Raw genomic sequence first — 57671 nt, forward strand, 5'->3', positions numbered from 1 at the left:
GACGCGCACGTCGACGCCCGAGTCACGCAGCGACAGCGCGTGGGCGTGGCCCTGGCTTCCGTAGCCGATGACCGCGACCTTGCGGCCCTGGATGATGGACAGGTCGGCATCGTCGTCGTAGAACAGCTCGGCCACTTCGGGTCTCTCCTTGGGGATCTGGCGGGTTGCCCACACACTACGTCTGCGGGCGGAATCAAGTTTTACGGTCTCGCTATGCGGTCCGGTCGAGGGCGCGCAGGGAGCGGTCGGTGATCGAGCGTGCGCCGCGGCCGATCGCGATCGTGCCGGACTGGACGAGCTCCTTGATGCCGAAGGGCTCCAGCATCTTCAGCATGGCCTCGAGCTTGTCGGCACCGCCGGTGGCCTCGATCGTGACCGCCTCGGGCGAGACGTCCACGGTCTTGGCGCGGAACAGCTGGACGATCTCCACGATCTGGGAGCGTGACTCGTTGTCGGCCCGCACCTTCACCAGAACGAGTTCGCGCTGAACGGCCGAGGAGGGCTCCAGCTCGACGATCTTCAGCACGTTGACGAGCTTGTTGAGCTGCTTGGTGACCTGCTCCAGCGGAAGGTCCTCGATCACGTTCACCACGATGGTGATGCGGGAGATGTCAGGGTGCTCGGTGGTGCCGACCGCGAGGGAGTCGATGTTGAAGCCGCGGCGCGAGAACAGGGCGGTGATCCGGGCGAGGACACCGGGCTTGTTCTCCACCAGGACGGAGAGCGTGTGCTTGGACATGTCGCGTCGTTCCTCTGCTTCTCTCTCGGTCCTCAGTCGTCGGCCGCGTCGCCGAAGTCGGGGCGGACGTCGCGGGCGGCCATGATCTCGTCGTTGGAGGTGCCGGCGGCGACCATCGGCCACACCATGGCGTCCTCGTGGACGATGAAGTCCACGACCACTGGGCGGTCGTTGATGGCGTTGGCCTTCTCGATGACCTCGTCCAGCTCGTCGGGCGACTCGCAGCGCAGACCGACGCAGCCCATGGCCTCGGACAGCTTCACGAAGTCCGGGACGCGGGTGCCGGCCGGCGGGGTCTGGCTGACGCCCAGGTGGGAGCCGCGGCCGGCGTTGGTCTCGCCGGCGTGCAGGACGGTGTTGGAGTAGCGCTCGTTGTAGAAGAGCGACTGCCACTGACGGACCATGCCCAGCGCGCCGTTGTTGATGATGGCGACCTTGATCGGGATGTTGTTCAGCGCGCAGGTGACCAGCTCCTGGTTGGTCATCTGGAAGCATCCGTCGCCGTCGATCGCCCAGACGGTGGAGCCGGGCATGCCGGCCTTGGCGCCCATGGCGGCGGGGACCGCGTAGCCCATGGTCCCGGCGCCGCCGGAGTTGAACCAGGTGTACGGCTTCTCGAAGGAGACGAACTGCGAGGCCCACATCTGGTGCTGGCCGACGCCGGCCGCGAAGAGGGTGCCCTCCGGTGCCAGCTGCCCGATCCGCTGGATGACCTGCTGCGGGGACAGGCTGCCGTCGGCGGGCAGGTCGTAACCGAGCGGGTAGGTGTCGCGCAGCCCGCTCAGCAGCTTCCACCAGTCGGTGTAGTCGCCGCGGCGGCCCGCGTCGTGGTCGGCCTGGACGGCGACGATCAGGTCGGCGATGACCTCGCGGGCGTCGCCGACGATCGGCACGTCGGCGACGCGGTTCTTGGAGATCTCGGCCGGGTCGATGTCGGCGTGCACGATCTTGGCGTACGGGGCGAAGGAGTCGAGCTTGCCCGTGACGCGGTCGTCGAAGCGGGCGCCGAGGGCGACGATCAGATCGGCCTTCTGGAGGGCCGCGACGGCGGAGACCGAGCCGTGCATGCCGGGCATGCCGACGTGCTGGGGGTGGCTGTCGGGGAAGGCGCCCAGCGCCATCAGCGTGGTGGTGACCGGGGCACCGGTCAGCTCGGCCAGGATGCGCAGCTCCCCCGTGGCGCGGGCCTTGAGCACGCCGCCGCCGACGTACAGCACGGGGCGCTTGGCCTCGTTGATCAGGCGGGCGGCCTCGCGGATCTGCTTGGCGTGCGGCTTGGTCACCGGGCGGTAGCCGGGCAGGTCGGTGGTGGGCGGCCAGGAGAAGGTCGTCTGCGACTGCAGGGCGTCCTTGGCGATGTCGACCAGGACCGGGCCGGGGCGGCCGGTCGCCGCGATGTGGAAGGCCTCGGCGATGGTGCGCGGGATGTCGTCCGGATCGGTGACGAGGAAGTTGTGCTTGGTGATCGGCATCGTGATGCCGCAGATGTCCGCCTCCTGGAAGGCGTCGGTGCCGATCGCCTTGGAGGCGACCTGGCCGGTGATCGCGACGATGGGGACCGAGTCCATGTGGGCGTCGGCGATCGGGGTGACCAGGTTGGTCGCGCCCGGGCCGGAGGTCGCCATGCAGACGCCGACCTTGCCGGTGGCCTGCGCGTAGCCGGTGGCGGCGTGGCCGGCCCCCTGCTCGTGCCGGACCAGGACGTGGCGCACCTTGGAGGAATCCATGAGTGGGTCGTACGCCGGAAGGATCGCACCACCCGGGATGCCGAACACCGTGTCGGCGCCGACCGCCTCAAGAGAACGAATGAGGGACTGGGCGCCCGTGACGCGCTCGGCGGGGGTGGGCTGCGGCGCGGCGCCGCGGGCCCGCGGCTGCGGGTGGTGGGCCCCGGTGGCCTGCTCGGTCATCTGGTTCTCATCTCTCAGGAGTTTGAGGGTGGAGAGGGTGGTTTGTCTGGATCCCAGGCAACAAAAAACCCCTCGTGCCGGCAGGCAAGCGAGGGGAGCGCGTCGGTGCGTTCCACGAGGCGGTCAGGGGCCCCGGGTCAGCCGACGCGCTTTCCAAGTACGAGAATTCGGGTGCGCATGGCACTGACCTTCCTCCTCGCCGGCGGGGAGTGTCAAGCGGGTGGGACGGGCGTCTCATTATTTGAGCGTAGCTCGTCCGGCTTCCGCGTGCCCCGCACAGAGATCCGGGCGCTGCTCAGCGCGATCGCCCCGCCGGGCACGGGATAGCATCCGCGAGTCAGCGAGGAGCGCAGCCGGTGCTCGTCCAGCGGTCCCGAGAATGCCATGCCCTGACCGTGGGTGCAGCCCATCTCACGCAATGCCAGCACCTGCTCGGGCCGGTCCACGCCTTCGGCCACCGAGCCGATCCCGAGGTCGCCGGCGATACCCAGCAGCCCCGCCGTGATCTTGCGCAGCCGCGGGGACTCCACGACGCCCTCGGTGAGCCCCCGGTCCAGCTTGAGCACGTCGACGGGGAGCCGCCGCAGCGCGTTCATGGGCGCGTAGCCGCTGCCGAAGCCCTCCAGGGCGATGCGCACCCCGAGCCGGCTCAGCGCGGTCAGCCGCCGCTCCAGCTCGTCCAGGGAGATCCGCGGATCCTGGTCGGCGACCTGCAGGACGAGGGAGTCCGGCGGGAGCCCGTGCCGTTCGATCAGGGCCTCGATGTCCTTGGTGGGCAGCTCGCGGTGCATCAGCCGCCGGGTGGACAGGCGGACGGCGACCGGGACCGGGCAGCCCGCGGCATGGCGCAGGGCGGCCTGGCGGACCGCCTCCTCCAGCAGCCAGCGGGCCAGCTGCGCGGTGCGGTCGGTGTCCTCGGCGACCCTCAGGAACTCGGCGGGGGTGAAGAGGATGCCCTGGGCGGAGCGCCACCGGGCCTGCGCCTCGACGGCGGCGACCTCGCCGCTGCCGAGGTCGACCACCGGCTGGTGGAGCAGTGCGAACTCGCCGTCGCGCAGGGCGGTGCGCAGCCGTCCCGCGAGCTCGGCGCGGCGTACCACCTCGGCCTGCATCGCGGGCGCGTACATCTCGACGCGGCCCTTGCCGGCCTGCTTGGCCCGGTACATGGCCAGGTCGGCGTTGCGCAGCAGCTGGCCGGGGCTGACCCCGGGGTCGGCGAAGGCGACGCCGATGCTGGCGGCCACGCGGACCTCGGTGCCGTCCACCCGGTACGGCTCGGAGAGGGCGGCGCGGAGCCGGTCGGCGACCTCGTGCACCTGGTACTCGCGCAGATGCCGGTCGGCGCTGGTCCCGCAGATGAGGGCGGCGAACTCGTCGCCGCCCAGGCGTGCCGCGGTGTCGCCCGCGCGCACGGAGTCCCGCAGGCGCCTGGCCGCCTGGACGAGGAGCTCGTCGCCGGCCTGGTGGCCGACGGTGTCGTTGACCGCCTTGAAGCCGTCCAGGTCGATGAAGAGCACGGCCGTGGTGCCGGTGTCGCCGTCGGTGGCCCGGCGGCCGCCGAGGGCCTGGCGGATCCGTTCGGTGAACAGCGCCCGGTTGGGCAGGTCGGTGAGCGGGTCGTGCGAGGCGTTGTGCTGCAGCTGGTCCTGGAGGCGGACCCGCTCGGTGACGTCGCGGCTGTTGAAGATCAGACCGCCCTGGTGCCGGTTGACGCTCGACTCGACGTTGAGCCAGCTGCCGTCACCGTGCCGTATGCGGCACTCGATGCGGGTGGCGGGCTCCTCGGCCGGATGGGCGGCCAGGAAGCGGCGCACCTCGTGCACCACCCGGCCCAGGTCCTCGGGGTGGACGTGCGTGGCGAACTCGGTGCCGACCCATTCCTCGGGGTCGCTGCCGTACACCCCCTTGGCGGCGGGGCTCACATAGCGCAGCACGCCGGTCGGCGAGGCGATCATGATGACGTCGCTGGAGCCCTGCACGAGGGACCGGAAGTGGTTCTCCTTCTGGGCCAGCTCCTGGGTGAGCGCGATGTTGTCGAGCAGCATGATGCCCTGGCGCACGACCAGGGCGAGCACGACGGTGCAGCCGGTGAGGAGCACCACCCGGTCGCTCTTGCGGCCGTCGATGACGTTGTAGAGGATGCCGAGCACGCAGACCGCGGCCGCCAGATACGGGGTCAGCGCCGCCAGCGAGCCGGTCACCCGGCGGCCCTGCCCGGGGCGCCGTTCGGCCGTCGCCCGCTCGGCGGTCCCGCGGTCGCCGACCCAGGGGGCGTACGCGAGCAGCATGCTGCCGGCGAACCACCCGGCGTCCAGGATCTGGCCCGAGCGGTAGTGCTCGCGCAGCAGCGGCGAGGTGAACAGCGCGTCGCACAGCACCGTGAGGGCGAGGGAGGCGATGGCGGTGTTCACCGCCGCCCGGTTGGCCGCGGAGCGCCGGAAGTGCAGCGCCAGCACCATGCTGACCAGCATGATGTCCAGCAGTGGATACGCCAGGGACAGGGCGATGCGCGCGGTGCTGCGGCCGTCCCACAGGGCCGTCTGGGCCAGGGCGAGGGTCCACGACAGGGTCAGCAGCGAGCCGCCGATGAGCCAGGCGTCCAGCCCGAGGCAGACCCATCCGGCCCGGGTGACCGGTCGCTTGGCGAGCACCAGCAACCCGATGATCGCGGGCGGGGCGAAGAGCAGGAAGCAGAAGTCGGCGACCGAGGTGCGCGGCACGGGCTCGCGCAGCACGACCTCGTACCAGCCCCAGATGCCGTTGCCGAGCGCCACCATGGCGGAGGAGACGGCGAAGAGCGCCCAGGCGGGGCGGTACCGGTCGGCGACGCTTCGGACGTACACCAGACAGGAGACGGCCGCGGCCAGGGCCGCGGCGGAGAGCCCGAAGTCGCCCATGACCAGGGCCAGCTCCGTGGAGCCCCAGCCGAAGGCCGATCCGATGGCGTAACCACCGCAGAGTACGGCCACCAGCAACTGGTGCAGCAGGCCGGTCCGGTCGCCCGGCACGGACGCCTGCGAGAGGACCGCACCGGGCGCGCTCACGGTGTCGTCCCGCGATGCCGTGAACGTCCCCGGCACGGTGTGCCGTGGTCCAGCGTCGGATGCTCTCTCCATTGGCCGTACATCGCCCGTCGCCCCCCATCAAGTCCTGAGTCGTCCCACGCCCGTTCGCGACTCGCCGAGCCACGCCGATCGTGTTCCCCCAGTGCGGGACGATACACCAGTTCAGTCACTCAGGGACATAGTTCCTCTACACAGCGTGACCACGCGTAGCGCCCTGCCCCATGCGTCGGGCACCCGGTGCCACCGCGCGATCAGGTGGTCGCGACGACGTTCGCGAGGTCCTGGCCGGCCGCGAAACGGCCCAGCTGCTCGCGGAGCAGCCGCTTGGCCCTGGGCAGGAAGGCCGAGGTGCTGCCGCCGACGTGCGGGCTGACGAGGACTCCCGGGGCGTGCCAGAGCGGGTGCCCCGGAGGCAGCGGCTCCGGATCGGTGACATCGAGTGCCGCCTGGAGCCGGCCGGCCTCCAGCTCGGCGAGAAGCGCCTTGGTGTCCACCACGGGACCGCGGGCGACGTTCACCAGGAGCGCCCCGTCCTTCATCCCCGCCAGGAACCGGGCGTCGGCCAGACGGCGGGTGGCCGGGGTGAGCGGGGTCGACAGGACGACCACATCAGCCTCGGGCAGCAGGCCGGGCAGGTCCGCCAGGGCGTGCACGGGGCCGTGCGGGCAGCGTCGGGCCAGCCGGGCGACCCGGGTGACGTGGCATTCGAAGGGGATGAGCCGTTCCTCGATGGCCGCGCCGATCGATCCGTAGCCGACGATGAGGACCCGCTTGTCGGCGAGCGCCGGGTAGAAACCGTCGTGCCATTCCTCGGCGTCCTGGCCGCGCACGAAGCGCGGGATGCCGCGCAGGGCCGCAAGGGTGAGGGTGACGGCCAGCTCGGCGGTGCTGGCCTCGTGCACCCCGCGGGCGTTGCACAGTCGCACGCCCGGCGGGAGCTGCGGCAGGTACGGCATGACGTGGTCGACACCCGCGCTGAGGGTCTGCACGACCCGGACCCCGGACATGCGGGGCAGCGGCCGGCCTGCGACCTCCGCGCCCTTCATGTAGGGCACGACGTAGAACGCGGCGTCCGCGGGGTCGGCCGGGTACTCCTCGTCCCCGTCCCAGAAGACGTAGTCGAGGCTGTCGGGGAGCCCCTCGACGTCCTCGGCGGGGATCGGGAGCCATGCGGTGGGGCGGTGGTTCCGGGTGATGTCAGCCATGGTCAGGAGGCTATGGCACAGTGGGGCGGCGCGAGAGGTCAGCGGAGGTCAGCCAGGTGGAGCGCAGGACGGTCGGATCGGCGGCTCTTGAGGTGGGCGCCGTCGGCCTGGGATGCATGCCGATGAGCTGGGCGTACACGGCGTCCCGGCAGGACGGCGAATCGTCACTGCGGGCCGTGCACGCGGCGGTCGACCACGGCACGACGCTGCTCGACACCGCCGACATGTACGGCCCGTTCACCAACGAGTTGCTGCTGGGGCGGGTGCTGAAGGAGCGTCGCCCCGAGGTCTTCGTCTCCACCAAGTGCGGGCTGCTCGTCGGCGAGCAGCACCTGGTGGCCAACGGGCGGCCCTCGTACGTCAAGCGGGCCTGCGACGCGTCGCTGCGCCGGCTGCAGACCGACGTGATCGACCTCTACCAGTTGCACCGGGCCGATCCGGAGGTCCCCGTCGAGGAGACGTGGGGCGCGATGGCGGAGCTGGTCGCGGCCGGCAAGGTGCGCGCGCTGGGGTGGTGCGCGGTGGGCGCGCGGGCGGTCCGGCGCACGGGTCCGGGCTCGGCGATGTACGACGAGACCCTGCGGCAGTTGCGCCGCGCGCAGCAGGTCTTCCCGGTCAGCTGCGTGCAGGCCGAGCTGTCGGTGTGGTCGCCCCAGGCGCTGGCGGAGCTGCTGCCGTGGTGCACGCAGCGCGGGGTCGGCTTCATGGCCGCGATGCCGCTGGGCAACGGCTTCCTGACGGGCACGCTCACCCCGGGCCAGGGCTTCGAGCCGGACGACGTACGGGCGCGGCATCCCCGGTTCACGGCCGAGATGATGGCCGCCAACCAGCCGATCGTCGCGGGGCTGCGCCGGGTCGCCGAGGCGCACGGCGCGACGCCGGCGCAGGTCGCGCTGGCGTGGGTGCTGGCCCAGGGCCCCCAGGTCGTGCCGATCCCGGGCGCGAAGCGGGAGCGGTGGACGGTGGAGAACGCCGGGGCCGCGGAACTGCGGCTGACCGGCGAGGACTTCGCTGAGATAGCGGCCCTGCCACCCGCGCGGGGCTCCTGGGACTGAAGGGACCACAAGGGTTCCTGGGGCTGAGGGCCACTACGCGGACCGCGGGGCGGAGGTGACGCGGAGATCCGTGCCGCCCGACGGGAACCCCGAACGCCTGGGCGGTGTAGTCACGGATGTGATGTTCTTGAAGTCCGTGCCGGAGAATCCCCGGGAGGGAAGCGTGGGACGCCGTGCCGCCGTCGTGACCGCAGCGCTGGCCGGTGCCGCGCTGCTCGCCACCGGATGCTCCTCGGACGGGGGAGGCTCCCCGGCCCCCACGACGTCCTCCCCCGCCGCCGCGTCGGCGCCTCCCTCGTCGGGGGCGGCCGAGCCGTCGGCTCCGGCGAAGGGCTCGGCGGAGGTGACCGGCACGGTCGCGACGGGTCTCACCACCCCGTGGGGCGTGGTCGTGCTGTCCGAGGGGGATCTGCTGGTCGCCTCCCGCGACACCGGCCGGATCGTCCGGGTGGCCGCGAAGGACGGCCGCACGACACCGGTCGGCACGGTGCCGGGGGTCTCCTCGGGCGGTGAGGGCGGTCTGCTGGGACTCGCCGTCTCGCGTGACTTCGCCACCGACCACCTGGTGTACGCGTACTTCACCACCGACTCGGACAACCGCATCGCGCGCATGCTCTACGACCCGGCGAAACCGCCCGGGGAGCAGCTGGGCGCCCCGGACACGATCCTGCGCGGCATCCCGCACGGCGCCATCCACAACGGCGGGCGGATCGCCTTCGGCCCCGACGGGATGCTGTACGCGGGCACGGGCGAGAGCGGCGACCGCGGCCTGTCCCAGGACAAGGCCTCCCTGGGCGGCAAGATCCTGCGGATGACGCCCGACGGCGAGCCCGCGCACGGCAATCCGGAGGCCGACTCCGTCGTCTACTCCTACGGGCACCGCAATGTGCAGGGCCTCGCCTGGGACAGCCGGGGGCGGTTGTGGGCGTCGGAGTTCGGGCAGGACACCTGGGACGAGCTCAATCTGATCGAGCCGGGGAAGAACTACGGCTGGCCGGTGGTGGAGGGTCTGGCCCACCGCGAGGGCTATGTGGACCCGATCGCGCAGTGGCGGACGGACGACGCCTCGCCCAGCGGCATCGCCTACGCCGACGGCTCGATCTGGATGGCCTCACTGCACGGTGCCCGTCTGTGGCGGATCCCCCTGGCCGGTACGAAGGCCGCGGCCGATCCGCAGGCGTTCCTCGTCGGCGAGTACGGCCGGCTGCGCACCGTCGTGGCCGATCCGGACGGCGGGCTCCTGCTGACCACCAGCAACACCGACGGCCGGGGCGAGCCGCGCAAGGGGGACGACCGGATCCTGCGGCTGCGGGTGAGCTGACCGACGACATCTGGGGGTGCGATGTTCAATGCGCTGGACGAGCTGTTCGCTCCGGGCCGCAGGCACGCCGAGGACGAACGCAACCGCCTGGAGCTGGTGCGCGACGAGGAGGGGGACGCGGATCCGGGCCGGGGCCCGATCGACCTGGACTCGGGCACCGTCCTGATACGTCCGCCGCGGGCCGGGCGGTAGCGGCCCGGGCCCGGCGGTGGCGGCGCCCGGCCGGTGGGATCAGCCCGGCTGCCCGGCGAACAGCCGCAGTCGGTGGGCGAGCGCGGCGGCCTCGCCGCGGCCCGAGACGCCGAGCTTGGCGAGGATGTTGGAGACGTGGACGCTCGCGGTCTTCGGCGAGATGAAGAGCTCCTCGGCGATACGGCGGTTGGTGTAGCCGGCGGCGACCCGGCGCAGCACCTCGCGCTCGCGGGCGGTCAGGCCGAAGGGTTCCGGCTCCTCGGCCGCGGCGGGGACGACGCCCGCCTCCGGCTCTCCCAGCGTCAGCCTGCCCCGCAGGGCAAGCAATCGGACGGCATCGCGCAGCGGTACGGCGCCCAGGGAGTCGGCGACCTCGCACGCCTCGCGCAGCAGTGCGGCGGCGCGGTCGCGGGCCCCGGGGTCGTGCCGGGCGAGCAGCGCCTCGGCGTGCCGCAGCCGCACCTGGGCGAGCGGGTACGGGCGGTCGAGGGCGGCGAAGGCCTCTTCGGCGGCGGCCCAGGGCCCGGCGTCGCTGCTCCCGTCGGCGCGCAGCAGTTCGGCCTCGACCAGCAGGGCGTGGGCGGCCCACACCGGGGACAGCCGGGGCAGCCGTCCCGCCGCCTTGCGGATGAGGGCGAGCATCTCGGGGCGCCCCTCGTCCGCGCCGGGCAGCCCGTGGGCGTCGGACTCCAGCGCCACCGCGGTGTGCAGCATCGGCCAGCCGTAACGGTGCATCGCGGGTGGGAACCCCGCCTCCAGGGCGGCGCGCACCGCGGCCCGCGCCTCCAGGAAGCGTCCGCGCCCGGCGGCGACCGCAATGGTCAGATGACGCAGCGGCAGGGCGCTCTGCGGCTGGTGGTCCTGGGTGCCCAGATGGTCCCGCGCGGCGGCGATCTCGGCCTCGGCGCGGTCGTACTCCCCGCGCAGCACGGCGAGTTGGGCCAGGAGTGTCGCCGCCCAGCCGAGGTACAGGGCGTGGTTCGTGCTCTCCCGGCCGCGGACGGCGATCTCGGCCGCCTCGTCCCAGCGGCCGAGCGCGAGCAGGGACTCGGCCTCGTTGGCGGAGGCGAAGGTGGCGCCGTCGCGCAGCCCGTGGCGGGTGGCACTCTCCACTCCCCTGCGGGCCACCGCGATCGCCTCCTCCGAGCGGCCCACGGCCTCCAGCAGGGCGGCGAGGTTGGCGTCGGCGTTCACCGTGAGGTTGCCGTACCGGGCGGCGGCGGCCCGGTCGCGGGCGGCCTCAAGTTCGGCGATGCCGGCCTCGGCGTCACCGGCGTCGGCGAGCAGGATGCCCAGGGTGACCCGGGCGTGGATCTCCGTCTCCTCGGCACCGACGAGCCGGGCCAGTTCGATGGCGCGCTCCGCCGTGGTGATGCTGTCCGGCCCCGGGTTGTGCATCATGGCCCAGCCGGCCACGCTCTCCAGCACCTCGGCGTGGACCGGGGACGGCGGCAGCCCGCGGACGAGTTCCTGGGCCTCGGCGATCTCCGCCCAGCCGTCGCCGCGGCCCATCGCGACCATCAGCCGGGAGCGCTGGATCCAGAACCAGGCGGCTCGCAGCGGGTCGCCGGAGCGCTCCAGCAGGCGCAGCGCCCGCTTGGTGACCTCGTAGGCGCCCTCGCGGTCGGCGCTGAGGCGCGCGGCCACGGTCGTCTCGGCGAGCAGGTCCATGTACTGCAGGGGCTTGCCGCCCGGGTCGCAGCCGCAGGGGGGGAACACCTCCACGTAGTCGACGGGCCGCAGCTCCTCGCGGACCTCCGCTGGGGTGTCGTCCCACAACTCCAGGGCGCGTTCGAGCAGCCGGTGCTGTTCGGCGTAGGCGTGGCGGCGCCGGGCCTCGACGGAGGCGCGCAGCACGGCGGGCAGCGCCTTGGCGGGCTCGTGGGCGTGGTACCAGTAACTGGCCAGCCGGGCCGGCAGTTCGTCGTCGGGCACCATTCCTGGGTCGGCCTCCAGGGCCTGCGCGTAGCGGCGGTTGATGCGGCTGCGCTCGCCGGGCAGCAGATCGTCGCCGACGGCCTCGCGGACCAGCGAGTGCCGGAAGCGGTAGCCGTCGCCGTCGTCGGTGGGCAGCAGGATCTTGGCGCCGACGGCGGCGCGCAGGGCCTCGATGAGTTCGTCCTCGCCGAGCCCGGCGACGGCCTCCAGCAGCCGGTACTCCACGGCGGAGCCGCCCTCGGCGACGACGCGGGCGATCCGCTGGGCGGTCTCCGGCAGCGCCTCGACCCGTACGAGCAGCAGATCGCGCAGGCTGTCGCTGAGGCCGGTGCGGCAGCCCTGGGTGATGCTGCAGGCGAGTTCCTCGACGAAGAAGGGGTTGCCGTCGGAGCGGGTGAAGACCCGCTCGACGAGGGTCGCGGAGGGCTCGGCGTCGAGGATCCCGGCGACCTGGGCGCGGACCTCTGCGCGGGTGAACCGGGAGAGCTCCAGGCGCCTCACGGAGCGCATCCTGTCGAGTTCGGCGAGGAAGGGCCGCAGCGGGTGGCGGCGGTGGATGTCGTCGGAGCGGTAGGTGGCGAGGACGACGAGCCGGCCGCGGGAGAGCGAGCGCAGCAGATAGCCGAGGAGTTCGCGGGTGGAGCGGTCGGCCCAGTGCAGGTCCTCCAGGGCGACGACGAGCGTGCGGTCCTCCGAGAGCCGCTCCAGCAGCCGTGAGGTGAGTTCGAACAGCCGGGCACGGCCGTGCTCGTCCCGCTGGTCGGCGGAGTGCTCGGGGCCGTCCGTTCCGCCCAGTCCGGGCAGCAGGCGGGCGAGTTCGGCCTCGCTGCCGGCGGCCGCGGCGACCAGTTCGTCGCCGAGCCGGCGGTGCAGGGCACGCAGGATCGTCGCGACGGGCGCGAACGGCAGTCCGTCCGCGCCGATTTCCACGCAGGCGCCGACGGCCGCCACCGTCTGCGGTCCGTCCTCGCAGGCCGCGGCCAGGAACTCCTCGACGAGCCGGGTCTTGCCGACCCCGGCCTCGCCGCCGATGACCAACGCCTGCGGCTCGCCCGCGTGAGCGCGGGCGAGCGCGGAGGTGAGGCGGGTCAGTTCACGGGTGCGGCCGACGAACACCGGGCTGACGGACTGGTTCTGCACGGTCCCGAGCATCGCACGGGGCCCTGACAGCGCGACACCGGTTTCCACCGGCACCGCGGTGCTCACCCGGCGGTCCTCAGCCGCCGGGTGAACCGGCCCGCCCTCCGCCCGTGCGCCCTCCCCTCGTCCTGGTCGTCGGCGCCGCCGCGATGGCCGGCGGCGACACGGGCGGCCTCGCGGGCGCCCCTGCGGGCCTCGTGCGCCCGGCGGTACTCCGCGGCCTCGCGCAGCAGTTGCTCCGTCCGCTCGCGGCCCAGCAGTTCGTACGCGTACATCTCGTGCTCCTCGGATCGGGACCGATGGTCCGGAGTCGTTCTCCGTGCCATCAGCCTCGTCCCCAAGGGGGGTACGGCACATCGGGCAACATCCCAGGCTTCCGCGGCGGGGATGCCTTAGGCCGCCCGGCGAACCCCTCAGATCCTCAGGACCGCGCGGCCCCGCCTCCTCAGAGGCCCTTGGGGCCTCAGCCGCCGGACGAGGCCGGGGTCGCGGCAACGCTCGGCAGGCCGCCGAGGAGGTCGAGCCACATCCCGCCGGCCACGAACAGCCCGAGCACACCGAGGGCGAGCCCGCCCCAGGCGACGGCGCGCACCCATGGGGCGGCGCCCCGGGCGGCGAGCAGCACGGCGGCGACGACCACGAGGGCGACCAGTGCGCATCCGCCGTTGACCGCGGCCGTGGTGTGCCAGGGAGCGCCGTATATCTGCTCGATCTGCTGCGCGGCGCTGCCGGAGGAGGCGTTGATCTGCCCGATCAGCTGCCGCCGCTCGGCCAGTACGGTGCCGAGCCAGGTGCCGGTGAGCGATGCGAGGGCGAGGGCGGCGCCCACGACGGCCGCGGCGCCCGGGAGGACTACGGCCGGGCCGGCCGCGGCGAGGGCGTCCGGCACGGCGGGCGCGTCGAGGTCGTCGGAGTCGTCGAGGTCGTCCGGGTCCTCCGGAACGGCGGGCCGGGCATCGGGCACGGCGGCGGGTCCGCCGGTCTGTCCGGCGTCGGTCCCGTCGGTCCGGTCGGTGGGGGCGATCCCGCCGTCCGCGGTGGGCTCGTCGGCCGCCGTCTCATGGGTCTTGGTGGTCTCCATGGGCGGCAACCGTAGGCTCACATTCTGAGAGTCCTCTGAGAGCCGTACTCGTCCGCGGCGTCCGGCGCCGTCCCGGCCGGGCCCTCGATGCAGATGCGGGGCAGCCGGCGCTCCAGCCACCCGGGCAGCCACCAGTTCCGGTCGCCCAGCATGTGCATCAGCGCCGGTACGAGCAGCGTCCGCAGGACGAAGGCGTCCAGAGCGACGGCGGCCGCAAGGCCGATGCCGAACATCGCGATGACCCGGTCGCCGCTGAGCACGAAGGCCAGGAAGACGGAGATCATGATGACCGCGGCGGAGTTGATCACCCTGCTGGTCTCGGCGAGGCCGACCCGGACCGCGCGGCGGTTGTCATGGGTCTCGCGCCACTCCTCGTACATGCGGCTCACGAGGAAGACCTGGTAGTCCATCGAGAGCCCGAAGAGCACCGAGACCATGATCACCGGCAGGAAGGGCTCGATCGGCCCGGCCGCGCCGAGGCCCAGCAGTTCGCTCCCCCAGCCCCACTGGAAGATCGCCACGACGATGCCGAAGGACGAGGCGACGGCGGCGATGTTCATGACCGCGGCCTTGAGCGGGATGCCGAAGCTGCGGAAGGCCAGCAGCAGGAGCACGCAGCCCAGACCGATGACGGAGCCCACGAACAGCGGCAGCTTGCCGACGATCACCGACGCGAAGTCCGCATAGCCCGCGGTGACGCCGCCGACGTACACCTCCAGGGAGGTGCCCTCGGTGACCTCGGGGATGACGTCCTCACGCAGGTGGGTGACGAGCCGGTCGGTCGCCTGGTCCTGCGGGGAGGTGGTGGGGACGACGTCGACGACGTCGAGGCCGCTGCCGTGCTGCGCCTGTTCCACGTGCACCGCGGCGACGCCCTCGGTACGCCCCAGGACGACCGTGAGCTGCTCCAGGGCCGTGCGGTCGGCCGCGTCGCCGGACTTGGCGACCAGCTGCAGCGGGCCGTTGAATCCGGGCCCGAAGCCCTCGGAGAGCATGTCGTACGCCTGGCGGGTGGTGGCGCCCGCGGCGCCGTTGCCCTGGTCGGAGGCGCCCAGGTGCAGCGAGGTCGTGGGCACGGCCAGGACGGCCATGACGACGGCGGCGACCACGCCGAGGATCTTGGGGTGCCGTTCGACGAAGGCGGACCAGCGGGCCGCGAACCCGGTCGGCAGCTCGGGCGACGGCCCGTGCTCGGTGAGCCGGCGCCGCTCCCGGCGGCTGAGCGCCTTCATGCCGATCACGCCCAGCAGCGCGGGCAGCAGCGTCACCGAGGCGGCGACGGTCAGGATCACAGTGAGCGAGGCGGCGATCGCGACGCCGTTGAGGAACGACAGTCGCAGGATCAGCATGCCCAGCAGGGCCACGCAGACCGTGCCGCCCGCGAAGACCACCGCGCGGCCGGTCGTGGCGACCGCCTTCTCGGCGGCCTCGCGCACCGGCAGGCCCTGTTTGAGGCCCCTGCGGTGCCGGGTGACGATGAACAGGGCGTAGTCGATGCCCACGCCCAGGCCGATGAGCAGGCCCAGCATCGGAGCGAAGTCGGCGACCCTGATCAGGTGGCCGAGCAGTTCGATGGCCGTGTACGCGGTACCCACGCTGACCAGCGCGGTGATGATCGGCATGAACATCGCGAACAGCGAGCCGAAGGCCAGCAGCAGCACCACGGCCGCGACCGCGACGCCGACGACCTCGCTCATGTGCCCGCCGCCGCCCTCGGTGAGCGCGACGGCACTGCCCCCGAGCGCGACCCGGGTGTTGTCGTCGGCGGCGGCCTTGGCCGTGTCGACGACCTTCTGCACCTCGCCCGCGTGCAGTTCCTCCGAGGGCTTGTCGAACATGACCGTCGCGTAGGCGGTGTGGCCGTCCCGGCTGATCTGCGCTGCGCCCTCGGCGGTGTAGGGGCTGGTGACCGAGGCGACCCCGGGGAGCTGGGCGACCTTGTCCAGCGTGCCGGTCATCCGCTCCCTGACGGACGCGACGCCGACCGTGCCCGTGTCGGTGTGCCAGACGATCGTGTCGCTGTCCCCGGCGGAGCCGGGGAAGGCCTCCTTCAGCAGGGCGGTGGCCTTGCTGGAGTCGGTCCCCTTGATGTCGTAGTCGTTCGAGTACGCGGACCCGGCGACCAGAGCGGCCGTGGACAGACCGAGGAGGGCGACGAGCCACAGCAGGACGACGGCGAGTCGGCGGTTGAGGCACCAGCGGGCGAGTGCAGCCATTGCTCTCCCTGGAGGTTGCGTGGATCTTTCAGGCCAGAGAAGAGCCCTCAAAGAGCACAACACGTACGTCTTCGACTGAACCAGGAAGAAGAGATCATCGGCCGCATTCGTGCGCCGAATCACACCGCGCGCGGGGAATTTATCTCCCCCTTACGAGCGACGGACCTGCGACAACACCGAAGGGACGGCCCCCGGCGGGGAGCCGTCCCTTCCTGTGGTCCTGGCCGGATCAGCCCTGGACGCCCAGCTTCTCCAGCACCAGCTCGCGCACGCGCTTGGCGTCGGCCTGGCCGCGGGTGATCTTCATGACCGCGCCGATGAGCGCTCCCGCCGCCGCCAGGTTGCCACCGCGGATCTTGTCCGCGACGGCGGCGTTGGCCGCGATGGCCTCGTCGACGGCCGCACCGAGCGCGCCCTCGTCCGAGACGACCTTCAGCCCGCGCTTCTCGACGACCTCGTCCGGCTCGCCCTCGCCGTTCAGCACGCCCTCGATGACCTGGCGGGCCAGCTTGTCGTTGAGCGAGCCCTCGGCCACCAGCGCCGCCACCCGGGCCACCTGGGCCGGGGTGATCGGCAGCGCGGTCAGCTCCACACCGTCCTCGTTGGAGCGGCGCGCCAGCTCGCCCATCCACCACTTGCGCGCGGCGGCCGCGTCGGCCCCGGCCTCGATGGTGGCGACGATCGGGTCGATCGCACCCGCGTTGAGCACCGACTGCATCTCGTGGTCGGAGATGCCCCAGCCCTCCTGCAGGCGCTTGCGGCGCAGCCGCGGGAGCTCCGGCAGTCCGGCCCGCAGCTCCTCGACCCACTCGCGGGCGGGGGCCACGGGGACGAGGTCGGGCTCCGGGAAGTACCGGTAGTCCTCCGCCTCCTCCTTGATGCGGCCGGAGGTGGTGGAGCCGGTGTCCTCGTGGAAGTGCCGGGTCTCCTGGACGATCGTGCCGCCGGAGGAAAGCACGGCCGCGTGCCGCTGGATCTCGAAGCGGACGGCCCGCTCGACGCTGCGCAGCGAGTTGACGTTCTTCGTCTCGCTGCGGGTGCCGAACTTCTCCCGGCCGACGGGGCGCAGCGACAGGTTGACGTCGCAGCGCATCTGGCCCATCTCCATGCGGGCCTCGGACACGCCCAGCGCCTTGATCAGCTCGCGCAGCTCGGTCACGTACGCCTTCGCCACCTCGGGGGCGCGCTCGCCGGCGCCCACGATCGGCTTGGTGACGATCTCGATCAGCGGGATACCGGCCCGGTTGTAGTCCAGCAGCGAGTGCGAGGCGCCGTGGATACGGCCGGTCGCACCGCCGACGTGGGTGGACTTGCCGGTGTCCTCCTCCATGTGGGCGCGCTCGATCTCCACGCGGAAGACCTCGCCGTCCTCCAGCTGGACGTCCAGGTAGCCGTTGAAGGCGATCGGCTCGTCGTACTGGGAGGTCTGGAAGTTCTTCGGCATGTCCGGATAGAAGTAGTTCTTCCGGGCGAAGCGGCACCACTCGGCGATCTCGCAGTTGAGCGCGAGGCCGATCTTGATGGCGGACTCGACGCCGGTCGCGTTGACGACCGGCAGCGCGCCGGGCAGGCCCAGGCACACCGGGCACACCTGGCTGTTCGGCTCGGCGCCCAGCGCCGTCGAGCAGCCGCAGAACATCTTCGTCTTGGTGCCGAGCTCGACGTGGACCTCGAGGCCCATCACCGGGTCATAGGACGCGAGCGCGTCCTCGTACGACACCAGGTCCGTGACGGTCACAGTCTTGATACCTCTCAGTTCCCCGTCAGGATGCCAACACGTCGTGGTCGCTGCCGTCGCCGAGCCTGCGCAGCTGGCGGACCAGCAGGGCCACGCCCGTGGCGATCGCCGCGGCGCTGACCACAGCGTCGATCAGCAGCAGGGTGTCGCTCTCGGCCCGGCCCTTCTTCAGCTGCCGCGCCACACCGACCGCGCCGAAGAGCGTGGTGCCGATCGACAGGTAGGTGCCGGACTTGCTCTTCTTGAAGCCCTTGGCTTTCTCGATCTTGCTCACAGAGTCGGTGCCTCCTCCAGCAGCGGGTGGCCCCAGCGTGCGGTGAACGCGGCCTCGACGGCCGCACCGACACGGTAGAGGCGGTCGTCGGCCATGGCCGGGGCGATGATCTGCAGACCGACCGGGAGCCCGTCCTCGGAGGCGAGGCCGCAGGGCACGGACATGGCGGCGTTGCCCGCCAGGTTGGCCGGGATGGTGCACAGGTCGGCGAGGTACATCGCCATCGGGTCGTCCACGCGCTCGCCGATCGGGAACGCGGTGGTCGGGGTGGTCGGCGAGATCACGACGTCGACCTGCTGGAAGGAGCGCTCGAAGTCCCGCGAGATCAGGGTGCGGACCTTCTGGGCGCTGCCGTAGTACGCGTCGTAGTAGCCGGAGCTGAGCGCGTACGTGCCGAGCATGATCCGGCGCTTGACCTCGGGGCCGAAGCCGGCCTCGCGGGTGAGCGCGGTGACGTCCTCGGCGCTGCGGCTGCCGTCGTCGCCGACCCGCAGGCCGTAGCGCAGGCCGTCGAAGCGGGCCAGGTTGGACGAGCACTCGGAGGGCGCGATCAGGTAGTACGCGGCGAGCGCGTACTCGAAGGACGGGCAGGAGAGCTCGACGACCTCGGCGCCGAGCTCGCGGAGCAGCTCGACCGACTCGTTGAACCGCTCCATGACGCCGGCCTGGTAGCCCTCGCCGGCGAACTCCTTGACGACGCCGACCCGCAGGCCCTTGACGTCGGCGTTGCGCGCGGCCTCCACGACCGGCGGGACCGGAGCGTTGATGGAGGTGGAGTCCATCGGGTCGTACCCCGCGATGACCTCGTGCAGCAGGGCCGCGTCGAGGACGGTGCGGGCGCAGGGGCCGCCCTGGTCGAGGGAGGAGCTGAAGGCCACCATGCCGTAGCGGGAGACACCGCCGTAGGTCGGCTTGACGCCGACCGTGCCGGTGACGGCGGCCGGCTGGCGGATGGAGCCGCCGGTGTCGGTGCCGATGGCCAGCGGGGCCTGGAAGGAGGCGAGGGCGGCGGAGGAGCCGCCGCCGGAGCCGCCGGGGATCCGGGTGAGGTCCCACGGGTTGCCGGTCGGGCCGTAGGCGCTGTTCTCGGTGGAGGACCCCATGGCGAACTCGTCCATGTTGGTCTTGCCGAGGATGACGATGCCGGCCTGCTTGAGACGGCTGGTCAGCGTCGCGTCGTACGGCGGGATCCAGCCCTCGAGGATCTTGGAGCCGACCGTGGTCGGGACGCCCTTGGTGGTGAAGATGTCCTTCAGGGCCAGCGGGACACCCGCGAGGGGGCCCAGCTTCTCGCCGGCGGCGCGCTTGTCGTCGACGGCCTTGGCGGCCTTGAGGGCGCCCTCGGTGTCGACGTGCAGGAAGGCGTGCACCTTCTCGTCGACGGCCGCGATGCGGTCCAGGTGGGCCTTGGCGACCTCGACGGCGGAGGTCTCGCCGGAGGCGACGGCGGCCGCGGTCTCCGCGGCGGTGAGCCTGGTCAGATCGGTCATCGTGATCAGTCCTCCCCCAGGATCTGCGGCACCTTGAAGCGCTGCTGCTCCTGGGCAGGGGCGCCGGACAGCGCCTCCGCCGGGGTCAGGCAGGGCCGGACCTCGTCAGGGCGCATGACATTGGTCAGCGGCAGCGGGTGGGAGGTCGGCGGTACGTCCTCGCCGGCCACCTCGGAGACGCGGGCTACCGCGCCGATGATGGCGTCGAGCTGTCCGGCGAAGTGGTCGAGCTCTTCGTCCTTCAGCTCCAGACGCGACAGCCGGCCGAGGTGGGCGACCTCCTCGCGCGTGATGCCTGGCATGCAGCGATCCTCTGGGGGTGAGTTCGGTCTTTTCGCGCCCAATCCTATGGGCGCGGGCACCCCGGGGGCGAAACGGTTGTTGCTTCGCACCGCCGGGACGTGTCGGCCGCGGGCGCGGAGCGGGTGGGGCCACTGGGACGCCCGCGCCGTCACCGGGCCCCCGGCGGCCCGGTTTCCGCGGCCTCTCGCGGCCCGCCGCGCGGCTGTGCCGGGGCGGGCGGCGAGGGAGGCCGGCCGGGCCGGCCCCGCAGGTCGGGGGCCCGCAAACGTTACTGCGCGTCGGGAACTGCGGCTCGCTCCTTCGCCGCCTCCAGCTCCGCGGGGCGGCGCCATCCGGCACGGCCGCGGAGCCTGAGCCAGGCGGTGGTCTCCTCCGGGGGCATCGCCGCGGCGACCAGCCAGCCCTGGATCGCGTCGCAGCCCAGGTCGCGCAGACGCTCCCACGTCTCGTCGTCCTCGACGCCCTCCGCTACGACGAGGAGGCCGAGCGAATGGGCGAGGTCGACCGTGCAGCGCACGATCTCCGCATCCTCGGCGTCGACGGACAGCCGCGCGACGAACGAGCGGTCGATCTTCAGCTCGCTCACCGGCAGCCGCCGCAGGTGCACCAGAGAGGAGTACCCGGTGCCGAAGTCGTCCAGCGACATCTTCACCCCGTGCCCGGTCAGCCCGGCCATCGTGTCGGCCGCGCGCTGCGGGTCCTCCAGGAGCACATGCTCGGTGATCTCCAGCTGCAGCGCCCCCGGCGGGACGCCGTGCCGGGCCAGGCGCGCCGCGACGGCCCCGGCGAAGCCGGGCGAGTGGACGTCGCGCGGCGAGACGTTGACCGCGACGGGGACGTCGAGGCCCATCGCCCGCCAGCGGGCGACCTGCCCGAGCGCGGTCTCCAGGACGTACTCGGTGAGCTGCGGCATCAGCCCCGAGGTCTCGGCGATGGCGATGAACTCCTCGGGGCTGACACGGCCCCGCTCGGGGTGCACCCAGCGGACGAGCGCCTCCAGGCCGGCGACCTGCCCGTCGAAGCGGACCTTCGGCTGGTAGTGCAGTTCGACCTCGCCGCGGTCCAGGGCGCGGCGCAGGTCGCCGAGGAGTCCGAGGCGGTCGGGCGTGTTGCCGTCGCGGGAGGACTCGTAGACCTCGACGCCGCTGCGGTCACGTTTCGCCTGGTACATCGCGACGTCGGCGCGGCGCAGCAGGCCCTCGGCGTCACCGGCGTGATCGGGGAAGACGGCGACCCCGGCGCTGGCCTCGAGGACCAGGGTCAGGCCGTCGAGACTTAACGGCGAACTCAGCGCGGCGACCAGGGCCCTGGCGATGCGCTGGGCGCGGGTCGGCGAGTCGCAGGTGGGGAGCAGGACGGCGAACTCGTCGCCGCCGAGCCGGGCGACCTCGGCGCCGCGCGGCAGGGCGAGTCGCAGACGGTCGGCGATCTGCAGCAGCAGCCGGTCGCCGGCCATGTGACCGAGGGTGTCGTTGACGGAGCGGAACTTGTCGAGGTCGATCAGGACCAGGGCGGTCCGTTCGCCGCCGCGGGCGGCGTCGTCGAGCGCGGTCCAGGTGCGCTCCAGCATCCACTGACGGTTGGGCAGTCCGGTGAGCGGGTCCCGCAGTTGTTCCTCGGCGCGGGCGTGGGCGATCCAGAGCGTGGAGTCGAGCGCGATCAGGGGCACGGCGAACAGCGGCAGCAGCAGGGGCAGATCGGCCGCGACGATGATGATCAGCGGGGAGATGCCGAGCAGTGCGACACCGACGAAGCCCTGGCGTATCAGCGCGGTCCGGGCCACGGTGGGCAGCGCGCCGGCGCGCGGCACGATCGCATACCACAGGAGCGTGCGGGTCGCAGCCAGGTAGCCGAGCGCGGCGGCCAGGACCGCGGGGATGGCGGCCATCCCCCAAGTGGCGGGTTGCCAGGGCTGTTCGACGGACGGGTGGGTCCCGAAGGCGGACAGCGCGAGCGAGGCCCCGCCGATGCCGAGGATGTCCACGGCGCCGTGCAGCAGGGCCTCTCGCCAGCGGTGCCGGCGGGCCGCGCCGACCAGGACGACGACGGCCAGGCTGACCAGCACCGCGGGCACCCAGCCGTACAGCAGCAGCATGGCCAGGGTCAGGGCGGCGCCGGAGCCCGTGCCGCCCCACCAGCGGTCCCGGCCCATGGCGACCAGATGGCCGACGATGATGCCGGTGAGCACGGCGAACGCCCAGCCGACGTCACCGCCGGGGAAGAAGGCGTTGCCGTCCACGAGTACCCGCACGACGCCCACGACGAGGGCCGCCGCGGCGGCCCCCACGACCGCGTACCTGAGTGCCGCCGCGGGCAGCACCGGCGCGGCCGGCCCGAGCAGCCGCTGCGCCGGTCCGGCGCTGTCCGTCGGTTCCATGCCCGTACCCTCTCGCAGCCGCGTGTGCCGTCACACCACACGCCCTTGCCCGCGGAATTGACCGCCGGGCTGCTGGAGGGCCTATGCCCGGAAGGCGCGCCTCTCAACAGTAGGCCGCGAAAGCCTGTCACGGGCACCGATCGGCTGCTGTTGCCCGAATGGATCCCACCCTCCCGGATCGTTGCGTTATGGGCCGAAAGGGTGATGATGGGGTGTCAGCCCTCCGGGTTCACCGCGGCCTCCCGGGCGGCGTCGGCGCCCTGTTCCAGCAGGACGGCGAAGCCTTCCTCGTCCAGGATCGGCACCTTCAGCTGCACCGCCTTGTCGTACTTGGACCCCGGACTGTCGCCGACCACCACGAAGTCGGTCTTCTTGGAGACCGATCCGGTGACCTTGGCCCCGCGGCCGACGAGCGCCTCCTTCGCGCCGTCCCGGGTGTGCGAGGCGAGGGTGCCGGTCACGACGACGGTGAGGCCCTCCAGCGGGCGCGGCCCCTCCTCGGAACCCTCCTCGGTGAAACGGACGCCGGCCGCTTTCCACTTGCGGAGAATCTCGCGGTGCCACTCCTCCTCGTACCACTGCTTGAGGGAGGCGGCGATGATCCCGCCGACTCCGTCCACATCGGCCAGCCGTGTCTCGTCCGCCGCGAAGATGGCCTCCAGGTCGCGGAACTCGCGGGCGAGCGCCTCGGCGGCGACGGGCCCGACGTGACGGATCGACAGCCCCGCGATGATCCGGGCGAGCGGCCGCTCCTTGGCCTGCTGGATGTTCTCCAGCATGGCCACCGCGTTCTTCTTCAGCTCTCCCTGCTGGTTGGCGAAGACCGAGACGACCTTCTCCTCACCGGTCTCCTGGTCGCGCTTGGGCAGGCCGCTGTTCTGGTCCAGCACATGGGCGCGGATCGGCAGCAGGTCCTCGGCGGTGAGGTCGAACAGATCGCTCTCGTCGCGCAGCGGCGGCTCGGCGGGCTCCAGGGGCCGGGTGAGCGCGGCCGCGGCGACGTAGCCGAAGTTCTCGATGTCCAGGCACTTGCGGCCGGCCAGGTAGAACAGCCGTTCCCGGATCTGCGCCGGGCAGCCCCGCGCGTTGGGGCAGCGCAGGTCGATGTCGCCCTCCTTCATCGGGCGCAGCGGGGTGCCGCACTCGGGGCACTCGGCAGGCATGACGAACTCACGCTCGCCGCCGTCCCGCAGGTCGACGACCGGGCCGAGGATCTCCGGGATGACATCACCGGCCTTGCGCAGCACGACGGTGTCGCCGATCAGCACGCCCTTGGCCTTGACCACGTCCTGGTTGTGCAGGGTGGCGAACTCGACCTCCGAGCCGGCCACCGTGACCGGCTCGACCACCGCGTACGGGGTCACCCGGCCCGTGCGGCCGACCCCGACCCGGATGTCGACCAGCTTGGTGTTGACCTCCTCCGGCGCGTACTTCCACGCGATGGCCCAGCGCGGCGCGCGGGCGGTGGAGCCGAGCCGGCCCTGCAGCGGGATCTCGTCGACCTTGACGACGATGCCGTCGATCTCGTGCTCGACGTCGTGGCGGTGCTCGCCGTAGTAGGCGATGACCTCCTTGACCTCGGCGATCGTGCCCACGACGCGGGCGTACTTGGTGGTGGGCAGGCCCCACTCGTGCAGCAGCTCGTAGGCGTGCGACTGGCAGTCGATGGTGAAGCCCTCGCGGGCGCCGATGCCGTGCACCACCATGTGCAGCGGACGGCTCGCGGTGACCCGGGGGTCCTTCTGGCGCAGGGAACCGGCGGCGGCGTTGCGCGGGTTGGCGAAGGGCTTGTCGCCGGCCTCGACCAGACGGGCGTTGAGCTCCTCGAACTTCTCCATGGGGAAGAAGACCTCGCCGCGGATCTCGACCAGGGCCGGCACCCGCTCCCCCGCCAGCCGGTCCGGGATCTCGGCGATCGTGCGGACGTTGGGCGTGATGTCCTCGCCGGAGCGGCCGTCACCGCGGGTGGCGGCGCGCACCAGGCGGCCGTTCTCGTATGTGAGGTTGACAGCGAGTCCGTCGACCTTGAGCTCGCACAGGAAGTGGTAGCCCCCGCCCTCGCCCGCCGGTGGGCCGAGCTCACCGGCCAGGCGGTCCGCCCAGGCGTTCAGCTCCTCCTCGGTGAAGGCGTTGTCGAGGGAGAGCATCCGCTCGCGGTGCTCGACGGAGGTGAACTCCGTCTCGTACGCGCCCGCGACCTTCTGGGTCGGCGAGTCGGGGGTACGCAGCGAGGGGTGCTCGTCCTCCAGGACCTCCAGCCGGCGCAGCAGCTTGTCGAACTCGGCGTCGCTGACGACCGGCTGGTCCTTGACGTAGTAGCGGAAGCGGTGCTCCTCGACCTGCTCGGCCAGGGAGGCGTGCAGTTCGCGCGCCTCGGCCGGCACATCCTCGTTCCTGGCGACCTCGGGGATCTCGGAGTTCTCCACGTACACGTCCTTCCTCACTCAGGCCTCACTCAGGGTTGTCGACGAGCGATCGCGCCGCCTTCGCGCAGTGCACGAGAGCGGCACGGGCATAGGCCGGCGAGGCCCCCGCCAGACCGCAGGACGGAGTGACCGCCACGGAGGCGCCCAGATCCCCCGGGGACAGCCCCAGCCTGCGCCACAGCGCCCGAACACCACTGACGCTACCGGCAGGGTCCGACAATGGGGCGTCGGTGCCCGGGACGACACCCGTGAGGAGCGCGGTTCCGGCCTCGGCCGCCTCACCGAAGGCGTCCCAGTCACGCTCCGTGAGCAGCGAGAAATCGAACGACACCCCCGCCACCCCCGCCCGCCGCAGCAGCGCGAAGGGCACGTCGGGCGCGCAGGAGTGCGCGATCACGGGCACGCCGCGCACGGCCTCCATGACGTCCCGCAGGGCGCCCTCGACGACGCCGCGGTCCACCGCGCGGTGCGTGCGGTAGCCGCTGGCCGTTTTGACCCGCCCCTGCAGCACCGCGGTCAGCGAGGGCTCGTCCAGCTGCAGCACGGGCCGCGCGGCGGGCATCCGCCTGCGCACGTCCTCCACGTGCAGCCGCAGCCCCTCGCCGAGCGACGCGGCCAGGTCGCGGCAGGCACCCGGGTCGGAGAGCGCGGCTTCGCCGTTCTTCAGCTCGACCGAGGCGGCGAGCGTCCACGGCCCGACCGCCTGGAGCTTCAGGGGGCCCTCGTAGCCCTGGGTGAACTCCTCCAGGGCGTCCAGGTCCTCCCCCAGCCACGCCCTGGCCCGGCGGGTGTCCCGGCCCGGGCGGTCGCCGAACCGCCATCCGCTGGGCTCCACCCGCGCGTACAGCTCGACGAGCATCCCGAGCGTGCGGCCGATCATGTCCGCCCCCGGGCCGCGCGCGGGCAGCTCCGGCAGGAACGGCAGCGCCTCCAGCGCTCCCGTCGCCGTCCGCGCCGCCTCGCGCGCGTCGCCTCCGGGCATCGAGCCCACACCGGTGGCCGCCCCCTCGGGCAGCCGGAACTTCGCTTCGGTACCTTCCGTACTCACCGGTGCAGCGTACGACGCCGTGCCGGTCAGGCTCCCGGCCGGATCGTCAGGTCGTTGATCTCGGCGTCCCGCGGCAGGTCGATCGCCGTCAGGACCACCGTCGCCACCGACTCGGGGGCGATCCACCGGGAGGGGTCGTAGGCCTTGCCCTCCTGCTGGTGCACCTTGGCCTGCATGGGCGTGGCGGTGCGGCCCGGGTAGACCGAGGTGACCCGCACCCCGGACGCGTGCTCCTCGTGGCGCAGGGAGTCGGCGAGCGCCTTCAGACCGTGCTTGCTGGCCGCGTAGGCGCTCCACTCGGCGTGCGCGTTGAGTCCGGCTCCGGAGTTGACGAAGACCACGTGGCCGCGGGACAGCCGTAGTTGGGGCAGGACGAGGCGGGTCAGCTCGGCGGGACCCACCAGGTTGGCGGCGAGCGTCCGGTTCCAGATCTTCGGGGTCAGCTCACCGACCGGGGCCAGGTCCACGACGCCCGCGATGTGCAGCAGCGAGTCCAGCCGCTCCGGCGGCGTCTGGTGGCCCAGCGCCCAGGACAGCCGCTCCGGCTCCGCGAGGTCCCCGACGAGGGTGTGCGCCCCGGGGAAGCGGTCGGCCAGCTCCTTGGCGCGTCCGGCGTTGCGGGCCAGCAGCCACAGTTCGTCGCCGCGGTCGAGGAGGCGCTGGGCCACGACGGCGCCGATGCCGGAGCCGGCGCCGGTGATCAGATGAATCGACATGGGCCCCATGCTGTCATCCCGGGGCTCACACGATCGCGGCGTTCTCCTCCAGGTAGGCGAGGGCCGAGACGCCGTCCTCCGCGAAGAACACCAGGTCGGTGAGGGGCAGCGGCAGGAAACCCTCCTCGTCCATCCGCTGGAACTGCTCCTTGAGCCCGTCGTAGAAACCCGCCGTGTTGAGCAGGACGACCGGCTTGGTGTGCAGTCCGTGCTTCTTCAGCTCCAGGATCTCGGTCGCCTCGTCCAGCGTGCCGGTGCCGCCCACCATGACCACCACGGCGTCCGCGCGGGCCAGCAGCTCCGCCTTGCGCTCCGCGAGGTCGGCCGCGATCACCATCTCGTCGGCGTTCTTGCGCGCCTTCGCCGCCAGGAACTCCACCGACACCCCGACCAGGCGGCCGCCGTGCTCCTGCACCCCGTCCGCCATCACCTTCATGAGGCCGACGTCCGAGCCGCCCCACACCAGGGTGTGGCCGCCCTTGCCGATCAACTCGGCGAACTCGCGGGCTGGGTCGGTGTAGCGGGGCCCGAGGTCGGCGGCGGAGAGGAAGACGCAGATGTTCATACGGGCCAGTCTTCCGTACGGCGTCCGGACTGCTCGCCGCGGGCGTCGAACCCGTCATGGCGGCCGCCGTGCCGCGCAACGGCGGCGGTCAGGCGCTCGCCGTCGCGCGGGGGCTGCGTTCCGTGGTGGCGATCGTCGCCGAGCCGACGACGCGCGTGCCGTCGTAGAGGACGACCGCCTGGCCCGGGGCGACGCCGCGGACCGCTCCGCCGGTGAAGCGGACACGCAGCTCGTCGCCGATCAGCTCGGCGGTGACGGGCACGTCGTCGCCGTGCGCGCGCAGCTGGGCGGTGTACGGGCGCGGCCCCGCCCCGTCCGGCGCGGTGCCGCACCAGCGCGGCCGGATGCCGGTGAGCGCCGTGACGTCGAGGGCCTCGGCGGGGCCGACGGTCACCGTGTTGTTCACCGGCGAGATGTCGAGCACGTAGCGGGGCTTGCCGTCGGCGGCGGGCACCCCCAGGCGCAGGCCCTTGCGCTGGCCGACGGTGTACCCGTACGCGCCGGAGTGGCCGCCCAGACGGTTCCCGTCCTCGTCGAGGATGTCGCCCTCGGCGGTGCCCAGGCGCTGCGCGAGGAAGCCCTGGGTGTCGCCGTCCGCGATGAAGCAGATGTCGTGGCTGTCCGGCTTCTTCGCCACGGACAGGCCCCGCCGCGCGGCCTCCGCCCGGATCTCGTCCTTGGTGGTGAGGGTGTCCCCGAGCGGGAACATGGCGTGCGCCAGCTGCCGCTCGTCCAGGACGCCGAGCACGTACGACTGGTCCTTGGCCGCGTCCGAGGCGCGGTGCAGCTCGCGGGTGCCGTCGGGGTTGGCCACGACGGTGGCGTAGTGGCCGGTGCACACGGCGTCGAAGCCGAGGGCGATCGCCTTGTCGAGAAGCGCGGCGAATTTGATCTTCTCGTTGCAGCGCAGGCAGGGGTTGGGCGTGCGGCCGGCCGCGTACTCGGCGACGAAGTCGTCGACGACGTCGGCGCGGAAGCGGTCGGCCAGGTCCCAGATGTAGAAGGGGATGCCGATCACGTCCGCGGCGCGGCGGGCGTCGTGGCTGTCCTCGATCGTGCAGCAGCCGCGGGCTCCGGTGCGGAACGATTGAGGGTTCGCCGAGAGGGCGAGATGCACGCCCGTGACGTCGTGCCCCGCTTCGGCGGCGCGGGCGGCCGCCACGGCCGAGTCGACGCCACCGCTCATCGCGGCGAGCACGCGGAGGCGACGGCCGTCGCCAGGGCCTGTGGGTGCACCGGGGAAGTCAGTCATAGCGCCTCCTAGGGTACGGCGCCCCCGGGGGCGTCTTGCGGGGCCGGTCGTCGCGAGCGCGGTTCCCCTGCGGGGCGGGTCGTGGTGGGTGCGGTGCGTGGGCGAGTGCGGGTGCGTTGCGCCTGCGGCGGACGGTCTCCCACCCGCCCGCCCGTTGCCGTCGACGGTGGGGGGACGCGGGGCGGGCAACGCGGCCCCGCCCGTGAGCAGCCCACAGACCGACATCACCCACAGGGGCCACCCGCACCCGCCGGCGGCGCCGCACGGTTGGGCGCGCCGCGAGCGGACCGGCGCCCGGGCCACGCAATGGCCGACGCAGGCCCTACATCAGGCCCGCGCTGCGGGCGCGGGCCACGGCGGGGCCGATCGCCTCGCCGAGGGTGGCGACGTCCTCCGCCGTCGAGGTGTGCCCGAGGGAGAACCGCAGGGAGCCCCGGGCGAGGTCGGGGTCGGCGCCCATCGCGAGCAGGACGTGGCTGGGCTGCGGCACCCCGGCGGTGCACGCGGACCCGGTGGAGCACTCGATGCCCTGGGCGTCGAGCAGCATCAGCAGGGAGTCCCCCTCGCAGCCGGGGAAGGAGAAGTGGGCGCTGGCGGGGAGCCGGCCGCCGGGGGCGGGATCGCCGTTGAGGATCGCCTCGGGGACGGCCGCGCGGACCCGGGCGACCATGTCGTCGCGCAGGGCTCCGATCTCCCGCGCGAAGTCGCCCTGCCGCTCGGCGGCGAGTGCGCCGGCCACGGCGAAGGCGGCGACCGCGGGGACGTCGAGTGTGCCGGAGCGTACGCCGCGCTCCTGGCCGCCGCCGTGCAGGATCGGGACCGGCCCGACCTCGCGCCGCAGCACCAGGGCCCCGACGCCGTAAGGCCCGCCGACCTTGTGCCCGGTGACGGTCATCGCGTCGAGCCCCGAGGCCGCGAAGTCGACCTCGACCTGGCCGAGCGCCTGGACGGCGTCGGAGTGCAGCGGCACCTCGAACTCCCGCGCCACCGCGCTGAGTTCCTCGATCGGCATGATCGTGCCGACCTCGTTGTTGGCCCACATCACGGTGGCGAGGGCGACGTCTGCGGGGTCGCGGGCGATTGCCTCGCGCAGGGCCTCGGGGTGGACCCGCCCGTACGCGTCGACCGGGAGCCATTCGACCCGTGCGCCCTCGTGCTCGGTGAGCCAGTCGACGGCGTCGAGGACGGCGTGGTGCTCCACCGGGCTGGACAGGACCCGGACGCGCCGGGGATCGGCGTCGCGGCGGGCCCAGTACAGGCCCTTGACCGCCAGATTGTCGGCCTCGGTGCCGCCGCCGGTGAAGACGATCTCGCTGGGGCGCGCGCCGAGTGCGGCGGCCAGCGACTCACGGGACTCCTCCACCGTCCGCCGGGCCCGGCGGCCGGCCGCGTGGAGCGAGGAGGCGTTGCCCGTGACGGCGAGGTGCGTGGTCATCGCCTCCACGGCCTCGGGGAGCATGGGGGTCGTCGCGGCGTGGTCGAAGTAGGCCATGATGAGCGTGATTCTACGGGCGCCGCCGCCCCGTACCGCCCCGAGGCCCCACCGCGCCGTCCGGGACGCGCCGGAGCCCGAGGGGGTGGCGGGGCTACTCCTCCGCCGTGGTCCGCCGGTGCCAGGCACGCGGCGCGCGCCAGTGGAACCGCATGGCCAGCAGTCGCAGGACGAAGGCGCTGACGACGGCGAGGATCCCGGTGCCGGGGGTCAGGGCGTCGAACTTGATGAGCAGCGCCACCACGACCGCCCCGGCGATCGCCGGCACCGCGTACAGGTCGCGGTCCCAGCGCAGCAGGGAGGGCACCTCGTTGCCGAGCAGGTCGCGCAGCACGCCGCCGCCGACGGCGGTGGCGAGCCCGAGGGTGGCGGAGGCGGTGAGGTTGAGGCCGTAGTCGTAGGCCTTGGTGGTGCCGGCGACGCAGAAGAGGCCGAGGCCGGCGGCGTCGAAGACGTTGATGGTGGTGTTGATCCGCTCGACCTGGGGGTGCAGGAAGAAGACCACCACGGTGGCGATCATCGGGGTCAGGAAGTAGCCGAGGTCGGTGAAGGCCGCCGGCGGGACCGCCCCGATGATCAGGTCCCTGATCAGCCCTCCGCCCAGCGCGGTGACCTCTGCGAGCACCGCCATGCCGAAGACGTCGTAGTTCTTGCGTACGGCGAGCAGCGCGCCGGAGATCGCGAAGACGAAGATTCCGACGAGGTCGAGCACGTGCTGGACGGAGTGACTGAACAGTTCGGTTTGCACCGGCCTCATTGTGCCGGGTGCGGGGCTACGCCTTTTCGACCGTCTTTTCGGTCGCACCGCTGCCGGAGTCGCCTCCGGCGTTCTCCGGGTGGTGGCAGGCCACCTGGTGCCCGGTGGCCAGGGTGGCCAGCGGGGGCTCCGTGGTCTTGCAGACCTCGGTCGCCTTCCAGCAGCGGGTGTGGAAGCGGCAGCCCGGCGGCGGGGCGATCGGCGACGGCACGTCGCCGGTCAGCAGGATCCGCTCGCGCTTGCTGCGCCGCTTCGGGTCCGGCACCGGCACCGCGGAGAGCAGCGCGTTGGTGTACGGGTGCATCGGCTTGGAGTACAGGGACTCGCGGTCCGCCACCTCCACGATCTTGCCCAGGTACATCACCGCGATGCGGTCCGACACGTGCCGGATGACCGACAGGTCGTGGGCGATGATCACGTACGTCAGGCCGAGCTCGCTCTGCAGGTCGTCCAGGAGGTTGACCACCTGGGCCTGGATGGAGACGTCCAGCGCGGAGACCGGCTCGTCCGCCACCACGAGCTTGGGCTTGAGCGCCAGTGCGCGGGCGATGCCGATGCGCTGCCGCTGGCCGCCGGAGAACTCGTGCGGGTAGCGGTTGTAGTGCTCGGGGTTGAGGCCGACCAGCTCCAGGAGGTTCTGCACCTCCTTCCTCACACCGCTCTCCGTCTGCACCTTCTGCAGCCGGAAGGGCGCGCCGACGATCGTGCCGACGGTGTGCCGCGGGTTCAGCGAGGAGTACGGGTCCTGGAAGATCATCTGCACGTCACGGCGCAGCGGGCGCATGCGCGCCGTGCCGAGGTGCGTGATGTCCCGGCCCTCGAACTCGATGGTGCCGCTGGTCGGTTCGAGCAGCCGGGTGATCAGCCGGCCCATGGTGGACTTGCCGCAGCCGGACTCGCCGACCACGCCGAGGGTCTCCCCCGCGTTGACGTGGAAGTCGATGCCGTCGACCGCCTTGACCGCGCCGACCTGGCGCTTCAGCAGTCCCTTCCTGATCGGGAAGTGCTTGACCAGCCCGCTGACCTTGAGCAGGGCCTCCCCCTCGGTCGTCGGCACGGGTTCCGTCGCCGCCTGCTGGGGGATCGTGACGTCGTTGTTGGGCACAGCCTGGTCCTTCACAGCTTGGGCGCAATCTCTTCGGTCCAGATGCGCTCCCGATCCGTCTTGCGCAGGTGGCACGCCGCGAAGTGCCCGCCGCCGACGTCCTTGAGCTCCGGCACGACCGTGGTGCTGGCGCCGTCGGTGAGGTCCGCGTAGGGGCAGCGCGGGTGGAAGGCGCAGCCCGGGGGCACGTTGATGAGGCTCGGCGGCGATCCCTTGACCGGGACCAGGCGGTCCGTCAGCTCGCGGTCGATGCGCGGCATCGACCCCAGCAGGCCCCAGGTGTACGGGTGCTGCGGCTCGTAGAACACCTTCTCGGCGCTGCCGCGCTCGACACACCGGCCGCCGTACATCACCAGCAGGTCGTCGGCGAGTTCGGCGACGACACCGAGGTCGTGGGTGATCATGATGACCGCGGAGCCGAACTCCTTCTGCAGGTCCCGGATGAGGTCGAGGATCTGCGCCTGCACGGTCACGTCGAGCGCGGTGGTCGGCTCGTCGGCGATCAGCAGCTCGGGGTTGTTGGCCAGCGACATCGCGATCATCGCGCGCTGCCGCATACCGCCGGAGAACTCGTGCGGGTAGGAGTCGACGCGCTTGTCGGGCTGGGGGATGCCGACCCGGTCCAGCAGCTCGACCGCGTGCTTGCGGGCGGCCTGCTTGGTGACCTGGTTGTGGATCCGGTACGCCTCGACGATCTGCTGCCCCACCGTGTAGTAGGGGTGCATCGCGGACAGCGGGTCCTGGAAGATCATCGCCATCTTCTGGCCGCGCAGCCGGCGCACCTCCTCGGCGGAGGCGGAGATCAGCTCCTTGCCGTCCAGCCACACCTCACCGCTGATCTGCGGCCTGGAGCGGCTGTGCCCGGTGCGGTGCAGGCCCAGGATGGCGAGCGAGGTCACGGACTTGCCGGACCCCGACTCGCCCACGATGCCCAGGGTCTTGCCGCGCTCCAGGGTGAACGACAGTCCGTTGACGGACTTCACCACGCCGTCGTCGGTCGGGAAGTGGACCTTGAGGTCGCGGACCGCCAGGAACTCCTTGGGGGCGGACGACGGGTCCGGAACCGGCACGCCGGGTACGGAGGTTTCGGTGGAGGGACTCTGGTTCACGTCAGCCTCACGCGCGGGTCGACGACGGCGTACAGCAGGTCAACGATCAAGTTGGCCATGACAATGAAGAAGGCGGCGAACATGGTGACGCCGAGGATGACCGGCAGGTCCTGGGTGCTGATCGCGTTGACCGCGGCGTTGCCCAGTCCCTTCAGGTTGAAGACGGTCTCGGTGAGGACGGCGCCGCCGAGCAGCTGGCCGAGGTCGAGGCCGAAGACGGTGATGATCGGGGTGAGGGTGGAGCGCAGGGCGTGCTTGCCGATGACCACGCCCTCCTTGAGCCCCTTCGCCCGCGCGGTGCGGATGTAGTCCTCGCCCAGGATCTCCAGCATGGTGGCGCGGGTGAGCCGGGCGTAGGTGGCTGCGAAGAGGAACGCCAGGGTGATCCACGGCAGGATCAGGTGCTGCGCCCACTGCGCCGGGTTGTCGGCGAAGTTGACGTAGTCGTTCTCCGGCAGCCACCCCAGGCTGGTCACGAAGATCGCGGAGGTCAGCAGACCGGTGAAGTACACCGGCAGCGAGACACCCGCCAGGGCGGTGACCATCGTGACGCGGTCCAGCACGGTGCGTCTGCGCAGGGCGGAGATCACACCGGTGGCGACGCCGCCGAGCAGCCACAGCACCGCGGCGCCCGCCGCGAGCGACGCGGTCACCGGGAGCCGGTCGAGCAGCAGCGGCCACACGGGCTGCTCGTTCTTGAAGGAGTAACCGAAGCACGGCGCCGGGCAGTGGGTCTTCTCACTGCCGCTGTCGTAGTCCCGGCCGACCACGATGCCCTTGACGAAGTCCCCGTACTGGACGGTGATCGGCTTGTCCAGGCCCATCTTGTGGCGAATGCCTTCGATGGCCACCTTGTTGGTCGCTCTGCCCGCGTAGAGGAGAGCCGGGTCGCTTCCGGTGATCTTCGGCACCATGAAGAAGATGCCGAAGGTGACCATGGAGACCACCACCAGCAGGGCGACGACATTGATCAGTCGTCGAAAGATGTAGACGAGCACTGAACTCGGCAGCCGCCGGGCGGCCGCCGGCCCCTTGTGGGGACCGGCGACCGCCCGCGGCGGCCTTCACCTGCCCTTCGCGCTTAACTGACTAGCTGGTGTGACGGGGTTTACTTCTCGACGCCGACGACCGCGAGGTCGATGCGGCCGCCCTGACCGTCGCTGGCGAAGACGTTCGTCATCCGCGGGTTGCGGTAGATCAGCGCCTTGTCGAAGTTGATGGGCAGGTACAGGGCCTTCTCCATCACCAGCTTGTTGATCTGGCCGTAGTCCGCGGCGGCGGCCTCCGCCGTCGACTCGCCCGCGGCCTTGTCGAACAGCCCGTTGATCTCCTTGTCGTTGATCAGCGAGAAGTTGTTGTTGCCGTTCGGGAGGATGTAACGACCGTCGACCAGGGCCTGCAGGAAGCCGGCACCGGTGTTGAAGTCGGCACCCCAGCCCATGATGACGACGCCGTAGCCCTTCTTCTTCACGTTGTCGGGCGAGCCGACGACGGAGGAGGACTGGCTGCCGTCGTACTGGTCGATGGTGGCCTTGATGCCGACCTTCGCCAGCGACGCCTGGAGCGACTCGGCGGTCTTGACCTCGGGGGCGCGGTTGTTGCGGACCGCGATCACGGTGGAGAAGCCGTCGGGGTGGCCGCAGGCCTTCAGGGCCTCCTTGGCCTTCTCCGGCTGCGACTTGCCCGCGGCCAGGCCGTACGGGTCGTAGGACTTGTCCGAGCCCGGGATGTTCGGCGGCAGCATGTTGAGGCCGAAGTCACCGCTGGTCGGGCCGCCACGGGCGGTCTGCAGGGACTGCGGGTCGGCCGCGTAGATGATCGCCTTGCGGCAGTCCACGTTGTCCAGCGGCTTCACGTTCGTCGGGAACGCCATGTAGCGGATGTAGCCGGTGTACGGGTTGTCCGCGTTCGCCTTGTACTTGGCGCTCTGCAGGATCTTGATCTTCGCGGCCTGCTGCACGCCGGTGCCGTCGATCGCGTAGTCGATGTCACCCGACAGCAGGCGGGAGTCCATGTCGTCCGCGTTGGTGGTCACGGTGAAGGTGACCTTGTCCGGCAGGGCCTTGCGGACCGTGTCGGTCTTGGCGTCCCAGAACTTGTTGCGGGTGAACACCGCGCCCTTGCCGGCGGTGAAGGACTCGACCTTGTACGGGCCGGTGGCCACCGGGTGGTTGGTGTACTTGGCGCCGTCGTCCTTGGCCTGCGGCACCGGGGAGGTGTCGGACATGGCCAGCAGGAACGGGAAGTCCGAGTACGCCTTCTTCAGGTTGAAGACGATGGTCTTGTCGTCCGGCGTCTGGACGGACTTCAGACCGAGCTTGTTCGGGTCCTTGTCCTTGTACGGGCCGGGGTACTTCTGGCCCTGGTCCAGCTGGTCGATGATGTAGACCGGACCGCCGGAGAGGACGTCCTGGGCGAAGACTCGCTCGATGCCGTACTTGATGTCCTTCGACGTGATGTCGGTACCGTCGTCGAACTTGACGCCGTCCTTCAGGTGGAAGGTGTACGTCTTGCCGTCGTTGGTGACCTCCGGCATGTCCTTCGCCAGGTCGGGAACGAGCTTGTTGCCCGCCTCACCCGGCTTGGAGTCGTAGGTCAGCAGCTGGCGGACGTAGAGGCGCTGGATGTCCCACACGAAGCCGTAGTAGGCGCGCGCCGGGTCCAGGAAGTCGACGTCCTGGGGCGACCAGAGCTTGAGGGTGCCGCCCTTCTTGTCGGACGCGTTGAGCACCTTGCCCTTGGTGCCCGCGTCGAAGCCGGCGCCCTCGCTGGAGGTCTTCTTGTCGTCGGATCCTCCACCCCCACACGCCGCGGTCAGCGACAGGGCTCCGGCAAGCGCGATCGCCCCGAGTACTTTGCCTCTGCGATTCACTGTTGTACAACCTCCGTGATCTGAACTGCCCGTGACGCGGTTCCCGCGTCATCCGGTTTGAAGAGGCCGTCCGGCTGGACCGGCGGCTGGGATACGGCGCTCAGCTCCCCTTGGGGTCGAGCGCGTCCCTGAGCCCGTCCCCGAAGAGGTTGAAAGCCAGTACGGTGATGAAGATCGCCACACCGGGGACCACCATGTAGGTCGGGTCCGCCTGGTAGATGGGCACGGCGTCGGAGAGCATCTTGCCCCAGGAGGGGGTGGGAGGCTTGACGCCGGCGCCGAGGAAGCTGAGCGCCGCCTCCGACAGGATGTTGGTCGGGATGATCAGGGTCGTGTACACCAGGATCGGCGCCACGAGGTTGGGCATCAGTTCCCGCCCGAGGATGTGCAGCCGCCCGGCCCCCAGGCTCCGGGCCGCCTCGACGAACTCGCGCTCCCGCAGCGAGATCGTCTGCCCGCGGACGATGCGGCCGATGTAGGGCCAGCCGAAGAAGCCGATGACCACGATCAGCACGCCCATGCGGACGCCCGAGCCGGTCAGGCCCCAGACCGAGTCCGGAACGACTGAGACCAGGGCGATGGTGAAGAGCAGCTGCGGGAAGGCCAGCAGCAGGTCCATGAGCCGGCTGATCGCGGAGTCGACCCATCCGCCCATGTAGCCGGCGACCGCCCCGAGGATGCTGCCGATCACGACCGACACCATCGCCGCGAGGAACGCCACGAGCAGCGAGATCCGCGCGCCGTAGACGATGCGGCTGAAGACGTCGCGGCCGTTGGTCGGCTCGACACCCAGCAGGAAGTCCGAACTGATGCCGCCGAAGGAACCCTTGGGCGTGCCGAGGTCGGGGTCGATCAGATTCTCGTGGAACTCATTCGGGTCATGGCCGAAGAAGTGCACCAGCACGGGTGCGCATACGGCAATAAGAATGAGCAGGATCACGACGAATCCGCCGGCAAGCGCGACCTTGTCCCGCTTGAGCCGCATCCAGGCGATCCGGCCGGGTGAGCGCCCCTCGATCGCCTTCGCCGGCACATCGGCGGTGACGTCGGGCAGTGCCGTCTCGGCGGCAGCGGTGTCGTGCAGCGGTGCTGTCATTTCTCCTCGCGCATCCCCCTGCCGGCGGTGGCCGGCTTCGCCTGGTCGTCCGCCCGGGTCGACGGAGCGGGCCGACCATGTCGGGCGGAGCTCTTTGATGGTGGTGCGATGGGGCCTGGCTGTGTGTGTTGTGTTTGTGATGAATCGTTAAGGCGACGTGAGAGCCGCCTTGGAGCGCGAGTCTTCATGGGGCATGGATCACGCGCCAGACCTCACAGGGAAGCGATGCGCAACCGTGATGTGGTGAGCCTTCGTCCGTTATTACCGCAGTGTTACGCGCGTTGACAGATCGCGGGGAGGCAACGGGAGTCGCTACCGTCGAGGCCATGAACGATCGCCTTCGCTCGGTGTGCGACCTGATGGTCCCCGTGGTCAGGGAGATGGCGGGACTCCACGAGTACGACGGCCGGGTGCAGGACCTGTCGCCCGACGGCGTGCGCCGCGGCCTGTCCTCGCTCGCCCACGCCCGACTGCGCGAACCGGCCCTTTCCGACCCTCACGACGAACGGCACCTGTCGGTCTTCGAGGACACTCTCAAGATCCAGTACGGCGAGCTCGAACTGCACCGGCGCGACCCATATCCGCATTTGTCCAATCTCGAACTCACCGCCTACGACCGCGAGTACGCACCCCGCGAGGAGCTGGCGGAGGCCCGCAGGCGCCACCTCCAGCAGTGGCCGGACGCCGTCGACGCGGCCATCGCATCGCTCGACCGGGTGAGCGCGCCGGTCGCCGCCGCACTCCTTGGGGCGGTCCGCGGCCTGGCCGCCGACCTCGACCCGGACCGCGAACCGGAGGCCGGGCCCGCGCTCGCCGCGCACGCCCGGCTGGTCGACCACATCGCCCGCGCCGCCGAGACCGGCGACCCCGATCCCCGCCTCGGCGGCGAGGCCCTCGCCCTCCTGATGGGCAGTCAGGAAGGCATGCGCGTGGACCTGTCGGCCCTCGCCGACGAGGCCGAGCGCGAGCGGGACCGGCTCACCGAACTGCTCACGGAGTCCTGCAGGCGGCTGGACCCGGCGGCCACGGTCGACGAACTCATCCCGCGGCTGCTCGCGGACCACCCGGACGCGGACGGGGTCATCCCCGAGGCCGCCCGGCTCACGGACGAGGTCATCGAGTTCACCCGGCAGCGGGGGCTCGTGCCCTGGCTCGACGGCGACTGCCTGGTCGGCCCCGCGCCGCCGTCACGCCGCTGGTCCATGGCGATGATGACCTGGGCGGCCCCGGAGGAGGCCGACTCCGCATCCTGGTACCACGTCACCCCGCCGGAGCCGGACTGGCCGGAGGAGGAACGCGAGGAGTGGCTCTCGGTCTTCAGCCGTACGAGCCTGCCGGCGATCACCGTGCACGAGGTGGCACCGGGCCATTTCGCCCACGGCCGGGCATTGCGGCACGCGCCGACGCAAGTGCGCCGCGTTCTGCACTCCCTGTCCTTCTGCGAGGGCTGGGCGCACTACGTCGAGGAGGTCTGCCTCGAGGAGGGCTTCCGTGCCCGCGACCCCCGCTTCGCGATCGGCGTCGCCCTGGAGGCGCTCGTACGGGTCACCCGGCTCGCGAGCGCGATCGGGCTGCACACGGGGGCGATGACGCTGGAGGAGGCCACGCAGCGGTTCATGCGGGACGCCCACCTCGCGCGGGCCGGCGCGGCCTCCGAGGCCCGGCGCGGCACCTTCGACGCGGCGTACGGCCGCTACACCTGGGGCAAGTTGGAGATCATGCGGCTCCGTGAGCGGGCCCGCCGCTCCTGGGGCCCCGCGTTCTCGCTGCAGCGGTTCCACGGGGCACTTCTGGAGCTGGGCAGTCCGCCCCTGGGGCTCGTCGACGCGATCCTCTGAGGGCACCTCGCGCTGCCGGGTGCGGCACCGCTGCCCCTGCGGATTCCCTTGCAGGGGTGCCCCTGATCGGCACGGGGCGGGGCCGGGAAGTCGCCAGGGGCGGGAAACCGCCAGGGCGGCGGGGACGGGGTCAGTAGGGCTGCGGGGCCCAGCCGTACGTCGTACCGGGGACACCGGGAGCGCCGGGCGCGCCGTGGGCGTCCCGGGAGTAGAAGGGCTGAGCGGAGGCCCGCATCCACATCCCGACGGGGTCGTACTCGTCCGTGAGGGCGACCGTGGCGACCGGCAGCCCCTGCGGCACCGCGCCGAGGGCGGACTGCATCATCAGGCGCACCGTTTCGGCGGCCTGCGGGCCCGCGTCGTAGAGGTCGACGCCGATCGCGAGGTACGGCTCGCCCACCGCCGGCTGGACCCAGGCGCGCCGCAGCGAGCGGACGGCCGGGGTGCGATGGGCCTGCTGGCACAACAGGGCGTAGTACTGGGGGATCTGGAGGGCCGGCTCACCGATCCGCAGCGGCCCGGCCGGGGCCCGGTCGAGCCCGAGGCAGACCCGCCGCAGATCGAGCCAGGGGACGCCGACACCGCCGCCGGGGGCGTGCGGGTTGAGCCACAGGCCCCAGCGGTCGGGGAAGAGCGAGGTGGCGATCTCGCGGCCGGAGACCACCTCGTGGGCCCGGTTCCAGCCGCTGGCGGCGAGCTCCTGCGGAGAGGTCACACAGGGGGCGTAGCCGTGGCCCGCGACCTCCATGTTGCCGTACTGAGCGTCGGCCCCGCCGGGTGAGCCCTGCCAGAGCAGCATCCACACCTGACTGTCGGCGAGGGTCCGCAGCAGGTTCTCGTAGGCGTCGTACCTACCGGGCGTCACCTGCCGGAGCGCATGCTCCAGCCCCCCGCCTCCTCCCACGCCCGCGCTCACGTGTCCCGCCCTCCCGCGTCCGCGTTGTCCGCGTCGTCTGCTTCGCCGAATGCCTCGCGTGCCGAACCAAGGTTATGCGCCCGTGCCGACATAGAAGGGTCGCACGCGCTCGAGCATCCAGTCGCCGACGGGGTCCTGTGCGACGTCCAGCAGCACGATGTTCACCTGCCACGGCACGGGGACGGCGCCGAGCGCCCGCCCCAGGGCGGCCATGGCGGCGGCGCGGTCGTCCTCCTGCCAGCGGTCGAGCTCGACGCCGATGAAGAGCGTGGCCGGATCGCCCTCGACACTGGCGAGCGCGCGGCGGGCGGAGAGCACCACGGGGGTGACGGCGAACTCTCCCGCGGCGGCGGCCAGGAAGTCCACCGGCTCCTGATCGGGCGAGGGTTCCCAGAGCCGGACCCGGGCGCCGGTCGGGGTGCCGGGCTCGCGGTCGGTGCGGCACAGCTCCATGACGGCGGCGGGCGGCAGCGGAATGCCCACCGCTCCACCGGGGTTGACGGCGATCCCCAGTTGCGGGGGCAGGCCGCGCGCGAACTCGCGGGCGGGGGCGACGGCGAAGCTCATGCCGGAGCCGGCGCCGAGGAACTGCTGTTCGGAACTGAACACCGGGACGTAGACGCCGCCGTCGAGTTCGATGGTCGGCAGATCGAGGTCCGGACTGTCGGGGCCGCCGCCGTTCGGCAGCGGGATCCACAACTCGGAGCGGCCGAGCACCTCCAGGACGCGTGCCGTGGCGCCCGGGTCGCCGAGCGCCGCGGAGAGCACTTCCTCGAGTTCGTTGGCGGGCCAGCCGCCCGCGCCGTGGCCCGGCGGGGCGAAGCCGTCCGGTATCCGCTGCCCCGGGATGTTCACTGCGTCTCGCCTCGCAATTTCCTGTGGTGGTGCCCTCGGTGGAAACCCTATCCGGCGGCGGGCGGAAGCGACCCCCGCATCCCGCATCCGTCACGCGGTGCGATCGTCCGGTTGCGAAGCGTCACATCGTTTCCGAAGGTAGGACGGGCAAGGAGAAAACCCTCAACTGGGAGATATCTCAACATGCGCATCACCAGGACCAACTCCACCCTCATAGCGGCGGCGGTCTGCGCCTCGCTGACGATGGGCCTCACCGGCGGTGTCGCGAGTGCCCACGCCCCCACCCGGAGCGCGGCCGTCCAGGTCGAGCACCTCGCCGCCCGCGGGGCGGACACGGGCAACGCCGAACTCATCGCCAAGCTGGGTGACACGCTGTCCATCGGCGCCAAGCTCACCCAGGAGGCCCAGGCCGAGAGCCCCGACTCGGCCAAGCTGGAGGACCTCCGCAAGGGTCTCGAGGAGGCGAGCAGCCAGCTGGCCTCGGTCCTCGACCAGGCTGGTGCGGTATCTCCCGGCGACATAGACCCGTCGGCCCAGGACCCGGCCGTTGCGCAGCCGGGCCTGCAGCCCGGGGACCCCGGCCAGCCGGGTGACCCGTCCGCCGTCGATCCCCAGAGCGGCGGTGAGGGTGAGCGGCGTGCCGCGGACCCCGCCTCCGACGTCAAGGCCGCGCTCGACCAGCTGATCGCCGACGTGACGGACCTGCTGGCCAAGGTGGTCGCCAAGGACCTCGCGGGTGTGACGGCCGGCGTGTCCAAGGTCGTCTCGGACCTGCAGGCCCTGCTGCTGGCGGTGCCGAAGCTGCTGACCGGTGCGCTGCCGGTGACGCCGCCGGTCTCCCTCAACGACCAGGGGGAGCAGCTCCCGCCCGAGGCGCCGCCGGTCCCCCTCAACGACCAGGGGGAGCAGCTCCCGCCCGAAGCGCCGCCGGCGCCGCAGGGCCCCGCGGAACCGCAGGTTCCCTAGCGGTACCGCACCTCCCGCGTCGCGGCCCGGTCGCTCAGCCGTCGAAGTCGATGGCCTCGAGTTCCCGGGCCGCTTCGCGGTCCAGGAGCACCGCGGAGACGCACGCGCCGGGCAGCCGGCCCGCTTCCGCCTCCGCCAGCAGGCGCCGGGAGGCGTTGCGGTGCCGGGCCATGGCGTACGCCGAAACCCCCCGCCCGCGCTCGCGCTGCCCGTCCAGGGCGGTCCGCACGGGGACGTCAAGCAGCACCAGGTGCATCCCCCGTCCGCGCCGCCGCGCGTCGCGGGCGACCCAGGAGCGCACCCAGCGCAGGGTCCCGCAGTCGTGCAGGACGACGCTGTCGCCCGAGCGCAGCGCCTGCCACAGCCCCGCGTAGTGGGCGACCCGCACCAGGGGACGGTAGACGGCGTACGGCAGCAGCCGCGGCATACGCGTCTGCCACCGTTCCCGTACGTCCTGCGAGTCGATCAGGCGGGCCTCGGCCGCCGCGCGCCGCATGAGGGTGCTCTTGCCGCCGCCCGGCAGACCGGAGACGACCAGGACGTCACCCTGCGGGTAGCACAGGGTGCGCACCGGCCTCCGTCCCCGCCTCAGATCGAGCAGCCGGCGCGGCCGCACGGCGCGGCCCCTGCGGCGCGCCTCCCCGGCCCGCGCCGGTACCGGCCGGGACACGGCCGGGCCCCCGGCCGCCGCGTACGCACTCTGCCACCGCACAGTTGCCCTCCGGGTCCGACGTTCAAGAAATGGTAAATCCTGTGTCTTTTCCTACCCAGAGAAACGGCGGCGTTACTACCGGATCGGGACCGGACCGGGACATCCGGCACGCGATCGCGACAACGGCGGGCGCCCGTGCAATGATGGCGGCCTCAATCTCATATCGGCCGTTCGAGGCCGCGCGGGAGAGCTTCCGCACCGCTACGGCGGGCGGGACGCCGAAGGAGCAAGTCCTCCCTTGAATCTCTCAGGCACAGATACCGCGCGTTCGAGGCACATCTGAAAAGCGGGCGAGCCCTCCCGGTCACGGGGGTGCCGCCCCACCCAAGGTGCAAGCCGGGACTCCTCCGCTCGGAGGGTCCAGGTGAACCTCTCAGGTTCCGATGACAGATGGGGAGGACCAGCCCCCGTCATCGCCTTACCTTCCTTTTCCTTGCCTTGGGAGCCCGCCCGATGAGTGAACCCCGCCGTACCGCACTGGACGCGCTGCACCGCGCCCTCGGCGCCACGATGACCGACTTCGCGGGCTGGGACATGCCGCTGCGGTACGCCAGCGAGCGCGACGAGCACACCGCCGTGCGGACCCGGGCCGGCCTGTTCGACCTGTCCCACATGGGCGAGATCACGGTCACCGGTCCGGCCGCGGGCGAGGCGCTGGACCACGCGCTGGTCGGCCACATCTCGGCGCTGGCCGTGGGCCGGGCCCGCTACACGATGATCTGCGCGCCCGACGGCGGCATCCTCGACGACCTGATCGTCTACCGCCTCGGCGACGAGGAGTACATGGTCGTCGCCAACGCCTCCAACGCCCAGGTGGTCCTCGACGCGGTGACCGAGCGCGCGGCCGGCTTCGACGCCGCGGTGCGCGACGACCGGGACGCGTACGCGCTGATCGCCGTCCAGGGTCCGGAGTCCCCCGGCATCCTGAAGTCGGTCACCGACGCCGACCTGGACGGGCTCAAGTACTACGCGGGCCTGCCCGGCACCGTCGCCGGCGTCTCCGCGCTGATCGCCCGTACGGGCTACACCGGCGAGGACGGCTTCGAGCTCTTCGTCGCCCCGGCCGACGCGGAGAAGCTCTGGCAGGCGCTCACCGACGCGGGCGCGGACGCCGGCCTGGTGCCGTGCGGCCTGTCCTGCCGCGACACGCTGCGCCTGGAGGCGGGCATGCCGCTGTACGGGCACGAGCTGACCACCGCGCTCACCCCCTTCGACGCCGGGCTCGGCCGGGTCGTGAAGTTCGACAAGCCCGGTGACTTCGTGGGCCGTGAGGCGCTCACCGAGGCCGCCGCCAAGGCCGAGGCCGCGCCGCCGCGCAAGCTGGTCGGCCTGGTCGCCGAGGGCCGCCGGGTCCCCCGCGCGGGCTACCCGGTGGTGGCCGGCGGCGAGGTGGTCGGCGAGGTCACCTCGGGCGCCCCGTCCCCGACCCTGGGCAAGCCGATCGCCATGGCGTACGTGGACGCCGGGCACGCCGCGCCGGGCACCTCAGGTGTGGGCGTGGACATCCGCGGTACGCATGAGCCGTACGAGGTGGTGGCCCTGCCGTTCTACAAGCGGCAGCGCTGAGGCACCGGTCACATCCGGCACAGCCGTCCCACCTGTCAAGACAGTCGTTCACCAGCACATACCGTCATCCAGGAGAATTCACGCCATGAGCAACCCCCAGCAGCTGCGGTACAGCAAGGAGCACGAGTGGGTCTCGGCCGCCGACGCGGACGGTGTGTCCTCGGTGGGCATCACCGAGCACGCGGCGAACGCCCTCGGCGATGTCGTCTACGTCCAGCTGCCGGCGGTCGGCGACACGGTGGCCGCGGGCGAGACCTGCGGTGAGCTGGAGTCGACCAAGTCGGTCAGCGACCTGTACGCCCCGGTCTCCGGCGAGGTCACCGAGGTCAACGAGGACGTCGTCAACGACCCCTCGCTGGTGAACTCGGCGGCCTTCGAGGGCGGCTGGCTGTTCAAGGTGAAGGTGTCCGAGGAGCCGGGCGACCTGCTCTCCGCGGACGAGTACACCGCCTTCACCGGCAACTGACCGCTCGGGACCTCCCGACCGCTCCGCCCTGTCCACTCCGACCTCCGGACGGATGACCCCCCTGATGTCGCTTCTCAACAGCTCACTGCACGAGCTCGACCCCGACGTCGCCGCAGCCGTCGACGCCGAACTGCACCGCCAGCAGTCCACCCTTGAGATGATCGCCTCGGAGAACTTCGCTCCGGTCGCGGTGCTCCAGGCCCAGGGCTCGGTGCTGACCAACAAGTACGCCGAGGGCTACCCCGGCCGCCGCTACTACGGCGGCTGCGAGCACGTCGACGTCGTCGAGCAGCTCGCGATCGACCGGATCAAGGCGCTGTTCGGCGCCGAGCACGCCAACGTCCAGCCGCACTCGGGCGCGCAGGCCAACGCGGCCGCGATGTTCGCGCTGCTGAACCCCGGCGACACGATCCTGGGTCTGAACCTCGCCCACGGCGGGCACCTGACCCACGGCATGAAGATCAACTTCTCCGGCAAGCTGTACAACGTGGTCGCCTACCACGTGGACGCCGAGACCGGCCGGGTCGACATGGCCGAGGTCGAGCGCCTCGCCAAGGAGTCCCGCCCGAAGCTGATCATCGCCGGCTGGTCGGCGTACCCGCGTCAGCTGGACTTCGCGGCCTTCCGGCGGATCGCCGACGAGGTCGGCGCCTACCTGATGGTCGACATGGCGCACTTCGCGGGCCTGGTGGCGGCGGGGCTCCACCCCTCCCCCGTGCCCTACGCGGACGTCGTCACCACGACCACGCACAAGACGCTGGGCGGCCCGCGCGGCGGCGTCATCCTCAGCAAGGCCGAGCTCGCCAAGAAGATCAACTCGGCGGTCTTCCCCGGGCAGCAGGGCGGCCCGCTGGAGCACGTCATCGCGGCGAAGGCGGTCGCCTTCAAGGTCGCGGCGAGCGAGGAGTTCAAGGACCGCCAGGTCCGCACCCTGGAGGGCGCGAAGATCCTCGCCGAGCGGCTGACGCAGGCCGACGTCGCCGAGGCGGGCGTGTCGGTGCTGTCCGGCGGCACGGACGTCCACCTGGTCCTGGTCGACCTGCGCGACAGCGCGCTCGACGGCCAGCAGGCCGAGGACCGGCTGCACGAGATCGGCATCACGGTCAACCGCAACGCCGTCCCGAACGACCCGCGCCCGCCGATGGTCACCTCCGGCCTGCGGATCGGCACCCCCGCGCTGGCCACCCGCGGCTTCGGCGCGGAGGACTTCCGCGAGGTCGCCGACATCATCGCCGAGGCCCTGAAGCCGGGCTTCGACGCGGACGCGGCCAAGGCACTCGGTGCCCGGGTCACCGCGCTCGCCGAGAAGCACCCGCTGTACCCCGGCCTGAAGTAGCGAGCATCACCCGGTGTGCGGGACCGGCCGTGAGGACGGTCCCGCACACTGGAGCAAGCGCGGCGCACCACCGCCGCCCACGTACCACCCGGCGGCGACCCCGCCGGCCGCCCGCGGACAACGGGGTCCGCGAACCCGAGGAGTCATCGCACCGTGGCCATTTCCGTCTTCGACCTCTTCTCGATCGGCATAGGCCCGTCCAGCTCCCACACCGTGGGCCCGATGCGCGCCGCCCGGATGTTCGCCCAGCGCCTGAAGAACGACGGCCTGCTGGCGGGCGTCGCCTCCGTGCGCGCCGAACTGTTCGGCTCGCTCGGCGCCACCGGCCACGGCCACGGCACCCCCAAGGCCGTGCTGCTGGGCCTGGAGGGCCACTCCCCCCGGACCGTCGACGTCGACACCGCCGACGAGCGCGTCGAGCTCATCCGCAGCACGGGCCGCATCAGCCTGCTCGGCGCCCACGAGATCCCGTTCGCCGCGGACAACGACCTGATCCTGCACCGCCGCCGCTCGCTGCCGTACCACGCCAACGGGATGACGCTCTTCGCGTACGACGAGGCCGGCGTGCCCGTGCTGGAGAAGACCTACTACTCGGTGGGCGGCGGCTTCGTCGTCGACGAGGACGCGGTCGGCGAGGACCGCATCAAGCTCGACGACACCGTGCTGAAGTACCCCTTCCGCACCGGCGACGAGCTGCTGCGGCTCACCCGGGAGACCGGGCTGTCCATCTCCGGGCTGATGCTGGAGAACGAGAAGGCCTGGCGCTCCGAGGCCGAGATCCGCGCGGGCCTGCTGGAGATCTGGGGCGTCATGAAGGACTGCGTCGCCGCCGGCCTGAGCCGTGAGGGCATCCTCCCCGGCGGCCTCAAGGTCCGCCGCCGCGCCTCGGCCACCGCCCGCCAGCTGCGCGCCGAGGGCAACACGGCCGCGCACGCCATGGAGTGGGTCACCCTCTACGCCATGGCCGTCAACGAGGAGAACGCCGCCGGCGGCCGGGTCGTCACCGCCCCCACCAACGGCGCCGCCGGCATCATCCCGGCCGTCCTCCACTACTACGTCAACTTCGTCGCAGGGCAGTCGACGGAGGCCGAGAAGGAGGACGGCGTCGTCCGCTTCCTCCTCGCGGCGGGCGCGATCGGCATGCTCTTCAAGGAGAACGCCTCCATCTCCGGCGCCGAGGTCGGCTGCCAGGGCGAGGTCGGCTCCGCCTGCTCCATGGCCGCGGGCGGCCTCGCCGAGGTCCTGGGCGGCGGCCCGGAGAAGGTCGAGAACGCCGCGGAGATCGGCATGGAGCACAACCTTGGCCTCACCTGCGACCCCGTCGGCGGCCTGGTCCAGATCCCCTGCATCGAACGCAACGGCATGGCCGCGGTCAAGGCCGTCACCGCCGCGCGCATGGCGATGCGCGGGGACGGGCGGCACCACGTCTCCCTCGACAAGGTCATCAAGACCATGAAGGAGACCGGGGCCGACATGAAGGTCAAGTACAAGGAGACGGCGCGGGGCGGGCTCGCGGTCAACGTCATCGAGTGCTGACATGCCGGGCGCCGGGGCACGGGACCGCCTCCTCCCCGTGGCAGGGCATGATGCCAGGCGGCGCCGGGGACGGGGACGCCCGCGTCAGCGGTAGGTGAGGACGACGCCGCGGGCGATGATGGCGCCGGAGCGCAGGGGAAGGGGCAACCCGGTGGGGCCGGTGGGGGGCCGGCGGAAGGCCGCGGCGGCGAAGGCCGGCAGCACCGCGACGAGGACACCGCCGCCCACGGCCGGCGTCGTGGGCGGCGGTGTCGAAACCGCCGCCTCGCGCCGGGGGTCAGACCGTGGTGACGACCTCGTCGTAGCCCAGCCGCGGGCTGCGGGCGAACCAGGCGTCCTCACCCGGGTTGCCGATGTTGACGACGGCCAGCACCGAGTGGTCGCCGTCGGGGAAGAACTCCTTGTTGACGGCCTCGGCGTCGAAGCCGGTCATCGGGCCGGCGGCGAGGCCGGCGGCGCGGACGCCGATGATGAAGTAGCCCACCTGGAGGGCGGCGTTGAGGGCGGCGGACCGCTCGCGGACCGAGCGCTCGGCGAAGAACACGTCCTTGGCCTGCGGGAAGTGCGGGAAGACCGTGGGCAGTTCCTCGTGGAACTCGTTGTCCGCGGCGAGCAGGGCGACCAGCGGCGCGGTCTCGGTCTTCTTCTTGTTCCCCTCGGCCAGGTGCTGCACCAGGCGTGCCCGGGCGTCGCCGGAGCGGACCAGGACCACCCGCAGGGGCTGCTGGTTCATCGAGGTCGGGCCGTACTTCACCAGGTCGTAGATGTCCTGGACCTGTTCGTCGGTGACCGGCGTGTCCGTGAAGGTGTTCGCGGTGCGGGCCTGGCGGAAGAGCAGGTCCTGGGCGGCGGAGTCGAGCACGAGCGTCATGGCGGTTCCTCTTGTCGGTGGGGGTGGTACGGATCGGGGCGTGGGGCGACGGCCGGGACGGGCACCGGCGCACCACAACTGGGCGGCGGCGCCCAGCAGATAGACGGCGGTGGCGGTCGTCCCCACCAGGCCCCACAGCAGGTACCGGGACAGACCGCGGGCCAGCAGCCGGCTCAGCAGGGCCGCGAGGCCGGCCGTGGGCAGGTGCAGGGCGGCCCATACGGGGGTCGCCCCCGGTGCCGCGCGGGTCAGCAGCCTTCGGGGGCCGCCGTGCGCGGCGGCACCCACCGCGACGAACGTGAGCGTCGCGCCGGCGAGCAGCGCGAGGGCGTCGCCGGCCGAGGGGGCGCCCCGTGCGGACGACGCGACCGCGGTGGCCGTCCACAGGGTCAGGGTGTAGCCGTAGGGAGCCGATCCCGCCGCCACGACGCCCTGGAGACGGGCGCGGTATCCGTGCGGGGTCGTCATGGGTCGATCACTCCCGGTCCTGGACGGGGCGGCCTCCGGGTCGGAGGTCCGCCCCACCACCAGCATCGGGAGGGCCGCAGACGGGGGCATCACCCATTCAAGGGATCTTCGGGCTCCCGTGCCGCTCCACGACCAGCCGGGTCAGCTCGACCCGGGTGTTGATGCCGAGCTTGGTGAAGACGTGCTTCAGATGGGTGTTGACGGTGTGGACGGAGAGGTAGAGGCGGTCGGCTACGGCCCGGTTGGTGAGTCCCTCCGCGACGAGGGGCACCACCTTGAGCTCGGAGTCCGTCAGGCTGTCCCAACCGGAGACGGCGGCCGCCCGGCGGGGCGGCGCGGAGGTGCGCACCCCGAGGTCGCGCAGGTGGTGGCGGACGCGCTCGGCGTCATGGACGGCCCCGGTCCCGGAGTTGAGCCGTACGGCCTCCTCCAGCGCCGCCACCGCGTCGGCGTCGCGGCCCCGCGCGGTCATCAGGGTGCCCAGGTCCTCGCAGGCGGCGGCCAGCGCCGGGAGTCTGCCGGCGCGGCGGTGCCCGGCGACGGCCGCCTCCAGTGCCGCGGGGTCGCCGCGCAGGAGTCCGTCGACGTGGTCCCGTACGGCGGCGATCACGCCCTGGCCCGCGTCCTCTCCGGCCGCCGCGCGTACCGCCTCCGCCGCTGCCTCGGCCGTCGCCCGGTCGCCGCCGCGCAGTGCCGTGCGGACGAGGCGGGCCCAGTGGCCGGGCGGCAGGGCGAGGAGCCACGCGGTGCGGTCGCCCGCGTGGATGCCGGTGAGGGCCTCGGCCGCGGCGGCGGCGCGTCCCTCCGTCTCCAGGACCCGGGCGCGGGCGAGCGCCGTCCACGGGTCGTGGGACGTCCTGCCGGGTGTGGCGGCCGTCGCGGCCCGCAGATGCGCCCGGGCCCGTGCGAGATCGCCGCGCGCGGTGTCGACGAGGGCCAGGACCGCACGGGCCAGCGGTACGGCACGGGCGGCCTCCAGTTCCCTGGCCACGGTGAGGCAGGCCTCCGCCTCCACCGCGGCGTCGTCGAGCGCGCCGCTCTCCAGGAGGACCGTCGCCCGGCAGGCGTGCCAGTGCGGCAGCGACCAGCCGAGGCCGAGGGACTCCGCGGCGCGCTGTCCCTCGCGCAGCACCCGGGGGGCGTCCTGCAGCCGGTCGGCGGAGGCGAGGACGGTGGCCAGCCACAGCGCCGGGATGCGGGGCGGCCGCAGGCGCAGTCCGTCGGAGGCCGTGGCGGCGCGGCGGGCGGCGCTCTCGGCGAGGCCGAGGGCACGGGTCACCCGGCCGCGGTAGAAGGCCGTCTGCGACTGGAACACCATGGCGCTGACGACGACCGCCGGGTCGGTGCTGCGGTAGGCCGCCTCGACGAGTCCGGTGTCCGTCCGCTCGGCGGCGGCTATCTCGCCGCTGTGGATGTGCCCGGTGGCCTTGGCCTTCAGCAGCCGCACGCGCAGGTCCTCGGGGAGGCCGGGCAGTCGCAGCGCGCGCCGCAGTTCGCCCATCGCGGCCGCGTCGTCGCCCGCCGCCTGGAGGATCTCGCCCCCGACCAGCCGGAGCGCGGCCTCCTGGACGGGTTCCACCCCGTCCGCGATGGTCACGTCGACCAGTTCGAGAGCCTCGTGCACCCGGCGGGTCCAGCCGAGCAGTTCGGCCGCGTCGGTGAGCAGTCCGACGCGCCGCGGGTCCCGTACGGGCAGCAGGCCGGCCGCCAGCCGGGCGAGGTCGGCGGCGGACTCGGGGACGGTCCGCGACAGCTCGCGGACGGCCGTGCTCAGGGTGTGCACCGCGGCGTCGTCGACGGTCCCGCCGGCGAGGACCAGGTGCCAGGCCACCTCCGCCCGGGATCCCCCGGTGTCGCGCAGGATGTCCGCCGCCTCCCGGTGCAGGGCGGAGCGCACGGGCAGCGGGAGGCCGTCGTGGACGGCCTGGCGGATCAGGTCGTGGCGGAAGGCGAATCTGCGCCCCGCGCTGACCAGGAGATCGGCCCCGAGGACGCCGTCCACCGCGGAGAGCAGCCCGCCGACCGGCCTGCCGAGCATGCGGGCGACCGTGCCGAGGTCGAACTCGCGGCCCAGGACCGAGCCGATCTGCAGCAGGCGTACCGCGTCCTCGGGAAGCGGGTCCAGGCGCCGCTCGACACTGCGCCGGAAACCCGCGGGCACCTCCTGGGTGAGGGGGGTCGCCGTGCCGCCCTCGACCTCGACCGCCTCGGTGTCGCGCAGCGCCCGCAGGAGTTCGATCGCCAGGAAGGGATTGCCGGCGCTTCCGTCCAGGAGCCGGGCCAGCGCCGGACCGGGCGCCGCCCCGAGGACGTCCGCCGCGAGCTGCCGCAGGGCCGGCGGCGGGAGCGGGCCCAGCGTCAGCCGCAGGGCCCCCAGGTCCTGCAGGCTCCCGATCATCCGGGTGACGTCGGGCCGGTCGGCACCGGAGCGCACCGCGGCCGCCCACAGGACCCGTGAGGCGGAGAGCCGCGCGGGCAGTGTCCGCAGCGCGAAGAGCGTGGCGGGGTCGGCCCACTGGGCGTCGTCGACGAGGACCGCCACCGGTGCCTCCTGGGCGCGGGCCTCCAGGGCGTCCGTCATGCCGTCCAGCAGCCACAGCCGGCTGTCGGCGGAGGCGTCCGGGGCCCGGCCGCCGCCCGCGGGGCCGTGCACCGCTGCGTGCAGCGCGGCCAGCGGCGCGTACTGGTCGAGTTCGTCGGCCCGCACCCACAGCACCTCGAACCCGGCGCCGTCCGCCAACTCCCCGAGGTGGGAGAGCAGTCCGCTCTTGCCCGCGCCCGGGGCGCCTTCCATGAGTACGCACGCTCCCCGCCCGCGGAGCACCCCCTCCAGGGTCGCGCGCAGGGCCGCGAGCTCGCCGTCGCGGCCCCGCAGCGGCAGGGAGTCGCTCGCGCGGGGGGCCGCGCCGTCGCCGTTGAGCATGCCGCAAGGGTGCCCCCGCGGACCCGCTCCCCTCAACGCCCGCAGGGCTGTGACCGGCGTTTTCACCCGGGGTGATTTCCGGCGGCGGAGCTCCGCCTCACCCCGTCGGGGCGCAGGCTCCGGACCGTCCAGATCTCGTGTCTCGGAGAGGAGCACGACGTGCGTACAGGCAAGGAATACCTGGCGGCACTCGACGACGGCCGGAAGGTGTGGGTCGGCGACGAACTCGTCGACAACGTGGCCACGCACCCGGCGACCAGGGCGTACGCCCGGCGGATCGCGGAGTTCTACGACCTGCACCACCGCCCGGACCTCGAGGAGGTCATGACGTTCGTCGACGAGGACGGCGTCCGGCGGTCCATGACGTGGTTCCAGCACCGCAGCAAGGACGACCTCAAGCGCAAGCGCCGCTACATGGAGACCGTGCTGCGCGAGCTCGGCGGCGGCGCGACCCCGCGCACGCCCGACGTCAACAACTACGTCCTGCTGACGTACGTCGACGACCCGGAACCGTGGAGCAGCCAGTCGGTGGGCACCGGCGGCCGGGACCTCACCGAGGGGATCCGGGACTTCTGGAAGGTGGTGCGGGACGGCGACCTCAACGCGACCCCGGCCTTCGTGGACCCGCAGACCGACCGCTCCCGCGAGTCCGCCCAGGCGGAGTCGCCGGCGCTCCAGGTCGTGGCCACGTCGGACGAGGGCATCACGGTGCGGGGCGTGAAGGCGATCGGCACCGGCGCGGCCTTCGGCGACTGGATCCACATCGGCGTCTTCTACCGGCCGGGCATCCTGCCCGAGCAGGTCATCTTCGGCGCGGTCCCGCCGAACGCACCCGGTGTCACCATCATCTGCCGGGAGAGCAACGTCCGTGACGGCGAGGACGTCGAGCACCCGCTCGCCTCGCAGGGCGACGAGCTGGACAGCGTCATCCTCTTCGAGGACGTGCTGATCCCCTGGGACCGGGTGTTCCACATCGGCAATCCCCAGCACGCCTCGCTGTACCCGCAGCGGGTCTTCGACTGGCTGCACTACCAGGCGCTGGTCCGCCAGATGGTGCGCGCCGAGCTGATGCTGGGTCTGACCCTGCTGATCACCGAGCACATCGGCACGTACCAGCTGCCTCCCGTCCAGGCGCGGATCTCGCAGTTCGCCGGCTTCCACCAGACGCTGAAGGCGCATGTGATCGCCTGCGAGGACGAGGGCTTCACCACCCCGGGCGGCCTCTACAAGCCGAACGTCCTGATGTTCGACTACGGCCGGGCGTACTACCTGGAGAACATCGCCCGCATGGTGAACGAGGTCGTCGACCTGGCGGGCCGCGCGTCGCTGATCTTCCCCACCGAGGGTCAGTGGCAGCGTCCCGAGCTGCGGCCGTGGCTGGAGGCACTGCAGACCGGACCGGTCGGCAGGCCGCACGACCGGCTGAAGATCAGCCGGGTGATCCGCGACCTGTTCCTGTCCGACTGGGGCGACCGCATCAGCACCTTCGAGAACTTCAACGGCACGCCCCTGCTGGCGATCCGGACGCTGACGATGAAGCGCGCCGAGCTGTCCCCGCGCGGGCCGGTCGCCGATCTCGCCCGCAAGGTGTGCGGCATCGACAGCGGCGAGGAGGCACAGGACACCGCGTACACGGCCCAGGCCGACTACGCCCGCCGGCAGGACGCCTCGTAGTGGGTGCCGGGCCCGGGGTGCAGGACGCCCCACTCCCGGGCCCGGGCCACCGCGCCGCTGCGGCTGTGCGTGCCGAGCTTCCGGAAGACCGAACTGACCTGGGTCTTCACCGTGTTGCGGGAGACGTGGAGTTCGGCGGCGATCTCCCGCAGCGTCAGCGGGCCGCACAGCGCGCGCAGGATGCGGCGCTCCCCGGGTGACAGCTCCCGCGCACGCGGCGGCACCTCGGACACGGCCGGGCCGGGCGGGAGGGCGCGCAGGCGCGCGAGCAGCCCGCCCAGCGCCTGCGGAGTGTCCTGCGCCTGCTCCGGGAGGGGGCCGCCGTCCCGGCCGGGTCGCCGCAGGGCCGTCCCGAGGACGCGGGCCAGGGCCCGCAGATGCGGCTCGCCGCCGCGGGCGCAGACCGCCACCGTCCGCTCCGCGCGGGCCAGCGCCTCGCCGGCCTCCGTGGCCGCGGCGTCCTCCAGCAGCAGTCCCGCGTCGCACAGGTGGGCGGGCGCGGTGACGAAGTGGCCGGTCAGGCCTTCGGAACGGGCTGCGCCGAGTGCCTCGTCGGCGAGCGCGCGGGCTCGTCCCCGGTCACCGGTGAGATACGCGCACAGGGCCCGGGAGCCCAGGGCGCGGACGAGGACCAGCGTGTGCCGGGCGCCGTGCGCGTCACGGACCGCCTCGTCGAGGCGGGCGTCCGCCTCCTCCCAACGCCCCTGCCACAGCAGCGCGGTTCCGCGGGCGACGCAGGCCAGCGCCCGCCAGGGGGTCAGCGGGGCCGGGCGCGGGGCGTCCGCTTCGCCGGCCGGGGCGGCGGAGCCCGTCTCTCCCCTCAGACAGCGCACGAGCGCGTGGGCGACGGCCGCGGCCTCGGCCACGGTGCTCCCCTCCCCCACGGTGCCCGCGCCGGGCGGCCGGGCCAGCGCCACCTCCAGCCAGCGCGCGGCCGCCTCGGCGTCGCCCTGCGACAGCTCCGTCATCGCCGCCACGACGCACATCCGGGCGTCGGCGCGGACCGTGCGGGCGGGCAGCAGTGCGAGCCACCCCGCGACCTCCGGTGCCCGCCCCGCGGCGATGGTGTCCTCCCAGGCGTCCAGGACGGTCCCGACCGCGCCGGCGGGATCGCCGGACCGTACGAAGTGCCGTACGGCGGCGGTCGTCTCGCCCTGCCCGCGGTACCAGCCGGCGGCCGCCCGGTGCAGCGCGGCGCCGCCGCCCGGCCGCTCGGTCTCCAGGACCTCGGTCAGCAGGCCGCGCAGCGCGCGGTGGTGCCGGTACGCCCCCGGTGCGGTGCCGGAGGGCACCAGGAACTGCACGGTACGGGCCAGATCGCGCAGCAGGACGCCCGCGCGGTCGGTGCCGGCGACGGCACGGCAGGATTCGGGGCGCAGTTCGTCGAGCACTGCGGTGCGCAGCAGGAACGAGCGCTGCTCGGTGGTGAGCCGGTCCAGGACCTCGTTGGCGAGGTAGTCGGCGACCGCGCGGGCCGCGGCGCCCCCGGGCCCGGCGCCGGCGCCGGTACCGTGCATGCCGTCGGCGGAGGCGCTTCCCATGAGGCACAGGCCCGCCGCCCATCCCTCGGTGAGGTCCCACAGCCCGTGCGGCGACCGCTCGTCCGCCAGCAGCGCGGCGGTCTCCTCGGGGGTGAACCGCAGGTCGTCCGGGCCGAGTCCGGCGACCAGGCCCCGGGCACGCAGAGCCGGCACGGGCGCCCCGGGCACGTGCCGGGTGGCCGGCACCACCCGTACCCCTTCGGGCAGCGCGGTCAGCAGGTCCCCCAGGCTGCGCAGGGCGGCGGCGTCGGTGAGCCGGTCCACCCCGTCCAGGACCAGGGTGAGCGGGGCCGCGCCCGCGAGGCCGGCCAGTGTCCGCGGCAGCAGGTCCTCCACCCAGACGTCCCGCGTCCAGGCCCCGGCGGGCGGGGGCGTGGGCAGCCCCGGCCGGAACGGCCGCAGCGCCCGCAGGATCCCGGCCCACAGGCGCGCCGGGGTGTTGTCGTACGCGTCGAGGCCGAGCCAGGCGACGTGCGCGCCCCCGGCCTCCAGCCCGCGCGCCCAGTCGGCGAGCAGCACGCTCTTCCCGGCCCCCGGCGGCGCCGAGACGACGACCACGGGTTCGGTGAGGGCGTCCAGCCGGCGCAGCAGCCGGGGGCGCGGCACGAACCGCCGCGGCCGCGCGGGCGGACGGAGCTTGTGCTCGGGAACGGTGCTCATGGTGCCTCCCGTCGGGCCGGACGGATCGGGTCCCCCGGCGCCCGGCGGGCACGACGGGTGCACCGGGCACCGGGGGACTTGTGGGGGGAGTTCGCGGGGCGCGGGGATCGGGCGGCTACCTCATGCCGCCGAACCCGCCCGCGAAGTACAGCAGCGGACGGCCTCCCGTCCTGTGCGCGAAGTGCCGAGCGTCGCCCACGAAGATGGTGTGGTCGCCCCCGGGCAGGGCCTGCGAGACGTCGCAGACGACCGTGGCGAGGGCGTCCCTGAGCACGGGCACGCCGTGGTCCTCGTCGACGTCGACGCCGGCGAACCGGTCGGGTACCGGCGAGGAGAAGGAACGGGCCAGGTGTTCGCCGTCCTCGCCGAGGACGTTGACGGCGAAGCGTCCGTGCTCGGCGATCGCGGTGCGGGTGAACAGGTGGTTGCCGATGCAGACGATGAGCTGCAGCGGGTCGAGCGACAGGGCGGAGACCGCGCTGGCCGTCATGCCGACGGGCGTGCTGCCGGTCCGTGTCGTGATGACGCTGACCCCGGTCGCGAGGTGGCCCATCGTGGCCCGGAAGGCGAGCGTCATGTCGAGGGTTTCAGTCATGGGGGACCTCCGAGAAAGGAGAGCTGAGCCCTGGTGGCCGATGTGCACTGTGCGCCGCGGCCTGTTAATGCCGGGGAAACCGCACTGTGGGCGTGGGTTCACCGGTCATCTGCGCAGCCGTTCGACCAGGCGTCTCATCTCCGCCGACGGCCGGATGCCGAGGTCCGCCATGGCCCGCAGGTAACCCCGGTACAGCTCCAGGAGTTCGTCGTCGTCCCCGGCCGCCTCGGCGCCGGCCAGCGCCAGCCGCCAGGCCTGTTCCCGGTACGGATCGCGTTGCAGGGCCGCCGCGGACAGCTCACGGGTCTCCCTGATCCGGCCCAGGCGCAGGGCCGCGGCTGCGGCGTCGACCTGGGCCTGGGTGAGGGCAGCGTCCAGTTCCTCCCGCCGGGCGTCCAGCCACGGGGTGGAGACGCCCTCGAAGTACGGTCCGCGCGCGGCGGTCCGCACGGCCTGCAGCAGGGTGCGGAGCCGGTGTTCGCCGTCCTGCCTGCCCGCCTCGGCCAGCAGCCGCTGGAAGGTGCCCGAGGAGGCCGCGGCGGCCCCGGCGGGCGCGAGCCGGTAGACGTCGCCCTCCTGGAGGAGTTCCACGCTCTCGGGGAGCACCTCCCGCAGCCGGTACACGGCCTGCCGCAGATAGCTGCGGCCCGCGGCGTCGCTCCGGCCGGGGAAGAGGGTGGCCAGCAGGGCCGGGCGCCGGGCGGTGGCGCCGGGCCGGGTGAGCAGGAAGGCCAGCATCTCGGTGCTCTTGCCCAGCCGGGGGTGCGCCTCCCGTCCGTCGGCGGACAGCCGTACGGTGCCGAACTCCTCGAGGGTCACCCGGGGTGAGCCGGACGCGCTGACGGCCCGCCCGGAGGACAGCACCGCCACCAGTTCGTGCCAGGGCGAGGAGTGCGAGGGCTCGGCGTCGGCCCGGCGCACGGCGACCGCGGGCATGTCGTCCAGGGCCTGCAGGAGCAGATGCCGTCCGCCCTGGGCACCCGCGACGTCCAGGGCGAGGTCGGCCGCGGCGTCGGCCGCGTCGGTGTCCCCGGCACGCCACATCGCCTCGCTCAGGTAGACGGCGGCGGTGGGGAGTTCGAGCAGCCGGTCGCCCGCGGTCATGTCGGCGACCACGGCGGCCAGTTCGCGGGAGGCCTCGGCGTCCCGGCCCGCCATGAGCAGTTGCAGGCCGCGCCAGGTGGCGGCCAGTTCCCTGGTGAAGGCATGGCGGGCGCTGCCGCGGCGGGCGGCCGCGGTGAGCGCCCGTGCGGCGCGCGGGAGGTCGCCGTCGAGGCGCAGGGCGAGCTTGGCCTCCAGCAGCAGGCTGAGGATCTCGTAGACGCGCGATCCGGTCGCGGCGATCGCCTCACGCCCGGCCTCCAGCGCGGTCCACGCCTCCTCGCGCCGTCCGAGGTCGGCCATCAGCTCGACGTCGTCGATGGCGGTGAGCCAGACCGGCCGGGGCCCGTCGCCCAGCGTCGCGTACACCTCCCCCGCCTGCGAGATGCGGCCCGTGGCGCGCAGGGCCGCGACCGTCCAGGGGGCACCGGTCGCCCGGTGCCAGGCGCCGCGGGGGGCGGTGTCGTCCTGCAGTTCGGCGAGTCTCCCGCCCATGTAGGCGACGCGCATCAGCATCACCTCCACCGGGCCCGCGGCGTCCGGCCTCAGGTCCGGGAGCGGGGCGAGGGGGCCGCCGTCGGCCAGGGCCATGAGCGCGGCGGCGATGTCGCGGTGGCGGCCGGGCGGCATGGTCCGCAGCATCTGCCCGGCCTCCTCGATCCTGCCGGCGTGCCAGAAGCACCAGACCAGCAGTGCCAGGTCCTCGGTGCCGCCGGGCTGTTCCGGCAGTCCGCCCCACCACGACCGTCCGTGGTGGTCGGCCAGTCGCAGCCCGCGCCAGCACTGTTCGCGGCCGAAGGCGACGCGCAGCGCCGCGGAGGCCAGTCCCGGCGCGGGCGGCCCGGGCACCGGCCGCATCCGGTCGAGCCAGCTCTCGGCCGTGGCCAGGTCCAGCCGGTCGAGGATGCCGGGCAGGACCGCTTCGGCGGCGCACCGGGCGGCCGCCGCCTCGCCGGCCATCAGCAGTTCCGTCACGGCCTCCTCGTGGCGGCCGGCGGTCTCCAGCAACACGGCGTGACGGCGGCGCAGTTCGCGCAGGGCACCGGCCTCCATGGTGTCGGCGCGCTGCCGCAGGTACCGGCGGAACCGCGGCAGCGCCACCATCCGGTCCCCGTCGGGGGACCAGCTCAGCGGCAGGCCGCGCCCGCGCAGAGAGGCCAGGACC

General features: G+C 72.6%; 44 protein-coding genes, 1 pseudogene and 1 riboswitch (1 of these 46 running past the window's edge). Of the genes and pseudogenes, 10 read left to right on the top strand and 35 right to left on the bottom strand.

What is annotated here, in order from left to right; genetic code table 11:
- From ACWDAS_RS06075 to ACWDAS_RS06095, 5 genes and pseudogenes are all read right to left on the bottom strand, one after another.
- Positions 1-135 (bottom strand): annotated as a pseudogene (locus ACWDAS_RS06075) (ketol-acid reductoisomerase); the annotation flags it as partial.
- 76 nt (positions 136-211) lie between these two features.
- Positions 212-739: an acetolactate synthase small subunit gene (ilvN, locus tag ACWDAS_RS06080; protein ID WP_361792575.1), complete on the bottom strand. Its 528-nt coding sequence runs from the start codon at positions 737-739 to the stop codon at positions 212-214.
- Between the two features lie 32 nt (positions 740-771).
- On the bottom strand, positions 772-2649 hold the full coding sequence (locus tag ACWDAS_RS06085) for an acetolactate synthase large subunit (protein ID WP_450387633.1): 1878 nt from the start codon (positions 2647-2649) through the stop codon (positions 772-774).
- Between the two features lie 212 nt (positions 2650-2861).
- Positions 2862-5693 (bottom strand): putative bifunctional diguanylate cyclase/phosphodiesterase, encoded by a 2832-nt coding sequence (locus tag ACWDAS_RS06090; RefSeq protein ID WP_450387634.1) that lies wholly within the window; start codon positions 5691-5693, stop codon positions 2862-2864.
- Positions 5694-5965: 272 nt separating this feature from the next.
- On the bottom strand, positions 5966-6919 hold the full coding sequence (locus ACWDAS_RS06095; RefSeq protein ID WP_450387635.1) for a 2-hydroxyacid dehydrogenase: 954 nt from the start codon (positions 6917-6919) through the stop codon (positions 5966-5968).
- A 56-nt stretch (positions 6920-6975) separates the two neighbouring features.
- Here ACWDAS_RS06095 and ACWDAS_RS06100 point away from each other — a divergent pair, with 56 nt between their 5' ends.
- The 3 genes from ACWDAS_RS06100 to ACWDAS_RS06110 all read left to right on the top strand — a co-directional run bounded on the left by ACWDAS_RS06100 (position 6976) and on the right by ACWDAS_RS06110 (position 9487).
- Positions 6976-7974: an aldo/keto reductase gene (locus ACWDAS_RS06100; protein WP_450387637.1), complete on the top strand. Its 999-nt coding sequence runs from the start codon at positions 6976-6978 to the stop codon at positions 7972-7974.
- Positions 7975-8095: 121 nt separating this feature from the next.
- Positions 8096-9295: a PQQ-dependent sugar dehydrogenase gene (locus ACWDAS_RS06105; RefSeq protein ID WP_450387638.1), complete on the top strand. Its 1200-nt coding sequence runs from the start codon at positions 8096-8098 to the stop codon at positions 9293-9295.
- A gap of 21 nt (positions 9296-9316) precedes the next feature.
- Positions 9317-9487: a DUF6191 domain-containing protein gene (locus tag ACWDAS_RS06110; RefSeq protein ID WP_450387639.1), complete on the top strand. Its 171-nt coding sequence runs from the start codon at positions 9317-9319 to the stop codon at positions 9485-9487.
- 39 nt (positions 9488-9526) lie between these two features.
- Here the strand turns inward: ACWDAS_RS06110 and ACWDAS_RS06115 are convergent, their stop codons facing one another.
- The 21 genes from ACWDAS_RS06115 to ACWDAS_RS06215 all read right to left on the bottom strand — a co-directional run bounded on the left by ACWDAS_RS06115 (position 9527) and on the right by ACWDAS_RS06215 (position 36482).
- Positions 9527-12577, bottom strand: coding sequence for a helix-turn-helix transcriptional regulator (locus ACWDAS_RS06115; protein ID WP_450387916.1), 3051 nt, complete (start codon positions 12575-12577; stop codon positions 9527-9529).
- Between the two features lie 50 nt (positions 12578-12627).
- Positions 12628-12840 (bottom strand): hypothetical protein, encoded by a 213-nt coding sequence (locus ACWDAS_RS06120; protein WP_450387640.1) that lies wholly within the window; start codon positions 12838-12840, stop codon positions 12628-12630.
- 188 nt (positions 12841-13028) lie between these two features.
- On the bottom strand, positions 13029-13646 hold the full coding sequence (locus ACWDAS_RS06125) for a hypothetical protein (RefSeq protein ID WP_450387641.1): 618 nt from the start codon (positions 13644-13646) through the stop codon (positions 13029-13031).
- Between the two features lie 17 nt (positions 13647-13663).
- On the bottom strand, positions 13664-15862 hold the full coding sequence (locus tag ACWDAS_RS06130) for an MMPL family transporter (RefSeq protein ID WP_450387642.1): 2199 nt from the start codon (positions 15860-15862) through the stop codon (positions 13664-13666).
- Positions 15863-16091: 229 nt separating this feature from the next.
- Positions 16092-17600, bottom strand: a complete 1509-nt coding sequence (gene gatB / locus ACWDAS_RS06135) for an Asp-tRNA(Asn)/Glu-tRNA(Gln) amidotransferase subunit GatB (RefSeq protein ID WP_450387643.1) — start codon at positions 17598-17600, stop codon at positions 16092-16094.
- 25 nt (positions 17601-17625) lie between these two features.
- A complete protein-coding gene (locus tag ACWDAS_RS06140) occupies positions 17626-17874 on the bottom strand; it encodes a hypothetical protein (protein WP_450387644.1) in 249 nt (82 codons plus the stop codon).
- Positions 17871-19364, bottom strand: coding sequence for an Asp-tRNA(Asn)/Glu-tRNA(Gln) amidotransferase subunit GatA (gatA, locus tag ACWDAS_RS06145; protein ID WP_450387645.1), 1494 nt, complete (start codon positions 19362-19364; stop codon positions 17871-17873). The genes ACWDAS_RS06140 and gatA overlap by 4 nt, the downstream gene beginning before the upstream one ends.
- A gap of 5 nt (positions 19365-19369) precedes the next feature.
- Entirely contained in the window at positions 19370-19666 is a 297-nt protein-coding gene (gene gatC / locus ACWDAS_RS06150; protein WP_450387646.1) for an Asp-tRNA(Asn)/Glu-tRNA(Gln) amidotransferase subunit GatC, read from the bottom strand.
- Between the two features lie 269 nt (positions 19667-19935).
- Positions 19936-22044 (bottom strand): putative bifunctional diguanylate cyclase/phosphodiesterase, encoded by a 2109-nt coding sequence (locus tag ACWDAS_RS06155; protein WP_450387647.1) that lies wholly within the window; start codon positions 22042-22044, stop codon positions 19936-19938.
- Between the two features lie 215 nt (positions 22045-22259).
- Entirely contained in the window at positions 22260-24488 is a 2229-nt protein-coding gene (gene ligA / locus ACWDAS_RS06160; RefSeq protein ID WP_450387648.1) for an NAD-dependent DNA ligase LigA, read from the bottom strand.
- Positions 24489-24495: 7 nt separating this feature from the next.
- Positions 24496-25518 (bottom strand): methionine synthase, encoded by a 1023-nt coding sequence (locus tag ACWDAS_RS06165; protein WP_450387649.1) that lies wholly within the window; start codon positions 25516-25518, stop codon positions 24496-24498.
- A gap of 26 nt (positions 25519-25544) precedes the next feature.
- The gene (locus tag ACWDAS_RS06170; protein ID WP_450387650.1) at positions 25545-26234 is read right to left on the bottom strand and encodes an SDR family oxidoreductase; all 690 of its coding nucleotides are present in this window, start codon (positions 26232-26234) and stop codon (positions 25545-25547) included.
- 25 nt (positions 26235-26259) lie between these two features.
- Positions 26260-26799 carry an LOG family protein gene (locus tag ACWDAS_RS06175; protein ID WP_450387651.1) on the bottom strand — a complete coding sequence of 180 codons (540 nt, stop codon included), beginning with the start codon at positions 26797-26799 and terminating at the stop codon, positions 26260-26262.
- Between the two features lie 88 nt (positions 26800-26887).
- On the bottom strand, positions 26888-28051 hold the full coding sequence (gene mnmA / locus ACWDAS_RS06180) for a tRNA 2-thiouridine(34) synthase MnmA (RefSeq protein ID WP_450387652.1): 1164 nt from the start codon (positions 28049-28051) through the stop codon (positions 26888-26890).
- A 322-nt stretch (positions 28052-28373) separates the two neighbouring features.
- Positions 28374-29543 (bottom strand): cysteine desulfurase family protein, encoded by a 1170-nt coding sequence (locus ACWDAS_RS06185; RefSeq protein WP_450387653.1) that lies wholly within the window; start codon positions 29541-29543, stop codon positions 28374-28376.
- Between the two features lie 94 nt (positions 29544-29637).
- Positions 29638-30291 carry a trimeric intracellular cation channel family protein gene (locus tag ACWDAS_RS06190; protein ID WP_450387654.1) on the bottom strand — a complete coding sequence of 218 codons (654 nt, stop codon included), beginning with the start codon at positions 30289-30291 and terminating at the stop codon, positions 29638-29640.
- Positions 30292-30316: 25 nt separating this feature from the next.
- Positions 30317-31405: an ABC transporter ATP-binding protein gene (locus ACWDAS_RS06195; protein WP_450387655.1), complete on the bottom strand. Its 1089-nt coding sequence runs from the start codon at positions 31403-31405 to the stop codon at positions 30317-30319.
- 11 nt (positions 31406-31416) lie between these two features.
- Positions 31417-32514 carry an ABC transporter ATP-binding protein gene (locus ACWDAS_RS06200; RefSeq protein WP_450387656.1) on the bottom strand — a complete coding sequence of 366 codons (1098 nt, stop codon included), beginning with the start codon at positions 32512-32514 and terminating at the stop codon, positions 31417-31419.
- Positions 32511-33512: an ABC transporter permease gene (locus tag ACWDAS_RS06205; RefSeq protein WP_450387657.1), complete on the bottom strand. Its 1002-nt coding sequence runs from the start codon at positions 33510-33512 to the stop codon at positions 32511-32513. Before ACWDAS_RS06205 ends, ACWDAS_RS06200 begins: the two co-directional genes overlap by 4 nt.
- 110 nt (positions 33513-33622) lie before the next feature.
- Positions 33623-35386 carry an ABC transporter substrate-binding protein gene (locus ACWDAS_RS06210; RefSeq protein ID WP_450387658.1) on the bottom strand — a complete coding sequence of 588 codons (1764 nt, stop codon included), beginning with the start codon at positions 35384-35386 and terminating at the stop codon, positions 33623-33625.
- A gap of 100 nt (positions 35387-35486) precedes the next feature.
- Positions 35487-36482 carry an ABC transporter permease gene (locus tag ACWDAS_RS06215; protein WP_450387659.1) on the bottom strand — a complete coding sequence of 332 codons (996 nt, stop codon included), beginning with the start codon at positions 36480-36482 and terminating at the stop codon, positions 35487-35489.
- A gap of 326 nt (positions 36483-36808) precedes the next feature.
- Between ACWDAS_RS06215 and ACWDAS_RS06220 the strand changes: the two genes are divergently transcribed.
- Entirely contained in the window at positions 36809-38320 is a 1512-nt protein-coding gene (locus tag ACWDAS_RS06220) for a DUF885 family protein (protein WP_450387660.1), read from the top strand.
- Between the two features lie 130 nt (positions 38321-38450).
- Here the strand turns inward: ACWDAS_RS06220 and ACWDAS_RS06225 are convergent, their stop codons facing one another.
- Complete coding sequence (locus ACWDAS_RS06225; RefSeq protein WP_450387661.1) at positions 38451-39236, bottom strand: enhanced serine sensitivity protein SseB C-terminal domain-containing protein; 786 nt, start codon at positions 39234-39236, stop codon at positions 38451-38453.
- Between the two features lie 72 nt (positions 39237-39308).
- Positions 39309-40091, bottom strand: coding sequence for an enhanced serine sensitivity protein SseB (locus ACWDAS_RS06230; protein ID WP_450387662.1), 783 nt, complete (start codon positions 40089-40091; stop codon positions 39309-39311).
- 183 nt (positions 40092-40274) lie between these two features.
- On the opposite strand from ACWDAS_RS06230, the gene ACWDAS_RS06235 reads away from it, so the two are divergent.
- The gene (locus ACWDAS_RS06235) at positions 40275-41057 is read left to right on the top strand and encodes a hypothetical protein (protein WP_450387663.1); all 783 of its coding nucleotides are present in this window, start codon (positions 40275-40277) and stop codon (positions 41055-41057) included.
- Positions 41058-41091: 34 nt separating this feature from the next.
- Here ACWDAS_RS06235 and ACWDAS_RS06240 read toward each other — a convergent pair whose 3' ends face one another.
- Positions 41092-41769 (bottom strand): AAA family ATPase, encoded by a 678-nt coding sequence (locus ACWDAS_RS06240; RefSeq protein WP_450387664.1) that lies wholly within the window; start codon positions 41767-41769, stop codon positions 41092-41094.
- A 172-nt stretch (positions 41770-41941) separates the two neighbouring features.
- Positions 41942-42042: riboswitch (glycine riboswitch) on the top strand.
- Positions 42043-42222: 180 nt separating this feature from the next.
- On the opposite strand from ACWDAS_RS06240, the gene gcvT reads away from it, so the two are divergent.
- The 4 genes from gcvT (at position 42223) to ACWDAS_RS06260 (ending at position 46673) form a co-directional block, all read left to right on the top strand.
- The gene (gcvT, locus tag ACWDAS_RS06245; protein ID WP_450387665.1) at positions 42223-43335 is read left to right on the top strand and encodes a glycine cleavage system aminomethyltransferase GcvT; all 1113 of its coding nucleotides are present in this window, start codon (positions 42223-42225) and stop codon (positions 43333-43335) included.
- A gap of 85 nt (positions 43336-43420) precedes the next feature.
- A complete protein-coding gene (gene gcvH / locus ACWDAS_RS06250) occupies positions 43421-43801 on the top strand; it encodes a glycine cleavage system protein GcvH (RefSeq protein ID WP_450387666.1) in 381 nt (126 codons plus the stop codon).
- A gap of 64 nt (positions 43802-43865) precedes the next feature.
- A complete protein-coding gene (glyA, locus tag ACWDAS_RS06255) occupies positions 43866-45137 on the top strand; it encodes a serine hydroxymethyltransferase (RefSeq protein WP_450387667.1) in 1272 nt (423 codons plus the stop codon).
- 153 nt (positions 45138-45290) lie between these two features.
- Positions 45291-46673: an L-serine ammonia-lyase gene (locus tag ACWDAS_RS06260; RefSeq protein ID WP_450387668.1), complete on the top strand. Its 1383-nt coding sequence runs from the start codon at positions 45291-45293 to the stop codon at positions 46671-46673.
- A gap of 84 nt (positions 46674-46757) precedes the next feature.
- Here ACWDAS_RS06260 and ACWDAS_RS06265 read toward each other — a convergent pair whose 3' ends face one another.
- From ACWDAS_RS06265 to ACWDAS_RS06275, 3 genes are all read right to left on the bottom strand, one after another.
- Positions 46758-46901 (bottom strand): hypothetical protein, encoded by a 144-nt coding sequence (locus tag ACWDAS_RS06265; RefSeq protein WP_450387669.1) that lies wholly within the window; start codon positions 46899-46901, stop codon positions 46758-46760.
- 49 nt (positions 46902-46950) lie between these two features.
- Positions 46951-47544: a malonic semialdehyde reductase gene (locus tag ACWDAS_RS06270; protein WP_450387917.1), complete on the bottom strand. Its 594-nt coding sequence runs from the start codon at positions 47542-47544 to the stop codon at positions 46951-46953.
- Positions 47545-48109: 565 nt separating this feature from the next.
- A complete protein-coding gene (locus ACWDAS_RS06275; protein WP_450387670.1) occupies positions 48110-50935 on the bottom strand; it encodes a helix-turn-helix transcriptional regulator in 2826 nt (941 codons plus the stop codon).
- Between the two features lie 159 nt (positions 50936-51094).
- Here ACWDAS_RS06275 and ACWDAS_RS06280 point away from each other — a divergent pair, with 159 nt between their 5' ends.
- Positions 51095-52609, top strand: coding sequence for a 4-hydroxyphenylacetate 3-hydroxylase family protein (locus ACWDAS_RS06280; protein WP_450387671.1), 1515 nt, complete (start codon positions 51095-51097; stop codon positions 52607-52609).
- Here ACWDAS_RS06280 and ACWDAS_RS06285 read toward each other — a convergent pair.
- The 3 genes from ACWDAS_RS06285 to ACWDAS_RS06295 form a co-directional block, all read right to left on the bottom strand.
- Positions 52582-54810 (bottom strand): LuxR C-terminal-related transcriptional regulator, encoded by a 2229-nt coding sequence (locus ACWDAS_RS06285; RefSeq protein WP_450387672.1) that lies wholly within the window; start codon positions 54808-54810, stop codon positions 52582-52584. The two genes, ACWDAS_RS06280 and ACWDAS_RS06285, sit on opposite strands and share 28 nt — an antisense overlap.
- A 115-nt stretch (positions 54811-54925) precedes the next feature.
- A complete protein-coding gene (locus ACWDAS_RS06290; RefSeq protein WP_450387673.1) occupies positions 54926-55405 on the bottom strand; it encodes a flavin reductase family protein in 480 nt (159 codons plus the stop codon).
- A gap of 105 nt (positions 55406-55510) precedes the next feature.
- Positions 55511-57671: the 3' portion of a BTAD domain-containing putative transcriptional regulator gene (locus tag ACWDAS_RS06295; RefSeq protein ID WP_450387674.1), read on the bottom strand. 761 nt of this gene lie beyond the right edge of the window; only the last 2161 of its 2922 coding nucleotides appear in the window; the start codon falls outside the window, past its right edge; its stop codon occupies positions 55511-55513.

It is taken from the genome of Streptomyces sp. NPDC001070 (assembly GCF_053598835.1).

Excerpts from the sequence above, each read along its gene's own strand:
- ilvN (WP_361792575.1), bottom strand. The coding sequence starts at position 739 with ATGTCCAAGCACACGCTCTCCGTCCTGGTGGAGAACAAGCCCGGTGTC.
- ACWDAS_RS06085 (WP_450387633.1), bottom strand. The coding sequence starts at position 2,649 with ATGACCGAGCAGGCCACCGGGGCCCACCACCCGCAGCCGCGGGCCCGC.
- ACWDAS_RS06095 (WP_450387635.1), bottom strand. The coding sequence starts at position 6,919 with ATGGCTGACATCACCCGGAACCACCGCCCCACCGCATGGCTCCCGATC.
- ACWDAS_RS06105 (WP_450387638.1), top strand. The coding sequence starts at position 8,096 with ATGTTCTTGAAGTCCGTGCCGGAGAATCCCCGGGAGGGAAGCGTGGGA.
- ACWDAS_RS06110 (WP_450387639.1), top strand. The coding sequence starts at position 9,317 with ATGTTCAATGCGCTGGACGAGCTGTTCGCTCCGGGCCGCAGGCACGCC.
- ACWDAS_RS06115 (WP_450387916.1), bottom strand. The coding sequence starts at position 12,577 with ATGCTCGGGACCGTGCAGAACCAGTCCGTCAGCCCGGTGTTCGTCGGC.
- ACWDAS_RS06120 (WP_450387640.1), bottom strand. The coding sequence starts at position 12,840 with ATGTACGCGTACGAACTGCTGGGCCGCGAGCGGACGGAGCAACTGCTG.
- ACWDAS_RS06125 (WP_450387641.1), bottom strand. The coding sequence starts at position 13,646 with ATGGAGACCACCAAGACCCATGAGACGGCGGCCGACGAGCCCACCGCG.
- ACWDAS_RS06130 (WP_450387642.1), bottom strand. The coding sequence starts at position 15,862 with ATGGCTGCACTCGCCCGCTGGTGCCTCAACCGCCGACTCGCCGTCGTC.
- gatA (WP_450387645.1), bottom strand. The coding sequence starts at position 19,364 with ATGACCGATCTGACCAGGCTCACCGCCGCGGAGACCGCGGCCGCCGTC.
- gatC (WP_450387646.1), bottom strand. The coding sequence starts at position 19,666 with ATGCCAGGCATCACGCGCGAGGAGGTCGCCCACCTCGGCCGGCTGTCG.
- ACWDAS_RS06155 (WP_450387647.1), bottom strand. The coding sequence starts at position 22,044 with ATGGAACCGACGGACAGCGCCGGACCGGCGCAGCGGCTGCTCGGGCCG.
- ACWDAS_RS06170 (WP_450387650.1), bottom strand. The coding sequence starts at position 26,234 with ATGTCGATTCATCTGATCACCGGCGCCGGCTCCGGCATCGGCGCCGTC.
- ACWDAS_RS06175 (WP_450387651.1), bottom strand. The coding sequence starts at position 26,799 with ATGAACATCTGCGTCTTCCTCTCCGCCGCCGACCTCGGGCCCCGCTAC.
- mnmA (WP_450387652.1), bottom strand. The coding sequence starts at position 28,051 with ATGACTGACTTCCCCGGTGCACCCACAGGCCCTGGCGACGGCCGTCGC.
- ACWDAS_RS06185 (WP_450387653.1), bottom strand. The coding sequence starts at position 29,543 with ATGGCCTACTTCGACCACGCCGCGACGACCCCCATGCTCCCCGAGGCC.
- ACWDAS_RS06215 (WP_450387659.1), bottom strand. The coding sequence starts at position 36,482 with ATGACAGCACCGCTGCACGACACCGCTGCCGCCGAGACGGCACTGCCC.
- ACWDAS_RS06220 (WP_450387660.1), top strand. The coding sequence starts at position 36,809 with ATGAACGATCGCCTTCGCTCGGTGTGCGACCTGATGGTCCCCGTGGTC.
- ACWDAS_RS06235 (WP_450387663.1), top strand. The coding sequence starts at position 40,275 with ATGCGCATCACCAGGACCAACTCCACCCTCATAGCGGCGGCGGTCTGC.
- gcvT (WP_450387665.1), top strand. The coding sequence starts at position 42,223 with ATGAGTGAACCCCGCCGTACCGCACTGGACGCGCTGCACCGCGCCCTC.
- gcvH (WP_450387666.1), top strand. The coding sequence starts at position 43,421 with ATGAGCAACCCCCAGCAGCTGCGGTACAGCAAGGAGCACGAGTGGGTC.
- glyA (WP_450387667.1), top strand. The coding sequence starts at position 43,866 with ATGTCGCTTCTCAACAGCTCACTGCACGAGCTCGACCCCGACGTCGCC.
- ACWDAS_RS06270 (WP_450387917.1), bottom strand. The coding sequence starts at position 47,544 with ATGACGCTCGTGCTCGACTCCGCCGCCCAGGACCTGCTCTTCCGCCAG.
- ACWDAS_RS06275 (WP_450387670.1), bottom strand. The coding sequence starts at position 50,935 with ATGCTCAACGGCGACGGCGCGGCCCCCCGCGCGAGCGACTCCCTGCCG.
- ACWDAS_RS06285 (WP_450387672.1), bottom strand. The coding sequence starts at position 54,810 with ATGAGCACCGTTCCCGAGCACAAGCTCCGTCCGCCCGCGCGGCCGCGG.
- ACWDAS_RS06290 (WP_450387673.1), bottom strand. The coding sequence starts at position 55,405 with ATGACTGAAACCCTCGACATGACGCTCGCCTTCCGGGCCACGATGGGC.